At 37.4% G+C, this 50,190-nt stretch carries 41 protein-coding genes and 1 riboswitch; of the genes, 20 read left to right on the top strand and 21 right to left on the bottom strand.

What is annotated here, in order from left to right:
* Nucleotides 1-275: 275 nt before the first annotated feature.
* From H4J70_RS18245 to fadI, 3 genes are all read right to left on the bottom strand, one after another.
* On the bottom strand, nucleotides 276-476 hold the full coding sequence (locus H4J70_RS18245) for a hypothetical protein (RefSeq protein ID WP_182215051.1): 201 nt from the start codon (nucleotides 474-476) through the stop codon (nucleotides 276-278).
* A 174-nt stretch (nucleotides 477-650) separates the two neighbouring features.
* On the bottom strand, nucleotides 651-2,792 hold the full coding sequence (fadJ, locus tag H4J70_RS18240) for a fatty acid oxidation complex subunit alpha FadJ (protein ID WP_259368084.1): 2,142 nt from the start codon (nucleotides 2,790-2,792) through the stop codon (nucleotides 651-653).
* A 59-nt stretch (nucleotides 2,793-2,851) separates the two neighbouring features.
* The gene (gene fadI, locus H4J70_RS18235) at nucleotides 2,852-4,159 is read right to left on the bottom strand and encodes an acetyl-CoA C-acyltransferase FadI (RefSeq protein ID WP_070376076.1); all 1,308 of its coding nucleotides are present in this window, start codon (nucleotides 4,157-4,159) and stop codon (nucleotides 2,852-2,854) included.
* 246 nt (nucleotides 4,160-4,405) lie between these two features.
* Here fadI and H4J70_RS18230 point away from each other — a divergent pair, with 246 nt between their 5' ends.
* From H4J70_RS18230 to H4J70_RS18195, 8 genes are read left to right on the top strand one after another with little or no spacing between them, the layout of a single operon-like run.
* Entirely contained in the window at nucleotides 4,406-5,371 is a 966-nt protein-coding gene (locus H4J70_RS18230; RefSeq protein ID WP_070376075.1) for a MoxR family ATPase, read from the top strand.
* 59 nt (nucleotides 5,372-5,430) lie between these two features.
* Nucleotides 5,431-6,459 carry a DUF58 domain-containing protein gene (locus H4J70_RS18225; protein WP_182251614.1) on the top strand — a complete coding sequence of 343 codons (1,029 nt, stop codon included), beginning with the start codon at nucleotides 5,431-5,433 and terminating at the stop codon, nucleotides 6,457-6,459.
* Entirely contained in the window at nucleotides 6,447-6,956 is a 510-nt protein-coding gene (locus H4J70_RS18220) for a DUF4381 domain-containing protein (RefSeq protein WP_182251613.1), read from the top strand. The genes H4J70_RS18225 and H4J70_RS18220 overlap by 13 nt, the downstream gene beginning before the upstream one ends.
* Complete coding sequence (locus tag H4J70_RS18215; protein WP_182251612.1) at nucleotides 6,953-7,951, top strand: VWA domain-containing protein; 999 nt, start codon at nucleotides 6,953-6,955, stop codon at nucleotides 7,949-7,951. The genes H4J70_RS18220 and H4J70_RS18215 overlap by 4 nt, the downstream gene beginning before the upstream one ends.
* Before the next feature lies 1 nt (nucleotide 7,952).
* The gene (locus tag H4J70_RS18210) at nucleotides 7,953-9,875 is read left to right on the top strand and encodes a VWA domain-containing protein (protein ID WP_182251611.1); all 1,923 of its coding nucleotides are present in this window, start codon (nucleotides 7,953-7,955) and stop codon (nucleotides 9,873-9,875) included.
* A gap of 5 nt (nucleotides 9,876-9,880) precedes the next feature.
* Nucleotides 9,881-11,557, top strand: coding sequence for a BatD family protein (locus H4J70_RS18205; RefSeq protein WP_182251610.1), 1,677 nt, complete (start codon nucleotides 9,881-9,883; stop codon nucleotides 11,555-11,557).
* A gap of 58 nt (nucleotides 11,558-11,615) precedes the next feature.
* Nucleotides 11,616-12,131, top strand: a complete 516-nt coding sequence (locus H4J70_RS18200; RefSeq protein ID WP_070377194.1) for a sigma-70 family RNA polymerase sigma factor — start codon at nucleotides 11,616-11,618, stop codon at nucleotides 12,129-12,131.
* Nucleotides 12,124-12,837, top strand: coding sequence for a DUF3379 family protein (locus H4J70_RS18195; protein ID WP_182222071.1), 714 nt, complete (start codon nucleotides 12,124-12,126; stop codon nucleotides 12,835-12,837). Before H4J70_RS18200 ends, H4J70_RS18195 begins: the two co-directional genes overlap by 8 nt.
* 890 nt (nucleotides 12,838-13,727) lie before the next feature.
* Here H4J70_RS18195 and putP read toward each other — a convergent pair.
* Entirely contained in the window at nucleotides 13,728-15,221 is a 1,494-nt protein-coding gene (putP, locus tag H4J70_RS18190) for a sodium/proline symporter PutP (RefSeq protein WP_182230443.1), read from the bottom strand.
* 255 nt (nucleotides 15,222-15,476) lie between these two features.
* Between putP and H4J70_RS18185 the strand changes: the two genes are divergently transcribed.
* Nucleotides 15,477-16,703 (top strand): EAL and HDOD domain-containing protein, encoded by a 1,227-nt coding sequence (locus tag H4J70_RS18185; RefSeq protein WP_182251609.1) that lies wholly within the window; start codon nucleotides 15,477-15,479, stop codon nucleotides 16,701-16,703.
* Nucleotides 16,704-16,831: 128 nt separating this feature from the next.
* Here H4J70_RS18185 and H4J70_RS18180 read toward each other — a convergent pair whose 3' ends face one another.
* The 4 genes from H4J70_RS18180 to H4J70_RS18165 all read right to left on the bottom strand — a co-directional run bounded on the left by H4J70_RS18180 (nucleotide 16,832) and on the right by H4J70_RS18165 (nucleotide 20,088).
* Nucleotides 16,832-17,641, bottom strand: a complete 810-nt coding sequence (locus H4J70_RS18180) for a DUF2884 family protein (protein ID WP_182222068.1) — start codon at nucleotides 17,639-17,641, stop codon at nucleotides 16,832-16,834.
* 165 nt (nucleotides 17,642-17,806) lie between these two features.
* The gene (zapE, locus tag H4J70_RS18175) at nucleotides 17,807-18,931 is read right to left on the bottom strand and encodes a cell division protein ZapE (RefSeq protein WP_182251608.1); all 1,125 of its coding nucleotides are present in this window, start codon (nucleotides 18,929-18,931) and stop codon (nucleotides 17,807-17,809) included.
* A gap of 119 nt (nucleotides 18,932-19,050) precedes the next feature.
* Entirely contained in the window at nucleotides 19,051-19,257 is a 207-nt protein-coding gene (locus H4J70_RS18170; protein WP_070376065.1) for a cold-shock protein, read from the bottom strand.
* Between the two features lie 282 nt (nucleotides 19,258-19,539).
* A complete protein-coding gene (locus H4J70_RS18165) occupies nucleotides 19,540-20,088 on the bottom strand; it encodes an RNA methyltransferase (protein ID WP_182215072.1) in 549 nt (182 codons plus the stop codon).
* A 413-nt stretch (nucleotides 20,089-20,501) separates the two neighbouring features.
* Between H4J70_RS18165 and lepB the strand changes: the two genes are divergently transcribed.
* From lepB to H4J70_RS18150, 3 genes are all read left to right on the top strand, one after another.
* On the top strand, nucleotides 20,502-21,164 hold the full coding sequence (gene lepB / locus H4J70_RS18160) for a signal peptidase I (RefSeq protein WP_182251607.1): 663 nt from the start codon (nucleotides 20,502-20,504) through the stop codon (nucleotides 21,162-21,164).
* A gap of 148 nt (nucleotides 21,165-21,312) precedes the next feature.
* A complete protein-coding gene (locus H4J70_RS18155) occupies nucleotides 21,313-22,407 on the top strand; it encodes an HDOD domain-containing protein (protein WP_182251606.1) in 1,095 nt (364 codons plus the stop codon).
* Nucleotides 22,408-22,687: 280 nt separating this feature from the next.
* Nucleotides 22,688-23,458, top strand: a complete 771-nt coding sequence (locus H4J70_RS18150; protein WP_182251605.1) for a peptidylprolyl isomerase — start codon at nucleotides 22,688-22,690, stop codon at nucleotides 23,456-23,458.
* On the opposite strand, the gene arfB is transcribed toward H4J70_RS18150, so the two are convergent.
* Nucleotides 23,459-23,872 carry an alternative ribosome rescue aminoacyl-tRNA hydrolase ArfB gene (gene arfB / locus H4J70_RS18145; protein WP_070376061.1) on the bottom strand — a complete coding sequence of 138 codons (414 nt, stop codon included), beginning with the start codon at nucleotides 23,870-23,872 and terminating at the stop codon, nucleotides 23,459-23,461.
* A gap of 123 nt (nucleotides 23,873-23,995) precedes the next feature.
* On the bottom strand, nucleotides 23,996-24,352 hold the full coding sequence (gene hpf / locus H4J70_RS18140) for a ribosome hibernation-promoting factor, HPF/YfiA family (RefSeq protein ID WP_070376060.1): 357 nt from the start codon (nucleotides 24,350-24,352) through the stop codon (nucleotides 23,996-23,998).
* A 313-nt stretch (nucleotides 24,353-24,665) separates the two neighbouring features.
* Between hpf and H4J70_RS18135 the strand changes: the two genes are divergently transcribed.
* Nucleotides 24,666-25,769 (top strand): 1-acyl-sn-glycerol-3-phosphate acyltransferase, encoded by a 1,104-nt coding sequence (locus H4J70_RS18135; RefSeq protein WP_182215079.1) that lies wholly within the window; start codon nucleotides 24,666-24,668, stop codon nucleotides 25,767-25,769.
* Nucleotides 25,770-25,836: 67 nt separating this feature from the next.
* Here H4J70_RS18135 and H4J70_RS18130 read toward each other — a convergent pair whose 3' ends face one another.
* Together H4J70_RS18130 and H4J70_RS18125 are read right to left on the bottom strand one after the other, a co-directional pair.
* Complete coding sequence (locus tag H4J70_RS18130) at nucleotides 25,837-27,234, bottom strand: hypothetical protein (protein ID WP_182222057.1); 1,398 nt, start codon at nucleotides 27,232-27,234, stop codon at nucleotides 25,837-25,839.
* A 181-nt stretch (nucleotides 27,235-27,415) separates the two neighbouring features.
* Entirely contained in the window at nucleotides 27,416-28,855 is a 1,440-nt protein-coding gene (locus H4J70_RS18125) for a hypothetical protein (RefSeq protein ID WP_220465288.1), read from the bottom strand.
* A 466-nt stretch (nucleotides 28,856-29,321) separates the two neighbouring features.
* Here H4J70_RS18125 and pepN point away from each other — a divergent pair, with 466 nt between their 5' ends.
* Complete coding sequence (pepN, locus tag H4J70_RS18120; RefSeq protein ID WP_182222056.1) at nucleotides 29,322-32,024, top strand: aminopeptidase N; 2,703 nt, start codon at nucleotides 29,322-29,324, stop codon at nucleotides 32,022-32,024.
* A 76-nt stretch (nucleotides 32,025-32,100) separates the two neighbouring features.
* Here the strand turns inward: pepN and kdsB are convergent, their stop codons facing one another.
* The 5 genes from kdsB to H4J70_RS18095 form a co-directional block, all read right to left on the bottom strand.
* Nucleotides 32,101-32,880 carry a 3-deoxy-manno-octulosonate cytidylyltransferase gene (kdsB, locus tag H4J70_RS18115; protein WP_182222055.1) on the bottom strand — a complete coding sequence of 260 codons (780 nt, stop codon included), beginning with the start codon at nucleotides 32,878-32,880 and terminating at the stop codon, nucleotides 32,101-32,103.
* Between the two features lie 22 nt (nucleotides 32,881-32,902).
* Nucleotides 32,903-33,082: a Trm112 family protein gene (locus tag H4J70_RS18110; RefSeq protein ID WP_070376055.1), complete on the bottom strand. Its 180-nt coding sequence runs from the start codon at nucleotides 33,080-33,082 to the stop codon at nucleotides 32,903-32,905.
* Nucleotides 33,083-33,115: 33 nt separating this feature from the next.
* Nucleotides 33,116-34,204: a tetraacyldisaccharide 4'-kinase gene (gene lpxK / locus H4J70_RS18105; protein ID WP_182222054.1), complete on the bottom strand. Its 1,089-nt coding sequence runs from the start codon at nucleotides 34,202-34,204 to the stop codon at nucleotides 33,116-33,118.
* A 21-nt stretch (nucleotides 34,205-34,225) separates the two neighbouring features.
* Nucleotides 34,226-35,986, bottom strand: a complete 1,761-nt coding sequence (gene msbA / locus H4J70_RS18100) for a lipid A export permease/ATP-binding protein MsbA (protein WP_182215087.1) — start codon at nucleotides 35,984-35,986, stop codon at nucleotides 34,226-34,228.
* 92 nt (nucleotides 35,987-36,078) lie between these two features.
* The gene (locus tag H4J70_RS18095) at nucleotides 36,079-38,529 is read right to left on the bottom strand and encodes a DNA internalization-related competence protein ComEC/Rec2 (RefSeq protein ID WP_182251604.1); all 2,451 of its coding nucleotides are present in this window, start codon (nucleotides 38,527-38,529) and stop codon (nucleotides 36,079-36,081) included.
* A gap of 61 nt (nucleotides 38,530-38,590) precedes the next feature.
* Between H4J70_RS18095 and H4J70_RS18090 the strand changes: the two genes are divergently transcribed.
* Nucleotides 38,591-39,103, top strand: a complete 513-nt coding sequence (locus tag H4J70_RS18090) for a DUF2062 domain-containing protein (RefSeq protein ID WP_182222052.1) — start codon at nucleotides 38,591-38,593, stop codon at nucleotides 39,101-39,103.
* A 78-nt stretch (nucleotides 39,104-39,181) separates the two neighbouring features.
* Here H4J70_RS18090 and lolE read toward each other — a convergent pair whose 3' ends face one another.
* From lolE to H4J70_RS18075, 3 genes are read right to left on the bottom strand one after another with little or no spacing between them, the layout of a single operon-like run.
* Nucleotides 39,182-40,471 (bottom strand): lipoprotein-releasing ABC transporter permease subunit LolE, encoded by a 1,290-nt coding sequence (gene lolE, locus H4J70_RS18085; RefSeq protein WP_182251603.1) that lies wholly within the window; start codon nucleotides 40,469-40,471, stop codon nucleotides 39,182-39,184.
* A 9-nt stretch (nucleotides 40,472-40,480) separates the two neighbouring features.
* Nucleotides 40,481-41,164: a lipoprotein-releasing ABC transporter ATP-binding protein LolD gene (lolD, locus tag H4J70_RS18080; RefSeq protein WP_182215095.1), complete on the bottom strand. Its 684-nt coding sequence runs from the start codon at nucleotides 41,162-41,164 to the stop codon at nucleotides 40,481-40,483.
* Complete coding sequence (locus H4J70_RS18075; RefSeq protein ID WP_182215097.1) at nucleotides 41,157-42,395, bottom strand: lipoprotein-releasing ABC transporter permease subunit; 1,239 nt, start codon at nucleotides 42,393-42,395, stop codon at nucleotides 41,157-41,159. Before H4J70_RS18075 ends, lolD begins: the two co-directional genes overlap by 8 nt.
* 330 nt (nucleotides 42,396-42,725) lie before the next feature.
* Here H4J70_RS18075 and H4J70_RS18070 point away from each other — a divergent pair, with 330 nt between their 5' ends.
* The 5 genes from H4J70_RS18070 to H4J70_RS18050 all read left to right on the top strand — a co-directional run bounded on the left by H4J70_RS18070 (nucleotide 42,726) and on the right by H4J70_RS18050 (nucleotide 49,176).
* Nucleotides 42,726-44,798, top strand: coding sequence for a M13 family metallopeptidase (locus tag H4J70_RS18070; RefSeq protein WP_182222049.1), 2,073 nt, complete (start codon nucleotides 42,726-42,728; stop codon nucleotides 44,796-44,798).
* A gap of 151 nt (nucleotides 44,799-44,949) precedes the next feature.
* Nucleotides 44,950-45,094: riboswitch (cobalamin riboswitch) on the top strand.
* Nucleotides 45,095-45,216: 122 nt separating this feature from the next.
* Nucleotides 45,217-45,822, top strand: a complete 606-nt coding sequence (cobO, locus tag H4J70_RS18065; RefSeq protein WP_070376046.1) for a cob(I)yrinic acid a,c-diamide adenosyltransferase — start codon at nucleotides 45,217-45,219, stop codon at nucleotides 45,820-45,822.
* Nucleotides 45,823-46,845: 1,023 nt separating this feature from the next.
* Entirely contained in the window at nucleotides 46,846-47,301 is a 456-nt protein-coding gene (locus tag H4J70_RS18060) for a c-type cytochrome (RefSeq protein WP_182215103.1), read from the top strand.
* A gap of 17 nt (nucleotides 47,302-47,318) precedes the next feature.
* Entirely contained in the window at nucleotides 47,319-48,707 is a 1,389-nt protein-coding gene (locus H4J70_RS18055) for an MBL fold metallo-hydrolase RNA specificity domain-containing protein (RefSeq protein WP_182215105.1), read from the top strand.
* A 16-nt stretch (nucleotides 48,708-48,723) separates the two neighbouring features.
* On the top strand, nucleotides 48,724-49,176 hold the full coding sequence (locus H4J70_RS18050) for a universal stress protein (protein WP_182215107.1): 453 nt from the start codon (nucleotides 48,724-48,726) through the stop codon (nucleotides 49,174-49,176).
* Nucleotides 49,177-49,386: 210 nt separating this feature from the next.
* Here the strand turns inward: H4J70_RS18050 and H4J70_RS18045 are convergent.
* Nucleotides 49,387-50,190 (bottom strand): transposase (locus H4J70_RS18045; protein ID WP_182251602.1); only part of this gene is annotated, 804 nt, incomplete at its 5' end.

Raw genomic sequence — 50,190 nt, 5'->3', positions numbered from 1 at the left:
GAAAAAAATGTACGTATTGGTCTTAAAGAAAAAAATGTACGTATCTAGGAGTCTAAGATGATAAACTTATTTAAAGCTCTATTTGTAACAACTAAAGCAAACCCTATTGCTGCTAGCATTGAAATTAAAGAGATGCCAGCCAGTAAGTGGTGGACGTAATAATCATTGAACCACTATTTACAATGGTTAGTTTGAAGAAAGACACTGTTTGCTACAAGGAATGTAGCTGTCTTATTTTATCTAGAGTGATAAAGAAAAATTAATTTTAAAAACTTCTAAGCTTTTAAAATTAGTGTATTAAAGCCAAACATCTTATTCATTTTCATCCGTTTCTTCATACAGAACATTGGCCAAATAAAAGGCCCAAAAACTAATCCTGCACATGCCCAACGCTTCAAACCTAAACCACTACGTAATGCCTGGCAGTAAAAGAACATCGAACAAACAACACTGACAACCGCTAAAAATAACAACATAATATTTACCGCTAAACCGACTAAAAGAATGGCTAAAACTTTATAGGCGAAATATAACTAATTTAGAGTATTTATTCAACTTATTTTTAAAGGGTAAAAAGCATAAAAAAAAGAGGCATTAAATTGCCTCTTTTTCGTTAAATTGCCACCGAGGTGGCATAACATTGCCTGTTACTAATAATATTTATTACCCGTTTCAGCCATGGTAATTAATGCCTGGCAAGGCTTGAAGCGTTCGCCTAGTTCACTGCTCCACAGGTTCAACTTATTAACAATTACCTCTGCACCTAACGTATCGATATAATGGAATGGTCCACCTAAAAATGGTGGGAATCCGATACCAAAGATAGCGCCGATATCACCGTCTCTAGCATTACGAATAATACCTTCATCTAAACACCTAGCAGCCTCATTCAACATCATAAAAACACAGCGCTGGACAAGTTCATCATTTGTTTTTTGATCTTTAATGATGATATTTAATAATGGATAGACAGATTCATCAACAAGTTTTTTGGTGACTTTTTTACCATTTTTATCTTTATAGAGGTAAAAACCTTTCTGCACTTTTTTACCTAAACGTTTATCGGCAATAAGTTTATTAAATGCTTCTGGTGCAGCAAATCGATCGCCTAATTCAGCTTGTAAAATAGGACCAATTTTAGCACCTATATCAATACCGACTTCATCTAGTAATTGTATGGGTCCAACAGGGAAGCCAAACTTAACCAGTGCTTTATCTAACTTACCAATCGATTCGCCTTCAAGTAATAATAAGGCGGCTTCATTCATGTAAGGCGCTAAGATACGATTAACATAGAAACCCGCTTTGTCTTTAACAACTATCGGCGTTTTGCCTTGTTTTTTAGCAAAAGCAACTGTCGTTGAAATAGTTTGATCAGAGGTTTTTGAATGTGCAATAATTTCGGCTAACGGCATTTTATCTACCGGAGAAAAATAATGCAGTCCAATGACATTTTCAGGGCGCAAAGCTTTTGCTGCTATTTGTCCGATAGGTAAACTTGAGGTATTACTCGCAAAAATAGTGTCTTCAGCACAAATACTTTCCATGTCATCAACCATTTTTTGCTTTAATGACAAGTCTTCAAAAACAGCTTCTATAACCATATCAACGTTTTTAAAACCGCTATAATCGACACAACCCGTAATTTTAGCCAATTGCTTTTGCATTTCACTTTTCAACATAAAGCGACGTTTAACTTTTTTGTTGAGTATGTCATAACCATATTTCATCGCATGGCTGATACCTTGCGGCGCAATATCTTTAATACGTACATCAACATTCGCTTTAGTTGCACTAACAAAAGCAATACCACCGCCCATTAAGCCGCCACCTAAAACACCAATTTGGCTAATCGGCTTAGCATTAACACCTTCGATGCCCTGCTCTTTTTTCATGTCGGTAGTAGCAAAAAAGATTTGTCTTAATTGAGCTGATTCTGGTGACATAACAAGTTCACCAAAATGATCGGCTTCAGTTTGGTAACCACTGACCGATGATTTTTCGATACCACTGCGTACACTATCAATAATTTTGAGGGGTGAAGGATAATTGCCTTTGGTTTTAGCCAATACAGATTTAGTCGCCTGATTGAAAATTATTTTACGGCCAACCGCATTACCTTCAAGTGCCTTATCTAAAACACTGATTTTGCGTTGACTCTTTTTAATCTTACTCGCTTTACCTTGTGCCGCTAGCACTAAGTTTTCAGCAGCAGAAATTAAAATACTGTTTGGCACAACATCAACAACTAAGCCCATCTTCAAGGCTTGTTTCGCGCGTAATTGTTTACCTGTTAGCATCATATCTAATGCTTTTTGAATACCAACTAATTTTGGTAAACGCTGCGTACCACCGCTCCCCGGTAATAGGCCTAACTGTACTTCAGGTAATCCCAAGGCTGTTTTGCCATTATCACTACAAATACGAGCATGACACGCCATAGCAAGTTCAAGTCCGCCGCCTAGACAAGCACCATTAATAGCAGCAACCACAGGAATTGAGAGGTTTTCAATTTGATCAAAAATCATTTGCCCATTGCGAGAAAGAGCCGTTGCTTCACTCGCACTTTGACAGCTCGCCAGCATATTAATATCTGCGCCAGCAACAAAAGAATCTTTTTTGCCACTGATTAAGACAACACCTTTAATCGTGTTGTCATTACGTATTTCTTTTAATACCGTATCTATTTCTTCAGAAAACTCAGCTTTCAAGGTATTCATGGATTCGCCAATCACGTCCATCACTAAATGAGCAATACCATTGTCTTGGCGAATTAATGTAAACGTACTCATATTGTTACTCTCTTGTTTAAGCGCTTCATCGTTTGCTTGAGTGTTATTAGGTGCAGTCATTAGTCAGTCTCCACTATCATTGCAGCGCCTAAACCACCAGCGGCACATGCGGTAGTTAAACCGGTACCTCCACCTCGACGATTTAACTCATTAAGGGTTTGTACAATTAAACGGGTACCTGTTGCAGCAAAAGGATGACCATAAGCTAACGAACCACCCATCACGTTAAATTTAGCCATATCAATATCGCCAATCGCTTTATCTTGACCTAATTGCTCACGGGCAAATTTTGTGCTGGCAAACATTTTCATATTAGCAAGCGCTTGTGCTGCAAAGGCTTCATGCATTTCAATTAAATCTAAATCTTTTAATTCCATACCTGCACGCTTAAGTGCTAATGGCGTCGCATAACTTGGCCCCATAAGCATATCTTGCCAAACATCGATGGCAGCAAAAGCATAACTTTTGATATAACCAAGCGGTTTATAACCTAATTCTTTTGCACGCCCTTCACGCATTAAAATAATGGCAGAGGCACCATCTGTTAATGGTGTACTTGTTGCTGCAGTCACTGTGCCGTGTTTTCTATCAAAACAAGGACGTAATTTTTTATAACTGGCAAGTTCTGAGTTTTCACGAATACAGTTATCTTTTTCAATAAAACTTTTATAAGGTTCACTGTAGGCGGTCATCACCTCACCGGCTAACTTACCTTCTTGCCAACTTTTTGTGGCTAAAGTATGCGAACGATGTGCTAATTCATCTTGAGCTTCACGAGAGATATTATGGGTTTTGGCCATCTGCTCTGCAGTCTGCCCCATCGATATACCCGTAGAGTATTCAGCAACAGCTGGTGGAACAGGCATAATATCTTTTAGGCCTAACTGACGAATAAGTGATATTTTTTGCCCCAAGCTTCTCGCTTTACTTAAATCAAGTAAGATACGTGCAAACTTTTTTGACACACCAATAGGCGCAACTGATGAAGAATCAGCACCACCAGCAATACCCACATCAACATAACCTGCCATAATAGCTTCTGTTACATTAACCGTAGATTGGAAGCTTGTTGCACAAGCCCTTGAGACACTATAGGCGTCGGTATTTACATTCATGCCAGTACCCAAAACAATTTCGCGGGCAATGTTTGGCGCTTCAGGCATTTGTACCACTTGGCCAAAAACTAATTGATCAATAATAGTAGGGTCAATATCATGCTTTTTTAGCAATTCATTAACGACAATTTTTCCTAAATCTACTGCTGGTACACCATGAAAAGCAGTGGCTTGTTTTGCAAAAGGTGTTCGCAACCCAGCCACTACAGCGATGCGTTCTCCGTTTCGAGTCGTTAAATTCATTTTTGTCATGTTTTACCCTTCTATCGTAATATCTAATTTTATCGTCTTCAAACCAAGAGGTCTGACCACTTGTTGATTGCTTTATTCTAACCTCAAATGAAATAAATACAACTCCCAGCTAAAACGTGAGCTATTCATTCGAAAATAAATTGTTAAAAATCATGTCAAATTGTAAAAAATCCTTGTTTTATGGTACCTGAACCTTATATATATACCCACAGGTTTAACAATAAAAACAAGTAAGTGGTAGTTAGCATGGCAATTGAACATTTTTCATCCCTAAAAGAATACTTATCTCAACAAATTATAGGTCAACACGCCCTTGTTGAAAATTTACTTATTGCATTGCTTGCCAATGGTCACCTAATTGTAGAAGGTCCTCCCGGCTTAGCAAAAACTCGTGCCGTAAATGCATTAGCTGAAGGTATTGAAGCTGATTTTCACCGCGTGCAATTTACCCCCGATTTATTACCTGCTGATTTAACCGGCACCGATATTTATCGCCCTGAAGATGGCACTTTTGTTTTTCAGCCGGGTCCTCTTTTTAGAAATTTAGTACTCGCTGATGAAATCAACCGCGCGCCAGCAAAAGTACAATCCGCTTTATTAGAGGCGATGGCAGAGGGACAAATTACGGTTGGACGTAATACTTATCCTCTTCCTGACTTATTCTTAGTGATGGCAACACAGAATCCTATTGAACAAGAAGGTACTTACCCTCTTCCTGAAGCACAATTAGATCGCTTCTTAATGCACATTGAAATTGATTATCCTGATGCTGTAAGTGAATTAGCTATTTTAAAGCTCAACCGCGGTGAAGCACTTCAACATGGCAAAGAAAGTAAAAAACCGGTAAAAGAAATATCGCAAAGTGATATTTTTGCTGCTCGCGACCAAGTGATGGAAATTCATATGGCACCGGCTATTGAAAATTATATTGTTGATTTAATTATGGCGACGCGTACTCCAGAAAAATATGATGACCAATTAAAAAAATGGCTCGCTTATGGCGCAAGTCCCCGAGCAACTATTGCACTTGACCGATGTTCACGTGCTAGAGCTTGGTTACATAACCGTGATTTTGTTAGCCCTGAAGATGTACAAGCCGTATTCCATAATGTATTACGTCACCGCATTTTGCTGACTTACCAGGCTGAAGCTGAAGGTATTAACAGTAATCAACTTCTTGATCACTTACTAAGCTTAGTCGCTGTTGCTTAAATAGCATTAATCGCTTTAACAACATCAAATAATGAACGATCAATCTTGTAAGTAAATTTATGTGGCTTAATCAAAAAAAAGAACAAAACCAGCAAGACGTTGCAAATCTGCTTAGTAGTGTTTTAAGTAATGGTATTGAATTATCAATCGATGAATTAATTCAATACCAAAACAAAACTAAACTCATTGATCTCGCTGCGCGTAAAAGTCAGCATGGTCAAATGTCAGGTAATTACTTATCTCGTAGTAAAGGGCGAGGTATGGAATTTGACGAAGTACGTCATTATCAAAATGGTGATGATATACGTGCCATCGACTGGCGAGTAACGGCACGAACAGGTAAAACCCATACTAAAATTTTTCGTGAAGAAGTTGAACGTCCAGTACTCGTAGTAACCGACCTCAGTAATTCAATGCTGTTTGGTAGTCAGCTATTATTTAAATCAGTACAAGCTGCACACTTAGCGGCATTAGTGACTTGGCATGCTAAAGGCCGAGGCGATAGAGTCGGCGGTATTGTTTTTAATCAACATAAACATAGTGAATTAAAACCGCGCAGTCGCAAACAAGGCGTGCTTCATTATTTATACAGTTTAGTAGAAACTCATCAACATACGTTATCTATCGAACAGCAAAAACACGAAGAACATTTATCTATTGAACAACAGCATAATTCTGCTAATGCTGCTTTTGAAGAGAATTGTGCACGACTAAGACAACTTGCTCGCCCTGGAAGTTTGGTTTATTTAATCACCGATGGTAATTATATTAGCCAAGAAACTATCCGTCACTTATCCCATATCAGTCGTCATTGTGAACTAGTTGTCTGTTTGATAAGTGATCCGCTTGAGCACGACTTACCTAATAGCAAACATAAAATGAACGTTACGGTGACCGACGGAAACTCGCGACAGCAATTATTGATTGGTGATGAAAAGGCGACTAAAAATTATCATCAACAAGCCAATGAACGAGTTCAATTGAAAAAAGATTTATTACTTAAAGCAGGCGCCCGAGTATTGCACTTCTCATCAGGTCAAACTTTAGAGCAACAATTAACTGACGGAGTCGCCTCATGGAAGCGTTAAAACAACCGTCTGAGCAATTAGCTCAATTAAAAGATATTCACTTACCAGAGCAGGTTCATAATTACCCATTCGCTTATGGCTGGTGGCTCTTACTTGCGTCTATATTAATAGCGCTTATTTTCGTTACTGTAAAATGGCAAAGACGCCGAAAATTATCTCATGCTAAAAAATTAGCATTATCAAAACTTCAAAGCACCGATAATAATGACGAAATAATCACTTTATTAAAATGGGCTGCATTTCAGTATTTTCCACGAAATGAAATTGCCTCGTTACATGGCGAACGATTAAAAGATTTTTTCAAAAACACGTTAGCAATTAAGCATCAAGAAAAATTTCTAACCTTATCTGATAAGCAATTTAGTCATAAATATCAGCTCACTAAAAATTCAGAAAATGAAACGTTGAAGGAAGCCGCTCATCTTTGGCTCAGTCAAGCGCTTCCGCCGCAGTTACTAAAGCAAAATTCGGTAACAAAACATGAGAAACAGTCATGATTAATCTACTACTACCTTGGGTATTGTTAGCGCTGCCGATACCATTATTAATGTATCTATTACCAGCAAAGAATCAAAACCAAGCGGCGGCATTAAAAATGCCAATACTAATTCAAAATACCTCTAGTGAACGTTTTTCAGCTAAAACTAAAAAGTCTCCACGTATTTTATTGTTACTGATTTGGAGCTTAATTGTTCTATCTGCCAGTCAGCCGCAATGGCTTGGCGAAGCAGTAAATGTACCCACCGAAGGACGCGAAATGATGATAGCTGTAGATCTGTCTGGCAGTATGCAAGTTGAAGACATGCAAATAAATGGCAGCACCGTTAACCGCCTAGATATGTTAAAAGTATTATTAGGTGAGTTTATTGAACGTCGCACCGGTGATCGTTTAGGTCTTATTCTCTTTGGTGATGATGCCTATATGCAAACACCAATGACCTTTGATAGAAAAACAGTACAGCAGATGCTTGATGAAGCCGTATTAGGTTTAGTCGGTAAACAAACTGCAATTGGAGATGCTATTGCTTTGGCAGTAAAACGCTTTGATACAAAAAAACAATCAAATCGTGTGTTATTACTGTTAACCGATGGTCAAAATACGGCGGGTAAAATAACCCCAGAACAAGCATTAGAACTTGCAGTAGCAAAAAACATTACCATTTATTCAGTGGGCATTGGCGCTGATGTAATGATTCAAGATTCAATTTTTGGTAAACGTCGCATTAACCCATCTAGCGAATTAGATGAAGAGTCGTTGCAACAATTGGCTAGCAAAACGGGTGGTTATTATTTTCGTGCCCGTGACAGTAAAGATATGAGTGAAATATATCAATTACTCGATGCGCTAGAACCGATAGAGCAAGACCAACAACAAATGCGTCCCCTTACGGCATTATTTTATTGGCCATTATCTACAGCATTATTATTATCATTTCTTTATCTAATTTGGCTGAACCTACCCACTATCACATTAAAAGGAGCGAATAGTTAAAATGGCAGACTTTCACTTTATTCGTCCTTGGTGGTTATTAGCCATCATCGCCTTAATTTTTGCGTTAAAACTCCTCAAAAAATACCGGTTGAGCCAATCTGGCTGGCAACAATTGCTTCCAAAACATTTAGCAAGCGTCTTGGTTGATAAGCAAGACAGTCGGCAGAAGTTGTCACTTACTTTACCTTTTATCATAGGTTTATTAGCAATTGTAGCTTTAGCCGGACCTACGTGGAAAAAACTGCCACAACCCGTTTATCAAATAGCACGTGGCTCGGTGTTGATCATGGACATGTCATATTCTATGTATGCTACTGATATTGCGCCCAATCGATTAACAAGATCGCGTTACAAAGCGATTGATTTACTCGAACAATTAAATGAAGGTGAAATAGGCTTAATCGCCTATGCTGGTGATGCTTTTACGATTAGCCCTCTAACAGCCGACATTAATAATATTAAATTGTTATTGCCATCTTTGTCCCCTGAATTAATGCCAGAACTTGGTAGTAACCCTTTAGCTGCGCTAACGCTCGCTCACGATATGCTGGTTAATGCTGGTCATAGCAAAGGTGATATATATTGGTTTACTGATGGTATCGATAATTATGACATTCAAGACATCACCGATTGGAGCAGAAGCAATAATCATCGATTGAATATTTTAGGCATAGGCACAACAACTGGTGCGCCAATAAAGCTTAATAATGGTGAACTGATGAAAGATACGAGTGGTTCTATTATCGTTCCTAAATTATCAATATCAGCCTTAAAAGGCGCAGCAAAAAGAGGCAGTGGTTATTATGCAACACTCGCTAACAATAATAGTGATATTGAAGCGTTACTTCGACAACCCAGTGATATTGAAGATCAACAACAAAAAGAATCTTCAAATACGGGTGATCAATGGCAAGAAGCGGGTCCCTATCTATTATTTTTAGTCTTAGCCTTGTTATTGCCCTACTTTCGCCGAGGCCGTTTATTAGCGATATTGCCATTCATATTATTAATGTCACCCGTTGATAAAAGCTACGCGCAAAGCACAACATTAACAAGCACTACAAAACCCAATGCAGTGCTAACAAAAGAATCAGTCCCAGACAAACAGGTGACTGATGATTTTTGGAAAAATTTATGGCAAACCAAAGACCAACAAGGACAACAACAATTCAACAGTGAAGCTTTTGAGCAGGCAGCCACTAGTTTTGAAGATTCATCTTGGCAGGGGAGCTCTTATTATCGCTCAGGAAATTACGAGCAAGCATTAAAAGCATTTCAACGCCAAAACACTGCGGAAGCTCTGTATAACCAAGGTAATTCTCTAGCGCAATTAAAACGTATTGATGAAGCAATTAAAGCGTATGAACAAGCGTTACTAAAAGAGCCACAGCATCAAGATGCAAAAGCTAATAAAGCTTACCTTGAAGAGTTAAAAAAACAACAAGAGCAGCAACAAGAAAACCAAGAACAGAACAACGAAGAAAACAACGACAAAAATCAAGAGCAGCAAGACCAGCAAGAACAAAACGAGCAAGAAAGTCAGGGGAAAGATCAAGAGCAGAAAAACAGTGAAGATCCAGCTCAGCCAAATGAATCTGAGCAACAAGATGATCAAAAAGAAGCGACTGACAAAGAGCAGACCGAACAAGAAAAGTCTCAACAAGAACAAAAAGATAAAGCCGAGCAAGAAAAACAAGCTAAAGAAGAGGAAGGTAAAGAAGACGACCCAAGCCAACCAGAGCAAACACCTGCTCAGCTTCGTGCCGCCGAACAATTAGCAGAAGAGACCGAACAAAAACACCAACAATTACTCAACAAAGTAACTGATGATCCTTATATGTTACTGAGAAACAAAATGCAGCTCGAATATCAAAAGCGCCGTAATAGTCGAAGTAGTCGCGCAAAAGGAAAAAAACAATGGTAAAAATAATGACCCAAACAATAATAGCCCTACTAACTATTTTGCTCAGTAATACGCTTTTTACCCCTAATGCGTTTGCGGCAACTCAAATTAGTGCAACTATTGATAAGAATCCTATCGTGGTTAATGAGTCTTTTATTTTAAAAATCACCATAGATGACGATGTCGACACCAACGCTTTAAATACCTCCGCGTTATTAAAAGACTTTGTCGTTGGTAGAACATCGGTAAGTTCTCAAACCAGTATGGTTAATTTTAAAACGACACAAACAACAACCTGGACTACTTTACTAATAGGCAAATCAGCAGGCGATTTTATTATTCCTCCTTTCACCATAGCGGGCATAAATTCTCAAGCCATAAAAGTACAAATATTAGCTGAAAATGATCCGCTTGCTGACAAACAACAAGACATTTTTATTACCACTGAAATATCGACCAAAGAAGTCTATGTTCAACAACAATTAACCTTAACAGTAAAGCTGCACTTTGCTGCAGAATTGAAGCGTGGCAGCTTAAGCGAACCAACGTTAGAAAGCGCCAGCATTACTCAAATTGGAAAAGATAAAGAAGAAGATACTATTATTAATGGCCGTCGCTATCGAGTTATTGAAAGAACCTATGCAATAAGTCCTAAAAATAGCGGTGAATTTACGTTAAAGTCACCGCTGTTCTCTGGCGAAATCTTAGTGCCTTCAACGAGAAGAAATAACATGTTTAGCTTTTCAGAAACTAAACCTGTTAGTGTCATTGGTGATGAAATTCAACTGCTAGTTCGTCCTATCCCTGAAACATTTCAAGGCACGTGGTTACCGAGTAATTTACTGGCTATTCATCAAGACTGGCAACCTGATTTAACAACGTTCAAAGTAGGCGAGCCGATTACGCGCATCATTACCTTAACCGCAGCAGGTTTATCCGAAGAACAATTGCCACTTTTAGAAATGACGGTGCCCAAAGGCCTGAAAGTCTATCCAGACCAAGCTCAATTACATACCGGCATGAGCAGTGGCCATTTGGTTAGCCAAAAAGTTAGAAATTTTGCCATTGTTGCCAGTAAGCCTGGCGAATATCAGCTACCGGAGATAAGTATTCCGTGGTGGAACACCGTCACTAACCGTTATCAAATCGCTACAATTGCTGCTCAAAAAATTACAGTTTTACCTAATAGCGAGCTTAACACAGCTCCAGCTGTCATGAAAAATCAGCAAAACAAAGTACTTATTCCAACGGAGACAATTGTTGTTACTCAAGCATCCTGGCTACAATGGCTATTTTTAACCTTATGGCTACTTACTGCTTTAGCGTGGTTTATCAGTGCAAAACGCTCTAAACCATTGACAGTAAAAACAACGAAGATTGATAATAGAAATAATAATCCTTACTTATCTTTATTAGCCGCCTGTAAAAAAAATCAGGGCTTAGAAGTGCTCGCTTTAATATCGCCATGGATAAATACCTTACAAGCAAAAGCAGGTAACAAAATAACAGCAACACTTGATGATGCGTTAATTGAAATTAATAATAATAAATTTCAGGACGAAATTGAGTTGTTACAGCAATGTTATTATGGGAAAGAGCAAAAAAATTGGCAAGGAAAGGCCTTAACAAGCTTAATTCAAGCTATTAATAAGCAAGGATTAAAAGTAAATGAAGCTAAGGTTTTAACTCTGAATCCAAGATAAAAATGAAATATATTTTTAAAAGCGAAATAAAATAATGTCAGCTCAGGTCTCTTACAACATGGCAACAAAACAAGTTAGATATGAAGCACTAGTTAAAGCTTTGCATGGCGATTTATTCCGTTATGCTTATTGGCTATGTCACGACAAACATGTGGCTGAAGACTTAGTGCAAGAGACATTTTTACGGGCATGGCGAGCTTTAGATTCATTAAAAGATGAAAAAGCAGCTAAGTCATGGTTGATCACAATTTTACGACGAGAGAATGCTCGTCGTTTCGAACGTAAACGATTTGATATGAGTGAATATGAAGAAGCCACTATTACCGATACTAAATCAACAAGTAGCGAGCAAGAAATTGAAAACTATTGGCTGCGTGAAAAAATAGCACAAATGCCAGAAGAATACCGAGAGCCATTAGTTTTACAAATTATTGGTGGTTTTTCAGGTGAAGAAATAGCTAAACAGCTCGATTTAAATAAGAATACCGTGATGACAAGGTTGTTTAGAGCGCGTAATCAATTAAAAGAAGCTTTAGATAATACTCCCAAAGTTAGAGGTCAATACAATGGATGATTTGCAATTTAGACGTCGTATTTATGCAGATCCAAATACACGTGATGAAGATATGCTTGCTGCAATTCACAGTGACCCTGCCAAGCAAAATTTTACACAAGAACTTGAAAGTTTAGACAGTAAACTCTTTCAAGCGTTAAATATTGAAGTACCTACAGGCTTAAGCGATAAACTTATTTTACGTCAAACAATGGCTAGTCATCAGCAGCAAAAACGTAAAAGTCGTGTGCGTTTAGCTTTAGCTGCGTCTGTTGCCTTTGTTATGGGTTTAACGATTAATTTTATGCAGTTTTCTAATGCATATAACAACCTAGGAGATTATGCGATAGCTCATATTGCCCATGAAGAAGGACATTTCTCTAACACTTCAACTGCAAATGTGAGCTTAGCCTCTCTTAACGATAAAATGGCGACGTTTAATGGCAGTTTTACAGATAGCATAGGCAAATTAATGTTTGCTAATTATTGCCGGTTTGATGGCATGAAAAGCCTGCACTTAGTTTTTCAAGGTGCAACAAGCATGGTTACTGTTTTTATTGTTCCCAATAATGAAGAGCTTGAATTTACCGCTGATTTTTCAACAGATAAATTAATAGGAAAATCCCAACACTTTAAAAACAGTAATATTATTGTGGTTGCTGACAAAAGTGAATCGCTTACGCAGTGGCAAACAGCCATCGATAAAAATATTAGCTGGTCTATTTAAGTCATAAAAATAATATTTTACTGTTAACGTCGTCGCACATGAAACCATGGCGACGACGTTCTTAATACCCTCTTATTAAAACTCCATTGCTCTTGCACTGAAACCGTAATATTAATACTAAAATTCCCAGACTAAACTCGTTTCAGCATATAGTACTCACCTCCACACCACAGGTACCAAAGTCGTCATACTGAACTCGTTTCAGTATCTAGTACTCACCTCCCAAACAACAGAAGCTAAAGTCGTCATGCTGAACTCGTTTCAGTATCTAGTACTCACCTCCAAACAACAGAAGCCAAAATCGTCATGCTGAACTCGTTTCAGTATCTAGTACTCACCTCCCAAACAACAGAAGCTAAAGTCGTCATGCTGAACTCGTTTCAGTATCTAGTACTGACCTCCCAAACAACAGAAGCCAAGATCGTCATGCTGAACGCGTTTCAGTATCTAGTACTCACCTCCCAAACAACAGAAGCTAAAGTCGTCATGCTGAACGCGTTTCAGTATCTAGTACTGTTCTCCCAAACAACAGAAGCCAAAGTCGTCATGCTGAACTCGTTTCAGTATCTAGTACTTACCTCAATTCAAGCAACAGATACCAAGATCGTCATGCTGAACTCGTTTCAGTATCTAGTACTTACCTCAATTCAAGCAACAGATATCAAGATCGTCATGCTGAACTCGTTTCAGTATCTAGTACACACCTCATTAAAATAGAGACTAAAATAACATATAAGTTCCTTACCATCCTTGGCACCACGCTATTGCCTCCAGGGATGGAGGTACTTATGATTTGTCAGGAACAAAAATCATGACCGTTCATCCTGAACATAAAAAGCCCGTTATTGAACATCAATAACGGGCTTTATTTAAGCGAGTTTACAATACCATTAATCGATATTGTGCTGCTCTATCATCTCATCAAACATCTTTTCAACAGATTCATCAGGTGCCGCGGTCAAGTTACTCACCACAACAATCGCTATTGTTGAAAGTATAAAACCAGGAACAATTTCATACATCACTGAACTCAATAGTTCACCACCGACAGTTATCGGAGCATAAATCCAAATAAGAACGGTTATAGCGCCCGTTAACATACCTGCTAAAGCGCCTTGCTTGTTCATTTTTTTCCAGTAGAGACTTAAGATAACTAGTGGTCCAAATGCGGCGCCAAATCCTGCCCAAGCATTACTAACCAAACTTAAAATAGAGCTATTTCGGTCATAAGCTAATGATATCGCAACAATAGCAACTAGAAGTACAGATAAACGGCCAACAAAAACAAGCTGTTTATCAGTAGCATCTTTATTTAGAAACGCTTGATAAAAGTCACCGGTTAATGAGCTTGATGTCACTAATAATTGAGAAGAAATGGTACTCATTATAGCAGCTAAAATAGCGGCTAATAAAAAGCCAGAAATGAGAGGGTGAAATAAAACCTGAGAAAATAATACAAAAATAGTTTCTGGATCGGTTAATTCTGTACCCGTTTTCGCCACATAAGCAATACCAGCAAAACCAGTTGCCATAGCACCACAAATAGAAACGATCATCCAAGTCATACCAATACGACGAGCAGCAGGTAAATCTTTAACTGACCGGATTGCCATAAAGCGCACAATGATATGTGGCTGGCCAAAATAACCTAAGCCCCAAGCCATCGCTGAAATAATCGCCAGCGCACTAACACCATTGAACATATTAAACTTTTCAGCATCAATAGAATGAATAACATCATTCATTGCTTGTACGCCACCAATGTCGCTTATGACCACAAAAGGTACCAGCACAAGCGCTACGAACATAATACACCCTTGCACAAAATCGGTTAAGCTTACGGCTAAAAAACCACCAAACATAGTATAAAGTACAACAACACCTGCGGTAACGTAGAGCCCAACTTCATAATCTAATCCGAAAGAGCTTTCAAACAATTTACCACCAGCAACGATACCTGATGAAGTATAAAGCGTGAAAAAGACAATAATAACAATTGATGAAACTACGCGAAGCAAATGGCGCTTATCATTAAAACGGTTTTCAAAGAAATCAGGTAAAGTTATCGAATCATTTGCTACTTCGGTATAAGTTCTCAAACGAGGCGCAACAATTAAATAATTAAAATAAGCACCAATTACTAAACCTACGGCGATCCAAATACTGCTTAAACCTGTCACATACATAGCACCTGGTATGCCCATTAGCATCCAACCACTCATGTCAGAAGCCCCAGCGGAAAGAGCCGTCACTGAAGGACTTAGATTACGCCCTCCTAGCATATAACCTGCTGCGTCACTGGTCGATTTTTTAAAGGCATATAAACCTATACCGATCATAACAATAAAATATAAACCTAAAGAAAATAATGTACCAAATGCCAAATTAACCTCCGAAAGTAGTATTATATTTTTACTAAGTAAAAAAAATGTTAAAAAGTTCTGTTACTAAGCAAAAAATAGAATAAGCTAGTATGACTAGATATTTTGCTATTACTATACTTTTATTCTTTTCAACTATATTAAAGGTATTATCCATGTAATGTTTTTATGCCAGTAACTAATATATAAAAATAGTTGATGCTAATTTCTCCTTTTTCAAATATATTCAATATAGTTACGAAAAGATCAGGAACTTTTATGTATTTTTATGCCGCCAGGCAACCCATTCTAGATAAAGACAAAAATCTTTTTGCCTATGAATTGCTATTTAGAGACAGCATTGACAACGTTTTTCCTGATATTGATGGCGATGAAGCCACCACAAAAATGATTGAAGCAAGTAAATTTAACTTAGGTATAGGAGAATTTACTGGTAATAAGCCCGCCTTTATTAATTTTACCCTTGAAACATTAAGTCTTGGTTACGCAAATATGCTGACCACTGATGAAGTTGTCGTTGAAATTCTTGAAACCGTTAAGCCGGGTAAAAAGCTATTAGCTATTTGCAAAGACCTTTATGAACAAGGTTATACATTAGCGCTAGATGATTATGAACATAAAAAAGTGTGGATACATTTTTTCCCTTATATCAAAATAATAAAAATAGATTGGCAAATATCCACTATTGAAGAAATTAAAGAAGTTAAACAAGCGATTACTAATTTCCCTGATATTAAATTGCTTGCAGAAAAAGTTGAAACTTACGACGAGTATAATCAAGCACTAGAATTAGGCTTTGAACTATTCCAAGGTTTTTTCTTTGCTAAGCCTGAGATGATAAAAACTAAAAGTCTCTCTCCATCACAGATTGCCATGGCTGAGTTACTTTATGAAACATCAAAACCCGAATTAGATTTAATCAGTATTACTTCAGTCTTTGAACGCGATGTAACACTTTCTTATAAACTATTAAGATATGTTAACTCGGCAATATTTCGCAGACGCAATGAAATATCAACAATAAAACAAGCACTTGTAACACTAGGGTCACAAGAATTAAAGCGATTTTTAGGTTTGATGTTTGCTATAAATGTTAACCCTGACAAACCTTCAGAGTTAATTAATTCAGCGATGGCTCGTGCTAAATTTTGTGAACTTGTCTCAAAGGATATTAATGCTCCAATAGATTCATCTATTGCTTTCTTAACGGGCTTATTATCATTAATTGATGCCATTTTAGATGAAAAACTTGAAACTGTTTTAGAAAAGTTACCACTTGCGCAAGAGATAAAGGTTTCTTTACTCACTAAGAAAGGTGTCTTGGCTGAATTAATCCAGTTATTAGAGTACATAGAACATGCACAATGGGATGAAACCACTATTGTTATGAAGAAGTTAGGTATAGAAAAGGAAAAAGTCATTAGAGATTACAACCAAGCACTTTCTTGGGCTGACGAGCAGTCACAGATGACAAATGGCAGTTAATTAAGTTAATGGGTCGATTGACAAAAAACAAGTAACAAAATTGTTTACTTGTTTATTGTCAATGATTAGAGAAAGACACACCCATGCTATAATAGGCGCTAGAGAAGTTTATCCGTATTTAGTTAAAATTACATAAGTTCTTTAGCGTTTTTAGATGAAACTGTAGTGGTTAATAAATTAAAGTCTTTTAACACTATTATTTCGTTAGTTAACCTGTCTTCAAGTGCATCGATGTCGACAACAGATTGACAAAGTACTTCACTACTTTTTTTAATTTGTTCACCACGAGATTCCATTTCGTTTTCCATTTTTTCACCGAAATCCTCCATACGAGATTCAAAAGCGTTCATATCGCCACCAGAGAAAAGCATCTGTTGCCCTACCGCTATCATTAAACTACCAATCGAATTTTGCACCGTCTTTTCTATTGCACTTTCAATACGTTGCTCAAAATCTTCGTTGAAAAAGTTTTCTCCTGAAAAACCATCCTCATCAAAATAAATGTCATTATCACTGGTTAAGCCCAGATCAACTTCTTTACGTATCTCTGAAAGTTGACTAGTAATTTCAGCACTGAGCGTATTATCTTGGCCTAGTAACTCATTAAACGCTAAGTTAATGCCGTCATTCGCAAGATCAATAGCATCCAATGCAACACTTTTTACTTGTGGAACTGCAGCCCTAATGCCAGACGAGTAATCATGAACCAAGGATTGCTGATTATCTGTTAAGTCAACTTGAACACCATTGACATATAATCGTTCATTATCAACAATTTTATAGAGTGGCAGTTTACTTTTAGAGAATTCAATGGCGGTTGGTGTAATTTTAATGCCACCAGATATTGTTGCATTGCATGAGTCATTTGTAAAAGATGCGGTGGAAGCGAACGTACTGCTGCTTGCCAATATAAGTGCTGTTGCGATGAGTGTTTTCATATTATGCCCTTCGATTGTTATCGATTAAATAATGCCTAACTTAATATAGACATTACAAAACTAGTGCCAACTAGTAAAATCAATAAAATTCAATAAGATACAAGAAAATCACAAAATAAAATGAAAATTAAATACCATTTATTAGTGAAATAAACACATTTGTGGCTAATATGCTAATTGTTGCATTTCAATGAGACGGGATTGGCAGCGAGCAAACTCAAAACTTAATTGCTGTCCTTGGTAAAGCTCAATAATATCAACTTCAGCATTAATAATAAGTCGTATATTTCTATCATAAAATTCATCAACAACAGCAATAAAGCGCCGAGCTTCATCATCTAAGTGGCGAAGTTGGCTTAACAATTTACCGTCGCGTTGATAGTCATCTTCTACGCCTGATATAACAGACGTTATGCGCTCTCCATCAAATTGAGGAACTTGGTCAAGCAATACTAATTTAAAATCATCAGCTAGGCTAATGTAGTCTCGCTGACTTCTAGGACCAGAACATAGTGCATAAAAATCAAAAAGTATAATAGTATCTGTTTTCGCTTGAAAAGGGATTTTACGGTGGTTAACGGTTATATTACCTGAAGTGCCTACAATACCCGTAATATCTAAAAACCTTTGTCTAAGCGTTTTGTTATTTAATGGGTAAGTATAGTCACGATATGCGATTGCGGTTTCATCATAACGGTCTAAGCGATGATCTACAGCACCATCAACCGATAACACTTGGCAATAATCGTTAATTAAATCTATGGTAGGCATAAATCTTTCGCGCTGTAATCCATTACGATAAAGTTCTTCGGGTCGACAGTTAGAGGTAGCGATTAAAATAATATCTTGTTGAAAGAACGCCTGAAATAAGCCAGAAAGTAACATAGCGTCACCAATATCTGAAACATAAAACTCATCAAAACACAGTACTTTGATCTTTTTAGCCCATTGCTTAGCAATAAACGTTAATGGATCACTTTGTCCTGTACATAAATTTAATTGTTGGTGTACTTCTTCAATAAAGCGATGAAAGTGAATACGTTTTTTAGCTGTAACGGCTAAATTTTGAAAGAAGAGATCCATAAGCATGGTTTTACCACGACCGACTCTCCCATAAAGATAAATACCACGAATAGCAGACGATTTTTTTAGTCGTTTAGCAAGCCAAGATTTACGCTCATGTTGATAGATTTGTTCAGAAAGATCATCAAGTTTGGCAACGGCATTAACTTGTGCATAATCATATTTAAAATTATTCGAAGTAGATAGAGCTTGGTAAGCTGAAAGCATATCTTAAGTTTTAAACGTTGAAACTAAATTTTTCCCACAAAAAAAGGGTGAGACATAAGTCTTACCCTTTTTAGCAATTTATTTGTATGAGGTAACCTAAGTTAGCTCAAGATACAAAATTAAAGAGCTTGAATGTTCTCAGCTTGAGGACCTTTCTGACCTTGAGTTACAGTAAACTGTACTTTTTGGCCTTCAGCTAGAGTTTTGAAACCGTCGCCAGAGATTGCAGAAAAATGTGCGAAAACGTCAGGACCAGATTCTTGCTCGATGAAACCAAAACCTTTAGACTCGTTGAACCATTTTACTGTACCAGTAGTTGTAGACATAATAGTATCCTATTTGTTTAATATAATTAATCTTAATTTTGTTTTAGCCATTAAATAAATTTAATTCACTAAAACGATGATGCTGAGAGTGTTGCTATGACTTATTAAACAGGACGAGCTACTAACATAACTTCGAAACTTGGTACATAAATATAGGTAGTACTTTCTAGCTGCGTGCATTGTATATCGTTGACAGAAAGAGTCAAGTTTTTTATCGACTTTATTAATTCTTTTGTTTGTTTTATGAACAAACCGTTAGGTTAACACTATCAACAAGCCACTTTACTGTTTCACTTTTACCGTATTATTTGTGTCTCTACTTTTTCGGATAAGTTCATCGTCACCAATAGCTATTGCAGACTTTGCTAAGCGGTCATAAAGTAAAACATTTACTGTAGCTGCCAAATTCATACAACCATTCGTTGGAATATATACCACAGCATCAGCTTTATCGATAACAGCCTGACTAATAGTGCCATCTTCAGGGCCAAACACATACATAGCATTTTTAGGGTGAATGAAGGCCGGCAATGGCACCGCTCCTTCAATTAAATCAACACATATTAGCTTGCTCCCTTCGGGTAAACTTTCCACCAAAGATTCAACACCAATTAAAGGTATTTTTTTACTGGCACTTTGTGTATCGGTATGAAATTTCGCGGCTCTTGCATACCTAACACCACTGTATAGTACGCTATCAACTTGATAACATCCTGCTGCGCGCATTACAGCACCGACATTACTTGGGCTTTTAGGATCGGTTAAACCTAAGGTTATCTCAGCTGATTCAGCGTTTTTATGTTTTAACGGTACTTTTATCTTTTTAGTCATTAATATAATCGTTTTGGTTAGTTACTTTACAAATACAGGTAAATTCTACAGGAATTCTCCTTAGCTTTAATAAAAAATTCAAGTAAATAATAATTTTTTATTTGTTCTCAAGTTAACGTTTGATTTTATCTATTCTACCTTAGCGACCCATAGTTTAAGCTCGAAACCTATAGTGATATGAACACTAAATAAGTTTCACACTAGCAAGTGAAGTGACCAACGAAGTTTACTTTTTAAAAATTATACAAAGCTATTATTAACGCATTATTCATGAGCTCTTTCCTTGTCAAACAGTACAGTTGTCATAATCCGTTACATTTCATAAGCAACAAATCAAAAAATAATGGTCATAATAAACTAAGATTTTCTGTTAATAACTATACCTGTGTCATCAATATTTAAAAGGAAAGAAAATGAAAAATAGTCTCAAAAAACTATGGAAAGAAAATAAGTTATTATTTATTTTTATTGGTTTAATGTTAGTTTTTCGTAGCGCTGTCGCTGACTGGAGTGACATACCTACAGGTTCAATGAAACCAACAATTGTTGAAGGCGATAGAATTTTTATTAATAAAATGGCTTATGATATTCGCTTACCTTTCACTCATATTTCTCTTGTTACACTTTCCGAACCACAAACCAATGACATCATTATTTTTGATTCAGTGGTCTCAGATAAACGTTTAGTAAAACGTGTAATTGGTGTTCCAGGTGATACAGTTACTATGAGAAACAATAAATTAATTATAAACAACCAAGTGATTAGCTACAAAAAAGAATCAACAACAAACCTGCCATCGAACAATTATCACGACAAGATTGAGACGATCAATGGCCAGCCACATTTTATTCGAACCAGTAAGTTGGCGTCACAATTGGATAACTTCAACCAAGTTATAGTGCCTACTGGTCAGTATCTAGTTCTGGGCGACAACCGAGATAATAGTGCAGATTCACGGGTAATTGGCTTAGTGCCAAGGAAGGAAATTGTTGGCAAATCTAGTCAAGTCGCTTTTTCTCTAGATTATAATAATAACTTTTTACCACGCACTAATCGTTTTTTTCATTCACTTTAAATGTTTGTTAACTACTGGTACCTTTTGCTCAGATTTTAAATCACATTAGGTAAATTCAGACGACTTTTTTATTTTAATCTCGATAATAAACGAATTTATACCTAAACTTATATATATATTCAGTGAATTGATAAAGGTATTCCCCTTCATGTTTAGATCGCTTCTTAGAGCTATTTTCCCTTCAGCTTTTGTTAAGAAAACTACACCTAACTATGAATATTTTCATCTGCTAAAAAGTGAAGGAGAAAGTAATAACACAGCTAATATATCAGTCTCTCAGGAACCGTTTCTTTCACAAATAGATAACTTAGCTGGTCAAATAAAGGATCATCAAGAAATAGATTACGATAAGTTGTTTTTTGATTTATTGTTTGGGGATGACGACACTCAGTATATCAATAAAATTGATCCTCTTAGTGATTATGTAGCTGACCAAATAAATGACTTACTGTTACGCCCACAAAATTTAATTTCTGAACTTCCCGTTATGCCAGCTTCTGTTGATGCTGTATTAACAGCAATAAATAACAAAAATTTTAATGTTAATGAAATTTTAAACATCATTGCGAAAGAACCCAGTATGGCGGCCAGCATGATAAAACTCGCTAATACGGCTAAATACCGTCGAAGTGATGTGCCGATAGTCAGTTTAAAGTCAGCTTTTATGGTGATGGGGTCACAAGGATTACTAGAAGGCGTTGTTTATGTGTTTATTAATAATTTTAGCCCAAAAAACACGCCATATTTCAAATATTTTGGCACTAAAATTTGGCAACATGCTTTACAAACAGCTCTAATATCAAAAGACTTAGCTGACAAAAGTTCTAATATAGATAATGCTTCTGCCGCCTATTTGATTGGCTTATTAAGGAATTTAGGCGAAATGATTATCTTCGACTTAATGGTTGAAGCGTTTCATCATGTTGACCCATCCGCGACACCTAGTTCTCAAACCTTTAAAGCCTTAATTTCATATCACTCGATTAGCTTAACCGCCGCGATTGTTTCAAAATGGAATTTACCGCCAATGATCATTGAGACTATTAAACAGCAAGAAAATAAACAACTGATAAAATCCCCTTTAGCCACGCTCATTGAAGAAGCGAGCTTTATCAGTAAATTGCAAAGTTTATATAGTTATAAAAAAGTCAATCAAGAGCAATATGAACTCGCTTGCCAACAACTTAAAAATGAGCAAGTTAAAGCCTATGCATTAAATGTATTGCCAGTGACTACTGAGTAAAATACCTATTGAGGGCTGTTAAGGTAATAACGTTCATCAGCTTAAAAGGTATACTTTTTCTGACGATGATTCCGGTATTTATTTAACGTATGTCGTTAATAACGATATACGTTATCAGTTCTCACCTCTTTTATAGCCTCATTGATATGCTAAAAAAAAATGCTACAACCACAAAATCAAATTTACAGGTAAGAAAAGCTCTTGTTGTTTTAGACTAATACTTTTAGTATCTCTAGCATTGTATTCAACTATTATTATCCCTAATAAATTTAAGGTTACTATGTATAAAAATTCTCCTAAATCACTCGTACTAGCGGGTGCATTTTCTATTGCGACATTATTATCAGTATCGAGTAATGCGACAATTGTTGAATTTGAAACTTCTCAAGGGAATTTCAAAATTAACTTACACGATCAAACCACACCTAAAACAGTAGAAAATTTTTTAAAGTACATTAACGACGGGGATTTCAACAATACTGTTGTTCATCGCTTAGTGCCTAACTTTATTATGCAAGCGGGAGGCTTTGAATTTAACGGAAACTTTCCATTAACGGCCATTGATGTCGATAGTTCCGTAGAAAATGAACCCTTGTATTCAAATGTTAGAGCAACTGTCGCGATGGCAAAAGTAGGAAACAGTCCTAATAGTGCAACCAGTCAGTGGTTTATTAATTATAAAGATAATAGCGCTAACTTAGATATACAAAATGGTGGTTTCACGGTGTTTGGTGAAGTGATTGAAGGTATGGATAATATTGATAAAATAGCCCAGTTACCCATTTGTCAAAGTATACCAATGCCAGACTATACCGACGAGCAATGTGCTAATAGTAATTTTGTACCTGCAAATGAAAATTTTGTAACTATTCGTACTGTTACCATTTCAAATAGTTCAACCACAACGGCTGAAAGCCTATCTCCGGTAAAAAATACGCTGATTAATCAGGAGAGCAGTTCAAGTGATAGTAGCGGTGGCGGTGGCTTATCCTACTTTGCATTACTGGCATTATCTTTAGTCGGCTTACGACGTAAAATGAAAATATCTTAACTAGTCAGTGACCTTGCCGCGGAGTGCTTTTACATTGCCGCGGTGAGATTTACCCGCTAAGCGTCTTTTTTTGGAATTTTTTGATGGTTTAGTTTCTCTTCGAACCTTTTGAATAACCATTGCTGATTTAATCACTTCAACAACACGCTCAAGCGCAGATTCACGATTTTTCTCTTGTGTTCTATACTGTTGCGCCTTGAGAACTAAAATTCCCTCTTTAGTGATACGTTTATCTTTTAATGCTAATAAACGTTCTTTATAAAAATCAGGTAAAGACGATGCCTTAATATCAAAGCGTAAATGAATCGCTGATGATACTTTATTGACATTTTGTCCTCCCGCCCCTTGTGCACGAATAGCGGTTAACTCGAGTTCATTTTGATCTAACCAGACATTATTTGAAAGGGCCAACATATTTTACTTCTACTACCTTATTTATTCACACGTTAAGTATACCATTCATAATGATAATAATAAGCTAGAAACTAAAACGGGAGCAATAGCTCCCGTAAACATTTAAGTATAACTACTTTGAAATTAGTTCAAATTCATTTCTTGAACTTTCTCATGGGCAATTTCAGGCGTAACTGAAACAGGCTTACTGTGTAAATTTGCTTTTAATTGGCCTTTTCTATGTTTAAGTGCGGCATCAAGCTTTTTGGCTACACTAGCAATTGCGGGAAACATGACATCGTCTTCTGCTGATACAGCAATACGACCACCTTCATAATTTGTTGTTATTTCTGCTCCATATTTTCCATGCTCTTTTGAAAGAATAATGTCTAATGAGATCAGCGTTGGAAAATGGTTAGAAATTTTTAAGAATTTTTCATCGATATGTTCTTTTACACCATCGGTAACATCTACGTGGTGACCTGAAAGATTTATTTTCATAGGTATTCCTTTTGTTTATTGCTCTATTTAAGACTTGAGGGTAAAGTCGAAAAACGCAAGGCCTTAGTATGAAAAAAATATAAATTAATTCATAAAAGAGCTTACACAATTAACTGTAGCAAAAATTATACATTTTATTTGGATTTTGCTTCATTTTTTATATTAATATTATTATTTACCCCTAAGCTAATGAAATTATATTATTTAAAAAAGTAAAGCATAAACAATAGGAGTCTTTTCATTTAAAAAGCGGTTATAATATCCGCCAATTTTTAAGTTAATTAATCGCTGTTAAGCAGTAAAGAGACCTTACATGTTTGATGATATTCGCCCTTATCGTGATGATGAGGTTGCAACTGTGATCCGAAAACTGATTAATGACCAAGGGCTACTTTCTTCTATTGCTAGTTTTAAAATGCCTCGACTGTACAAGCTTCTACCGGTAATTTGTCGCTCAGTGGTAAAATGGACGTTAAAGTTACGCGTGAGTAAGTTTCATAACATCGAAGACATTCAACGTGAAGTAGCAAAGTACTTGCATCACCTAGTAAAAAAAAGTACCGATGGTTTTACTTTTCATGGTTTAGAGAAAATTGATACAAGTAAACCTATGCTGTTTATCAGTAATCATAGAGACATAGTACTTGATGTCGCATTAATTAATTGGGCGTTGTACAACAGCGGCATTAATACCGTTGAGGCAGCAGTTGGCGACAACTTATTGCATCAACCTTGGGTTGCTGACTTAATGCGTATTAACAAAAGCTTCATTGTTAAACGCAGTGAAGAGTCAAAACGTGCCATGCTCAATGCGTCAAAGCAATTATCAGCCTATATTCACCATACAGTTTATGAGCGCCAACAAAACATCTGGATAGCGCAGCGAGAAGGTCGTGCTAAAGACGGGATAGACAAAACCAACTCGGCTTTAATTTCAATGTTATTACTAAACAAAGACAAGCAAACGCCGCTTGCAGACTATTTAAATGAAATTAATATTGTACCTGTTTCAATTTCGTATGAATTTGATCCCTGTGATAGAGATAAAGCCATCGAACTTGCAGAACGAGAAGCAACGGGGTGTTATAAAAAGAAAGAAAACGAAGACTTAAATAGTATTACACAAGGGTTAATGGGGAAAAAAGGTCGTGTTCATGTTGAGTTCTGCCACGCGATTAAAGGCGACTATGCCGATAGTAAAGCCGTTGCAAAAGCTATTGATAAAGAGATTATCAGTAACTATAAATTATATGACAGCAACTTAACGGCTTATGCCCAGCTTCACCAGCAAGATGACATTAAGCAAAGCGTAATGAATCAGTTAAATAGCAGGATGTCTGATTTAACTGAACAGCAGCAGCATTGGTTATTAACTATGTATGCAAATCCTGTTAGAGCGAAACAAGCAGTAGATTAATGGCTAACAGTAACGTGTATTAATAAAAAACGGCGCTTTATAGCGCCGTTTTCATATAAAGATAACCTTATTTTTTTATTGATATGTGATAATTTTTTACATTATTAGCAAAAGAGTTATTATTTTCATTTTGATAATACAATAAATAATTTTCATATTTATCAGTATCTTCACTTTGTACCAAATCTGTACTGGTACCCAATACAAGGGTCTCATCATTAATAATACCTTCATAACCAGGTAAAGCTGTAGTTACGGGTAATTGACCAGTAATTCGCCCATAACTTGTCCATTTAGCTGGCATAGGTGTATTATTTTCGGGGTGGTAAGCTTGATAATTGACGGTAATTATAGCCAAAGGATAATTAGCAACATTACTGTAATCATAACTCCAGTCTGATTTGATTTCTGAGAAATAAATATCATCAACATCTGGTTTTTTCGTTGCAGCCGCTAAGGCAAAACTAGTGTTAAAAGCTGAAGAAATAACTTGGTGCTGGCTCGATATTTTTATTTGACCAAAGGCAGAATCAGTTTCAGATAAAATAACCTCAGCATTTGATTGATAAACAGTTTCTGAAACATAAAGATGGCTATTAAATAAATCAACTGAGTTATCATCTTCAAGAACTCTTGTTGCAAAATGCGCCTGCCCTAAAAATAACTGTTGTGTTGTAAAAGGCTGATGATTTTTATTTAAGCCAATTTGTTCAATAGCGGCGAAAGCTGAAAGTTGCCATACAGCTTGATTGTCGCTATTAACGGCTGTTTGACTAAAATCATCAATAAAGCCAGCAGCACCCAGAACGTTACTGTTATTTCCAGTACCAACAAGCGAGAAAGAATGTAGTGGCCAAGCGCCATCAATTGCTCGGCAAGCTTCAACATTAATAAAGTTAGTGCGTTGTGAGTCTACAGCTTCAGTGCTGGTAAATGTTGCTGAGCTGGTTACTTGGGTAATATCAGAGATAGGGGTATGTGACACTTCAACATTTCGAGTGATACATTCACAATTAGCATCAACAACTTTACTGATATGTTCTGCCTGATAAATGGCGGGCGTTGTTGCTTTTACCTGATGAAAGCTAACAAAATCTAAACCTTCCACTTTTCCTTCTTGCTGAGTTTTAGCAACAAGTGTGTAATTGATGAGTTCATTGTCTGATAAAAAACTAAAAAGTCCATCATCGTTTGGCTGTAACTTTGTAACAACACTCCAATCATTATTTTGAATAAACAACTCAACATCAACAAACGGTAGTTTTTCGCCACATTTATTGGTCAGTGTAGACGTTAATGAAAAAGCATAACTTTTTGGCGCTGTTGGGGTCGTATTATCGCTGCCACCACCTCCTCCACATGCTTGTATACCCAAAAAGATAGGCAGTAATAAAAGTGTTTTTTTATAATTGTTTAACAATGAGTTTATTGGGCGGTTTTGTAGCTGAAATAATTTTAATAGCATATCAAGAATTCTTCCTAAGTTTAGCGATCCATTACAGTAATTATAAAGTAATCACCACTAAGACTTAAAGCACTAATATCATCGAGTCTTGTATTCATTATAAAAAATGATATTTTAGCTTTATATAAAGAAAAAAGATCAGCAAATGCTGATCTTTTGATATTGAAATTAAGTGTTAAGTTTATTTTTGCTGATAGAAAGCCGACATAGCTTTATATAATGAATATAAGTCAACTTTTGAACCTACCGCATAAGGAGAGTGAATTGACAAAATGGGTACACCAAAATCAATTACTTCCATATTGTCATTAGACAAATCGCTACCAATAGTTCCGCCAGAAGCTTTACCTTTATAAGTCGATGTTTGCCATTTGATTTTATTATTATCTAAGTAATTACGCGTCCATGCCATGTACTCTGAGTTAGCATTAAAACCACCACCGTAAAGTTTCAAGTTAATACCGTTACCTAAACGTGGCGCATTGCCTAATTCCCAAACACCAGCCCAGTTAGGATTAACACCCGGGTTAACATCCGCTGAAATAACTTTGGTATTACGCAAAACTTTACGTAACTGGTAATCGTTATAATCGTCACCCATTTGGTTGTATAACAAGCCACTTAACATATCAACAAGATAAGTTGAGCTTGCCCCGGTATTATTAATATTGCCCACTTCTTCGTTATCCACTAAAAAGGCAACTGAGGTATACTCTGGAATTTTCTGTTCAAAGATGGCAGTAACAGCGGCAATAGAGCTTGCCTTATCATCTTGGCCATAAGCAGCGATCATGCTGCGATCAAAGCCAACATCGCGAGGCTTAGTTGCTGGTACTAAGGCTAATTCAGCAGACACTAAATCTTCGATTGAAATGTCATACTCTGTTTTTAAGAAATCGGTAATTAATTCTTTTATTGATTTATCTAAGTCAGGCTTAGCTGCGATAATAACATCAAGTTCTTCTTTCTTGATCACATCACGACTTTTACGATCCCTGTTTGGATGATCAACATGCGGGGCTAAATCAGGTACCATAAAAATAGGATCGTTTTCATCAAAGCCAACAGAGATATTAACAACTGTCCCGTCTTTTTTGTCAACGCGGCCAACCAGCGCTAAAGGGATATTGACCCATTGATAGGTTTTAATACCACCATGAACATAAGTCTGCAGCATAGCAAACTTCTCTTTTTCATAAAGCGGTCGTCCTTTAAGTTCTAGGCGAGGTGAATCAATATGAGCGCCAACAATACGAGTACCTTGCTCAAGGCCTTTTTTACCAATAACAATTAATGAAATAGTACGGTCACGATTGACGTCATAAAAACGAGCACCTGGCTTTAAGTTACTTTTTTCAGACAAACGCTTAAAACCTTGTTTCTCAGCACGTTTTATAGTTTCTGTAACAAAGGTCAATTCTGTTGGTGTTTGATAAATAAAAGTTTTGTAATCGGTCGCATATTTTTCAACGGCAACTAACTCACTTTCAGATAAATTTAGCCAGGTTGATGATGAAACTTTCTTTGCTTGATCTTTTTCAGCGGTATCTGCATAACTATGACCAGAAAGGGCCATAGTACTTATTATTGCGATGCTTGTTAGGGTTCTTTTTATGTTCATTATTATTTCTTTTGATTAATGGCTCCTGATTATAATAAAGAGAAGTAACGTCCCCTTACAAGGTTTATTCGTTTGAACAGATAGAAAATAAGATGAACGTCGGCATTTTAATCTCCTTATTACAATAAATGCTCATCGCGTTGATCAATATTACTCAGCACAATTAACTTTTGACATAAAGCAGCAAACAAAAACAATAAAAAGTGAATAACAAACAACACTTATTTGACATGAATAAATACTAAGAAAATACTAATACCACTCTGTTTTAATTAAAAAAGTAGATAAAAATAAGTTGATAAAAAGCAAGCCTTGTTAAAAATCAGTTGAAATTCGATCAACTCCATTATTTACGCGATGACTGAAGTAAATTTCCCCCGCTTATATGATATAAATACTGAGGTATTTACAATGAAAAGTGTTTCCACTAGGAAATCTTAAAAATAATAAAGTAGGATCTGGGTAAATGACATTAAATAAATCTCAAATAGCTAAGGCGCTGTCCATTGCTATTATTGGCTCAAGTGTTGCACTGATGGGCTGTGAAAAAGCAGACACAGCAAGCGACTCAGCAGTCGCTGAAACCGTACAACAACAAACAAGTTTATTACGCACTCAAAGTGAATCACTTGAAGCAGTTTATGCTGAGATGCGTGCTAAACAAGTCAGCAACGTTAGCTATAAGTTAAGTGTGACGATTGATAATAAAAGCGAAAGTTTTTCTGGCTCTACCGAATTACTCTTTGACTTAGTAGAGAACAATCAAAATGATTTAACCATAGATTTTGATGAAGGTACTATAAAGTCATTAAAAGTTAATGGCAAAGTAGTTAAGTTTAGCTATGAAAAATGGTTTATCACTATTCCTGCTAGCGAGTTAACTGCGGGTAAGCAAAGTATTACTATAGATTACCAGCGTCCTTACTCTACTGACGGCTCTGGTTTCCATCGTTTTGTTGACCCTAAAAATGGTGAAGTTTACTTATACACCGATTTTGAACCTTATGACGCGAACCGATTATTTCCTCACTTTGATCAACCTGATTTAAAAGCCAGCTACGAAATACAAGTGACCGCTCCCGCTCATTGGCAAATAATTAGCGCCACTCGCGAAACAACTATTAGCGAAAACGGTGATAACAAAGTATGGTCATTTCCTGCTTCAGCAAGATTCTCTTCTTATGTTTTCTCTCTTCATGCAGGTAATTACGCTGTATGGGAAGATGATTTTGAAGGGATGAAATTGCGTTTATTTGCTCGTCAAAGTTTAGCCGAATACGTTAAAACTGACGAATGGTTTATTCCAACCAAACAAAGTTTTGCCTTCTTCAATAAGTACTTCGATGTGCAATACCCTTTTGGCAAATATGACCAAATTGTCGCACCTGACTTTAATGCCGGTGCTATGGAAAACGTTGCTGCGGTTACATTCAATGAAGGCTATATTGCACGTGGAGAGAAATCAACCAGTGCTCGTATGAGTCTTGCTAATGTTATTGCTCATGAAATGGCACACATGTGGTTTGGTGATTTAGTCACCATGCGCTGGTGGAACGGCTTATGGTTAAATGAAAGTTTTGCTACTTATATGGCCAACTTAGCTATTGCAGAAGCCAGCGACTTTGAGAACAACTGGGATGTATTCTACTCTGGTACTAAACAATGGGCTTACCGCACTGATGACTCAGTGAACACTCATGCGATAGAACTACCGGTTGCTTCTACGGGTGTTGCTTTATCAAATTTTGACGGTATTACCTACGGTAAAGGCGCATCAGTATTAAAGCAGTTGCCTTATTATTTAGGTGAAGAGAATTTCCGTATTGGTGTCAGCAATTACTTGAAAAAGTTTTCTTACCAAAATACTGATTTAGAAGATTTTATCGGTGAATTAGGCAAAGCTGCAGGTAAAGATATGACCCAGTGGACACAAGACTGGTTATATAATGCAGGCTTAAACACCATCAAAGTTAATTACCAATGTAGTGACGGTAAGATTAGCGCGTTTGCAATAAACCAAACAGCACCAGAAGGTTACCCAACATTACGTGAACAACGTGTTCAAATAGGTTTATACAATGTTAGTGCTGATGGTAATGCGATGAACTTAACCTCTGCAACACCTATTATGTATAAAGGTGCGACCACTGAGATTAAGGCCGTGATAGGTCAAGCATGTCCTGATTTGGTTTATCCAAACGAAGCCGATTGGGGTTACGTAAAAGTAGATCTTGATGAAAAGTCATTGGCATCGGCACAACAACACATTAATGCGATTGATAACCCCACTATGCGCTTAATGCTATGGCAGAGTTTGTCTGACAGCGTCAACGATGCAAATTTAGCCGCTGACCAGTTGGTAACGTTTGCCATGGCTAATATTGAAGGTGAAAGCGATTATAACGTATCACGTAAAATTGCGAGTACGTTAACCTCGGCTTTAGGCTTCCTAACTGTTGCAACACGTTTAGAGCAAAAAGATTATACAGCGCTTTATATGGACGTTGAAAACTTATACTTACGTTTATTAGAAAATGCCGAAGCGGGTTCAGACTTCCAAAAACTTTGGTATGGCCGTTATGTTGGTGTAACGAAAACAACTAAGCATTTAAATCACTTACAAAACATTTTGAACGGTGAAAAAAGTTTTGATGGTATTACCATAGATCAAGACAAGCGCTGGACATTAATTGCTAAAATGAACCGTTACCAACATGGTAATTACCAAGCATTATTGAGCACTGAAGCCAAAAAAGACATTACCGATTCAGGTGTTAAAAGTGCTATTTATGCAGAAGTTATTCGACCTGAGGCTGAAGTTAAAGAAAAATGGTTTAACATCGTTATTAATAACCCTGACAAACTAAAACTTTCTACCCTTCGTTATATTATGTGGGGTTTATTCCCTGGTGAGCAACAAGCTTTAGAAGCGCCTTATAAAGCTAAAATTCTCGCACACATTCCTAAATTAAATGAAGGAAGTGATTTAGGTTTATTAGAATCTTTTGCCGGTAGCATGTTGCCGACACAATGTAATGCAGTCAGTGAAGCAGAATTAGCGCAACTGATTAAAGACTACAGTGGTATGAAGCCACAAGTGTTAAAGACAGTCAAAGCTAGCCATCAACAAATTGGTCGCTGTGTTAAAGCGCTTGAACTATTAAAATAATATTTCGTTAGCGTAATAAAAAGGCCTTATGTGAAAACATAAGGCCTTTTTTTATTCTATTTAATTTTATAAAAAATTAAAGCGTTAAAGCGTAAGCTCTAGCTTTTTCTAGGTCTTCTGGCGTATCAACCCCTTCAACCGCTAAACGAGTTTCTGCTACCGCAACATGAATTTTTTCACCTTGCCATAATACGCGCAGTTGTTCTAAAGACTCAATTTGCTCTAATTGACTGGCCGGCCATTGCACGTAATCTTTAATGAACCCAGCGCGATAGGCGTAGATACCAATATGGCGTAAGTAAAAATCGCCAATAGCGGCGGGACTTTCCTCATTAAGAAAGCGATCTCGGTCATAAGGGATCGTCGAACGGCTAAAGTACATCGCATAACCGTGTTTATCTGTTAACACTTTAACCGCGTTAGGATTAAAAGCCTCTTCAACGTCATGGATATGCACAGCAAGTGTCGCCATTCTAGCTTGTTGTTGGTTTGTTCTTTGCTGGTCTGCTAAATTTCTGGCAACTTGAGCAATATTTTCAGCGGGAATAAAAGGCTCATCCCCCTGAACATTAACGATAACCTGATCATCGTCAAAGTTATAAATGTTCATCACTTCGGCTAGACGTTCGGTACCCGATTGATGATCGGCACGAGTTTTACAAACCTCGCCACCAAATGCTAATACCGCTTCTTCAACCTGCTTATTATCAGTGGCGACAATCACTTGGCTAGCACCGCTTTGCTGGGCTTTTTCAACAACCCATTGGATCATCGGCTTACCATTAATATCGGCTAACACTTTTCCCGGTAAACGAGACGACTCAAACCGAGCAGGTATTACAACAATAAAAGACATTTAATTCTCCAAATATATTTAATTAGTCATTTTCAGTAATACGGCGCGCTTCACTTTCTAACAAGACCGGAATACCTTTTTCAATAGCGTAAGCAAGGCGGTCGAATCTACAGATCAATTCTTGTTGTTCTTTATTGTAATCAAGTTTGCCCTTGCATGCTGGACAAGCTAATATTTCCATTAGTTTTACGTCAAATGCCATGTTTATTCTCTTATTTATCAGTTTATTTATTAGTTAACTTAGCGTGAATCTAGCCTTAATACGGCTCAGTTTATCTGCTTTTACTTTGTCAAATAGCGCATCTAAAAATGGCGTTATTTGTTTATTTTCAATATGGGCATCAACCGGTAAATACCACCAGTTATTTTTAGCAAAAGACGTACATTTTACCGCGTCTTTTTCTGTCATCAAAAGTGGAATATCGTCAGAAAAACTGACAAATTGTGCTTCATTATAATGCTGATGATCTTTGAAACCTACCGATGCTTCAAGACTAAAACCACTATCAACTAAGGTTTTAAAAAAACGGCTAGGGTCACCAATACCGGCGATAGCATTGATACACTTAGTTTGACTTTCGTTATCATTAAACTGTTGATAAAAATCAGTTAATGATAGTTCCTGCTTGGTTTTAACATTGACCACCATTTTTGCCATTAAAGTCATTGTTATTTGTGGTATACCGACTGGATAGACTTTATTATCGGTTGGCGTTGCGCCATTAAAGATAAGCGCGTCGACTGTTTTTAAACGCCATAAACCTTCACGTAATGGCCCTGCGGGTAATAACAAGCCATTTCCAAACACGCGTTTACCGTCAATAACAATAAGCTCAAAATCTCGTTCTAAGCGATAGTGTTGTAAACCATCATCAGCAATAATAACGTCGCAGCCTTGCTGCATTAACAACCTGGCACTCGCCACTCGATCGCCGCCAACCACAACAGGAATACCATGGCGTTGATAAATTAATAAAGGCTCATCGCCTGTTTCAGCTGCGCTACTGCTTGCATTGAGTAAATAGGGATAGTGCGGTGCTTGTCCGCCATAACCTCGACTAATAACGCCAACTTTCATGTTTTGTGCTAAGCATTGCTTAATTAAGTACAAAACCACCGGTGTTTTTCCGTTACCACCAATACCAATATTACCCACCACCACAACAGGGATGTCGATACCAAAAGATTTAAAAAAATACAGTTGATAGCATTTTCGTCGTAACGCGGATAGCAACCAAAAAATAACGGTTAACGGTAACAAGAACGGCACGAGCAGCCATTTTGCTGGGTGTTGAAAAAACCAAACCTTTTCAATTAAGCGCATAGCAAAATCTCAACCGTCATTTTATTCGCTAAATTGAAAGTTGTGTAATTTTGCATAAGCACCTTCTTTTGCTAATAATGTTTGATGATCGCCCTGTTCAAGAATTTTCCCTTGTTCCATAACGATAATTTTATCGGCATTTTCAATGGTAGACAAGCGATGAGCAATAACAATACAGGTACGATCTTTTTGTAAAACTTGCAAAGCATCTTGAATATGACGTTCTGACTCGGTATCTAATGCACTGGTTGCTTCATCAAGAATTAAAAAAGGTGCATCACACAATAATGCTCGAGCGATAGCAACACGTTGGCGTTGTCCACCAGAAAGTAAAGCACCATTATCACCAATATTAGTATCTATTCCATCAACCATATTTTCTGCAAACTCAAGCACATGAGCACTTTTAGCCGCAGCTAAAACTTCGTCACGACTGGCGCTGGGTTTACCATAGGCAATATTATTAGCGATAGAGTCATTGAATAATACCACTTGCTGAGAAACATAAGCAAACTGAGCACGTAAGTCTTTCAACTTGTATGAGGTAATGTCTTTTCCATCAATTAATACTTTACCCGCTGTTGCATCATAGAAGCGCAGTAAAATTGCACTGGCGGTTGATTTACCACTCCCCGAGCGACCAACCAAAGCTACTGTTTCTCCAGCATTCGCGGTAAAGCTTAGTTGAGTAAGCGCTAATTTTTCGTCGTTAGTATAAGAAAAATCAACTTGTTCAAAAGCAAGTGTTCCTTTGGCTTTCTCAAGTGATTGTTGGCCCGTGTCTTTTTCATTTTCTTGGTCAAGCACTGCAAAAATACTGACACAAGCCGCCATACCATTTTGAAAGTCACTGTTAACCGTAGTTAGTAACTTTAAAGGTCTCAGTAGCATAGTCATACAAGTAATCACCGTTATGAAAATCCCTGGCGTTAAGCTTGCTTTCATACTTTCTAAATTGGCAACGTAAAGTACAAACGCTAACGCAAAAGAAGCGATAATTTGTATTAAGGGTACGCTGAAAGATTTTGTGGCCACCATTTTCATGCGCTGTTGGCGATTATGTTTATTTATCTGACCAAAACGTTCGAATTCACGTTCTTGCCCGCCAAAGGTTAAGACAACCTTATGAGCGTTAAAGGTCTGCTCGGCAGCAGAAGTGACTTCTCCCATCGCATTTTGAATTTTTTTACTAACTTGGCGAAAACGTTTCGAAACCACAGTAACAATAATAGCGATGATAGGAGTTATAAGGAGGAATATTGCTGATAACTGCCAACTGTTGTAAAACATAACCGCGAGAAAGCCAATCACCATAGCACCTTGTTGTACTAAGGTAAGCAACGCTTTACTGGTTGCATTAAGGACTTGCTCGGTATCAAAGGTCAGTTTAGAGATTAACGTTCCAGTAGACTCTTTATCATGAAAAGTCACCGGTAGCGCCATAATGTGTTCGAATAAATTTTGTCTTAAATCGGTAACGACATTATTACCCACCCAAGCTAAACAATAATTACCAAAAAAATGGCAGATACCTCGGATAATAAAACAAACAATAACAAAAAGTGGGGCCCACTTCATAAAGTTAGGATTAGCATCAGTTAAACCATCATCGATTAATGGCTGTAACTGCGAGAAAAATAAAGTGTCGATACCGGCATAGCCAAGCATCCCTAATATAGCGATGACAAACCCTGCTTTGTAAGGTTTGGCATAACTCATTAAGCGTTTAAAATTTTGCCACGTTGTGGCTTGTGCGGCTACTTTGCTTTTACTTGCTAACATTCAGTCTCTCTGTGACTTCGCGATTAATTATTCATATCCAAGCCATTTTAGCGTTATTTCTTAGTTGCAACCAACTAATAATATTTACAACGTTAATTAGCAAACCAATATGGCTTGATATGCAGACGATAAGATTGAATTTCAAGGGCTTGTTCGGTAATGTTTATGCGGATCATTCCATGCTCAGCAGTTGCATACGGCGTTACATTAAGCTGATGATAACGTTTAAGTACCGCTTTATTAGGCATCTTCCATCGATTCATAAAACCCGCACTAAAGATAACGGCCTCGGGTGAAACCGCTTTAATAAAACGCGTACTTGATGAGGTTTTAGAGCCATGGTGCGGCGCAACAATAACATCAGCTTTTAACTGATTAGCGACTTCAGTATTAGCGACCAGTATTTTTTCAACTTTATGAGGAATATCCCCCGTTAATAGCACCTTATATTTACCATCAGAAATATGGATCACGCACGAATTATCATTTTCTTTATCTTCAAGAACCACCGGCCACAACACAGAAAAAGTGAGACCTTGCCAAGAAAAATCATCGCCTTGTTTACAACTGTACATGTTAACAAAACTATACCTGCCAAAATCTTCTACCGGTTGATTATATTTGATGTGCTTAACGATAATTTTATTTAGCGCCACTTTTTTATCGATAAAAGCCAAGCCACCAGCATGATCGTTATCAGCATGGCTTAACAGTAAATAGTCAAGAGTGGTCAAACCTTGATACTGTAAATAAGGAAAAACCACACTTTCTGCCAAGTTAAATCCACTGGGGTAACTTGCCCCTGTATCGTATAAAATAGCCTGCCCATGCCTTTCAATAACAACCGCTAACCCTTGCCCCACATCAAGGACATTCACTTGCCAATCATCATTTTTTTGTTGGTCATTAAAAAACATATAACTCAATAAAAAAGTGAGTAATAGCGCAACAGCCAGTACTTTTTTGGGTAAGGCTAAAAAATAACTGATGAAGCATAAACCGCTGATTATCAAAATAATCATTAATGTCTGATGGCTAACGTCGATAAACAGCCATTGTTGGCTCGATAAGTAACTTAGCCACTGCCAAATAAACGTTAATGATATTAACGATAACTCAAGAAAAAACATAGCCAGCGCTTCACTAAAAGGCATAGCAACCACAGCCAATAAACATAACGGAATAGCGGTAAAGCTCATCCAAGGCACGGCAATAATATTAGCAAGTAATGCAGAAAGAGGCAGTTGATGATTTAATAAAGCCGCCACAGGCAACATAAATAATGTTAAGCCTAGCTGTATAATTATTAGAGAGTGGAGCCAGGCTTTTATTTTGTCAACTTGACCATCACCCGATGTTAACAGTAACTTCCGACATCGCCAGATAACCAATAATATCAGTGATACCGCATAAACGCTTAGCCAAAAACTGACACTAAATAGACTAAAGGGTGATATTAATATAATGCAAACGATACTCAGTAATAACCAACGTATTATTGTTAATTTAACCCCCACGAGCTTAGCGCAAATAAATATTTGCATCATGATCAAGGCACGTAATGTGGGTAAAGAAAAGCCGGCCAGATAAGCATAAAATAGTGCGACTAAGCTACTAAAAGCGAAAGCCACGATACGGCTGTTCTTTTTTACCAACCATAACTTGCCTTTTTGAGTTAACAGTACGTAAAACGGACTATAGCGAAAAAACATCAACATGAATCCAAAAGCACCACTGGCAATTAAGCCTAAGTGTAAGCCAGAAATAGCCATTAAATGCTGTGTTCCTGTTGCTTGTAAAACTTGCCATTGCTCAGCGGTAATTTTGCCACGCTCGCCAAAGGTAAGAGCAAAAATAAAATGGTGCAGCTCGTTTGTTAAAGTCAATGAGTCTATTAATTCATTGAGTTGCAGGTACAATTGTTGACGATAACTAGACTGCGCTGCTATTAATTTATTTTTTGATGAATGTTTTACATAGCCAGTAGCATGGAGTTCCTTTTGTCTTAACCATGTTTGATAGCTAAAACCGCCAACATTTGCAAAACCATGGGCAGGTTTTACTCGCACCGTAAGTTGCCATTTCTGGCCTTGGTTAATTTTGGTAACCTTTTTTAAGTGATCAGGTTTAACAGACTTATGATCCCAACGCAGACGAATATTTATCTTTGATTGAAGTTTTTGTTGATTGACTTCTTCAACAACAAAATTAAAACGTGATACTTGCTTGGTCATTTCATCCTTTTTTGTTTTACGCGTTAATGACTTTGGAATATTAGCAACCACACCTCTTACCGTTAAGGTTGTACCGAAAAAATCATCTGTAATTAGGCTATTAACTTGCCATATATTTTGATAAACGAAGCCAGCATAGAGTAACCAAGCACAGCCAAAAAAGAGCCCACTATAACTCCGTAACCTTTTGATGAGACAAAAAATGACAGCAAAACAAAAACAAATATAAACTTGCGAAATGTCTGGTACTATCGGTAAGAATAGTGACAAAATAGCACCGATAAAAAATGTAAATAGCCACCGTTCCATAGTGATTAATTTCCGTATCTGTCTAATCGATAAATAAAGCCTAGATAATATAAGTAAGTATATGCCTAAAAAACTCTTCAAGCGTTATATGCCGGATCACAACACCATAAAAAATAATAAACATTTAAAGATTTTTGGTGCGTCATTGCATAACCCCAACTTATGGCATTTAAACCGTAATTCTGTCGCAAAAGCTTTTGCCGTAGGTTTATTTTTTGCCTTTATCCCGGTACCTTTTCAAATGGTTTTAGCTGCTGGTGTTGCTATTATAGTACATTCGAATTTGCCACTTTCTGTTGCACTCGTTTGGATAACTAATCCGCTCACAATACCCGCAATTTTTTATGGCTGTTATATGGTTGGCATCTGGCTACTAGGCCGATCTGAAAAAGAATTTGTATTTGAAGCGAATTGGCAATGGCTGGTTGATAGTTTATCAACTATTGGACCAGCATTTTTACTTGGCTGTGGCGTGCTAGCGGTACTTTTCTCGCTAATAGGTTATTTTGCCATACATGGCCTATGGCGATATTCTGTTATCAAACAATGGAATAAACGTAAAAGTAGAAAGTAGAAAGTAGAAAGTAAAAATCTGCTCTAGTCTCGCGTTGGTGATAAAAATCATCTGTTAATAATGTAAAAGCGAAACCCGCTACATTTGTCCTAACACCTGCGCTGGCTCAACCTTAGTTGCTTGCCATGCGGGGTAAATAGTCGCCAGTAAACTCATCAGTAAAGCCGTAAAAACAGTGATTACAACATCAGTTTGGCTTAAGTGAGTGGGAAGAAAGTCGATAAAATAGATATCACCTGATAACACTTTTACGTTAAGAAGTGTTTCTACTGCAGTAACAATATCAGTTAAATTTAATGAGATAACAATACCTAACACTGTCCCCACTAGACAACCCACGACTCCATTAACCAGTCCTTGAAACATAAAGGTCATCATTATAACGCTCGCCGGTGCTCCCATAGTTTTTAAAATAGCGATATCACCTTTTTTCTCATTGACTGCCATAATAAGCGTTGAAACAATATTAAAACTTGCTACCGCTATGACTAATATTAAGACAATAAACATCACTAATCGTACAAGTTGTATATCATTAAAAATATGGCCGTGACTTCGTGTCCAATCATAAATGGCAACATAAGTATCATCAAAGCTATAAGCAACATCACGTGTTACCTGGGGCGCTTGAAAAACATCAGCTACTTTTATGCGAATTCCCTGAACTTGCCCCTTCGCGAGATTAACCATTTTTTCGGCATGCTCAAGTGAAAGATATACAGAGTTTTCGTCAATCGTACCGCCAAATTTAAAAATGCCAACAACTTTTACTTGGTGCTTAACCGGCACAGGAAATTTAGCACTCGCTTGCTGGTTATTTTTTTGGGCAATAACACTCGATAGTAACAATTGTAGTGAGTCGCCTAATTCAAGTTGTAATTTTTTTGCAACTCCCGAACCGATAACAACACCAACCGTAGGGTTTTCGGTATTTTCATTATCAACGATCGCTTGCCAGCTGCCGGCAATCATATAATCGGCAATGGTAGAAACTTGCTGTTCTAACTTTACATCGACACCACGCACAGCAACGGCTTTGAGTTCACTGCCATGTTGCATCATACCGGTAAGTTTAATCACAGGTGCAGCGGCTATCACTTGTGGATGTTGTTGTGCTTTCGCCACGTGTTTTTGCCAGTTATCTATCGGCGTATTAATAGCAATTAGCTCACCGTGAGGAATAACCGACAGCAAATGTTGCGCTAATGCTCGCTCGAAACCGTTCATTGCTGAGAGCACTATAATCAATACCATTACACCAAGCGCAATACCGATAGTGGAAGATGCTGAAATAAACGAAGAGAAGCCATTACCGTTTCGGCTACGCACATAACGTAAACCTAAAAATAAACTTAATGATTTGGTCATTTAAAAGCCTTAACTTTCAAGGGGCGCTAACCGGCCGTGCGATAAACGTAGTTGACGATCCATTCTGGCAGCAAGTATTAAGTCATGGGTAACAATAACAAAACTGGTGTTTACCGTTTTATTAAGGTCACGTAATAACTGATATATTTGCTCTGCGGTATCAAAGTCTAAATTACCTGTTGGTTCATCAGCTAATATTAATGAAGGTTTAGTCACTAATGCCCGAGCAATAGCGACACGTTGACGCTCACCACCAGAAAGCGCGGAGGGCCGGTGCTCAAAGCGGTGACTTAACCCAACCTGTGTGAGCATTTCTTGTGCGGCAGCTAGGGCCGATTTAGGTGAATCCCCGCGAATCAGTAAAGGCATTGCCACGTTTTCTTGTGCTGAAAACTCCATCATTAAATGATGGAATTGATAAATAAAACCAATATGTTTATTGCGAAATTTAGCACGTTGCTTGTCAGATAACTGGTGGATATCAACACCGCTAATAAAGACCTGCCCTGAAGACGGAGAATCTAGTGCTCCAGCTATATGTAAAAAAGTACTTTTACCACAACCAGAGCTGCCCACTATAGCAACAAGTTCACCCGCATCTACTGACAAATCAAGCCCGTCTAAGACTTTGGTTTCAATGCTACCTTGATAATATGACTTTGATAATTGCTGACAAAGTAAACCTTTACTCATTTCGTAAAACCTCGGCAGGCTCTGTTAAAGAAGCCTGATAAGCGGGATATAATGTAGCAATAAAACTCATCGCTAACGCTGATAAAACAATACTAAACACATTGTTCACTGATAGTTCGACGGGCAAAGACTGCCCTGCTCCCAATAAATTAACACCGAGAAGGGTAAATATAGTGTTTAAATTTAAGGTTAGTATGGCGCCAACCACAGTACCGATAGTGACGCCCCAAAAACCATTAACTAAACCTTGAGTAATAAATATTTTTACCACGCCAAGACGATCTAGCCCAAGTGTTTGTAAAATACTAATTTCACCCTTTTTTTCGATAACAACCATCACTAAAGCGGAAACAATATTAAACGCGGCAACGGCAATAATTAAGCTCAACATCAACCACATCATATTTTTCTCCATGCGCACAGCAGAAAATAAAGCGCCTTGAGTATCGCGCCATGTCGTAAAATCATACTGTGGATATTGTTGTTTTAAACGTTTGACCACTTGATCAGCAGCAAAAGCATCATCAAGATACAAACGAAGTTTTTCAACGCCATCACCTCTTTGTCGATGAAGTTTTGCGCCATCTTTACTGTGAATATAGACCAGTCCTTCATCAACTTGTGAGCCAACACTAAAAATACCAGCGATGGTAAAGGTGCGTTGCACCGGAATTCTCCCCATTGGGGTAAAGACGGTTTTATTAGGCAGTGTTAAACGTATTTTATCACCCAAATCGACATCAAGTTGCCTTGCTAACGACTGTCCGATAACAATGGCAAAGCTCTGTGTCGATAGATTATCTAAATGTCCTGATACCATAGAGTTGTTAACAATATTGTGCTGCTCGAATTCAGGCATGATTCCTTGAATGAGTACACCGCGTAATGCGCCAGAATTAGCTTGTATGAGTGCTTCACTTTCCAACAAAGGAGTAACTTCTTTAACTTTAGGCGTAAGTAATAATTGTTCACGTAGGATTTGCCATGTAGGTAAAGCATTGTTTTTGTTTTGCTGAGGTTGATTGGCGACGACAATATGGGGAACTAGACCCAATATTCTCCGTTTTTGTTCACCTTCTAAACCGTCCATAACGGAAACAACGGTGATCAATGATGCGACACCCAGGACGATACCGACAATGGAGAAAAAAGTGATAAAGGATACAAATCCAGAACTTTTACGGCTACGACTATAGCGTAGCCCAATGAAAAAACTGACGGGTTGAAACATTAATTAAACTTCATCTTATGTTATTCAGTAAGAGAACGATTACTCTATAAGTAGCCACAGCATAGCACAGTCAATGTTTTATTTGGCAGCAAAAAAGCCAACAATTAATATTGATAAAAATCAAAGTGAAAAATATTACGATTACTTTCAATTAGTTAAATAAAAAAATAAAAAAATCATCAGGCTTAATGTACAAAATAAAATACGGCACTGCTGATACATTATGTAAAAATTCATGTCCAAATCTAGTAAAAAGCCCTGTAACCCTTTAGTATCAATGCGTTTACCATTTTATAACCATATTCTTTACTTAATAATAATGAGATTACCATGAAAAAAATAATAACAGGTGCAGTCTGTTCTTCGTTATTGTTGCTTGCCGCTTGCAACGACAATCCAGAAAGCACTGAGACAACTAAGCAAGAAATGCCTATCATGCAAAAAACTGCATTAGCTTCAGGTATCGACAAAGCAACAATGGACTTATCCGTTCGTCCACAAGACAACTTTTATCGTTATGTAAACGGTGCTTGGTTGAACGCTAATGAAATCCCTGGAGATAAAACGTCAATTGGTGCCTTTTATGACTTACGTGACGAAGCTGATGACAATGTAAAAGTAATCATTGAAGAATTAGCAGCAACAGAAAATTTAAAAATGGGCAGCGACGAGCAAAAAGTAGCTGACTTATTCCGTTCATATATGAACATGGATGCACGTAATACTGCAGGTACGGCTCCTATCCAACCATTATTTGATAGCATCAATGGTTTAAAAGACAAGAATGAACTTGCGACATTTTTTGGTGAAAATCAAAAAAATGGTGTCGGTAGCCCATTAGCGTTTTATATCAGCGTTGACGGTAAAGACTCAACTCGCTATGCCACTCATATTTGGCAAACAGGTTTAGGCTTACCCGACAGAGATTACTACTTTGATGAAACCGAACGTTTTGCCGCATTACGTAAAGGTTATGTTGCTCATATTGAAAATATGTTCAACTTAGCTGGTTTGAAGAATGGTAAAGCTGCTGCGCAAACGGTCATGGCAATTGAAACTAAATTAGCAGGTTTTCATTGGACAAAAGTTGAAACTCGTGACAGCAGTAAAACTTACAATAAATTCGATGTCGCTGACTTAAACACAGTTACTGATGCATTTAACTGGAATGCTTACCTTGCTGCTCAAGGCGTATCAGCGCAAAAAGACATCATTATTAACCAACCTTCATTTGTTAAAGGTTTTGGCGAAATATTTGCAGCAACCTCATTAGCTGATTGGCAAACTTACTTAACTTTCCATACCTTAAGTAACTTTGCTGGTTCTTTAACCGCTGACTTAGATAATGAAAACTTTGACTTTTATTCTCAGCAGTTAAGAGGACAAAAAGAACAACGTCCAATGTGGAAGCGTGGTGTTGGCGTAGTTAACAGCAATTTAGGTGAGGTTATTGGTAAAGTTTATGTGAGCCGTCACTTTAAGCCTGAAGCTAAAACCCGTATGACACAGCTTGTTGAAAACTTACGCGGAGCATATGGTGCAAGTATTGATGAACTAGAGTGGATGTCTGATTCAACTAAAAAAGCTGCCCATGTAAAACTAGCAAGCTTTGATCCTAAAATTGGTTACCCAAATAAGTGGGAAGATTACTCCGCACTTGTTATTAAAGGTGATGACTTAGTTGGCAATAAAATGCGTTCTGGTAGTGTTTCTCATCAAAAAGAAGTCGCTAAGTTAGGTGGTCCAATTGATAAGCAAGAATGGGGCATGACGCCGCAAACTGTTAATGCTTATTACAATCCAACTAAGAATGAAATTGTTTTCCCTGCAGCCATATTACAACCACCATTTTTCAACTTAGCTGCTGACGATGCGGTTAACTATGGCGGTATTGGCGCGGTTATCGGTCATGAAATGGGTCACGGATTTGACGACCAAGGTAGTAAGTATGATGGCGACGGTAACATGCGTAACTGGTGGACTGAAGCAGATTTAGCGGCCTTTAAAGTTCGCACCGATGACTTGGTAAAACAATACGATGGCTATTCAGTATTTGAAGACTTAAATGTAAACGGTTCTTTAACACTGGGCGAGAATATTGGTGATTTATCAGGGGTAACTATCGCGTATAAAGCTTATATTGCCTCATTAAATGGTAAAGAAGCACCGGTAATTGACGGACTAACTGGCGATCAACGTTTCTTCATGGGCTTTGCTCAAGTATGGCGTGGAAAAAAGGTTGAGAAATCATTACGTAATCAAGTAGCAACTGACCCTCATTCACCTGGTGAGTTCCGTGCATTAGGCTCTTTATCTAACATGCCTGAATTCTACAAAGCGTTTAACGTTAAAGAAGGTGATGCTATGTATATCGCCCCTGAGAAACGTGTAAAAATTTGGTAAGCCAATGGCTTAGTTAAATAACGTTATTATTAGAAAACACTAAAATGCCAACAAGTATTGTTGGCATTTTTATTACTGAAAATTCCTTGCCTTAGATTCTATTTATCAAAAACATAAAATCAATGATGTTTAATACCGCTAGATATTGTAAATAATTATAAATCTCGTAAACTAACGCAACGTAAATGTGTTTAGGGAATAAGGTGAGAAACCTTGACTGTTCCCGCAACTGTAAATTGTAGTGACTTAAGAGTTGCCAATGAGTCAGCATACCTATCCACAATAAGATCACCACCATTAACATCAATAAAATCGTGCGGGAATACACGGTAAATTGCTATTTTTTAAGGGACCCCCTTAACGTTAGCCTTGCCTTTTCTCCTCTTTAAAAAAACTATAATTACCCATAGGAATACTCATGGTTGACGAAACACAAAAAAGTGAAAAACACCAAGCACGCATGCAAAAAGTAAAAGATAAAGTTGATGCAAGAGTTGATGCTGCCACTGATGAACGCGGTATATTAATTGTAATTACAGGTAACGGTAAGGGTAAGTCAACATCAGGATTTGGCACACTAACTCGCGCAGTAGGACACGGTTTAAACGCTGCAGCTATTCAATTTATAAAGGGCACTTGGGCTTGTGGCGAAAGAAATGTCCTTGAAAAGCTCGGCGTACCTTTTCACGTGATGGCAACAGGGTTTACTTGGAATACACAAGATAAATCAACCGATATTGCCGCTGCTCAACTTGTTTGGAAAGAAGCAAAGAAACTATTAGCTGACGAAACCGTTGATGTTGTGCTACTTGATGAACTGACTTACATGCTGTCGTTTAAATACCTTGATCTTGATGAAGTACTAGACGCCATCGCTAATCGCCCGCCTATGCAACATGTAATAGCCACAGGCCGTGGCGCACATCGTTCACTCTTAGAATTAGCTGATACAGTTAGTGAAGTGCAATCGATTAAACATGCTTTTGATAATAATATAAAAGCACAAAAAGGTATTGATTGGTAATAACTCAGCCATATTGATACCAACTACGTTATGTTGATACCAACTACGTCATGCTGATAACAACTACGTCATGTTGATACCAACTACGTCATGTTGATAACAACTCCGTCATGTTGAATTTATTTCAGTATCAGCATGGCGAAATGACAACCTAAAATCGAGCTTTCATGTGTTACACGCATAATGTCTGAGATTGATCTCTTCAGATCACTTTTACTACAAAGACGACATATCTTAATTTTAATAAGTAGTCCGCTTAGCCACCACAGCGGTCGTTCATCATCTAATAATTAAAGCTTACTTTGATAAGTATTGCAGAAGTTAGCTTTTGGTTTTTCTTTAGGTAGACTGTTCGCTCAGGCTGTGTGAAAACACTCAGCTTACAATTTTTATGCAACGCTATGTAAATTCAAAGGTAGTTTGACACCAAACTTACTACAGATTTAAATCTACAGAGTCTTTTGTCGTTGATATTTCCAAATTACGCAAGTTCAAAATAGTTTTCACACAGCCTGCGCTATCAGTTGACCTTAATATTTATGTATTAAAGGTTCGTTAAGCTTTTCTGCCCTTATTGGTTTGTTAGCTGGCATTCATCTGGCAAAAAGTGCCGCTAAATTAATCCCCATAGAAGCGCTGCGCACTGAATGATTTATTCAGTGTTATCGGATAGACAAAGTTATTTACCTACTTCATTCATAAGCTGTTAGTTTTTCATTAACGTCTACATCATTGATCTATATCAACGTATTCCCAAGAAAAATTGAATCCTCAAATAAGAACAACTAGACTAAAAATCAACCTAATAGTGGAAAGCGCTATGTGTAATTTTTTTGGAATTATCTGCTTTTTAACTTGTACTGCTATCCCAGAAGAGTCTTTGATATCACCAGAAAAATGCTTATCTATACAATTTGTAGATATCAATAAGCAAGAAAAAATTCTAATACTAGTGTGACTTTACTCATGGTTTTGATCAGCGCTTTAATTAATTCAACTTAAAAAAGTAATTAAGGAATAACAATGAAATACATTCTATTCACTTTACTTATCGTTTTGTCATTAACGCTATTCAGTTGTGATAAAGGGGTTGATTCCCCACGAGGATTTAGCCTGCCTAAAGGTAATATTGAAACAGGTAAAACAGTTTTCTTAAAGTACCAATGTTTAGCGTGCCACACACTAAAAGGTGTTGAGGACTCAAGTATTGTAAAACAACAAGATATCTCTGTTTCCCTTGGGGGTGAGAAAACTAAAATCATAACTTACGCTGAATTAGTTACTTCAATAATTAATCCATCTCATAAATTCTCCAACCCGCATTCGCCTAAGCTAAGAACACCTGAAGGAAAATCAAAGATGAAGGTCTTTAACGATGTTATGACCGTGACCGAGCTTATTGATTTGGTGTCCTTTTTACAGCCAAATTACACATTAAAACCTTATCAACAAACCAGATATCCGTATTACCCACACTAATCCTTATGGGAGCTAAAATGAATATTAAATTTTTCGGTGCCACTCGTGAAGTCACGGGTTCTTGCTATTTGGTGCAAGTAAACAACAAAAATATACTTATTGAATGTGGGATGTTTCAGGGCTCTCATGAGCATGAAAAACACAATCACGACCCCTTCCCTTTTGATGTTAGTGAGCTAGATGCGGTGATCGTCAGTCACGCACACCTTGACCACACAGGTCGATTACCCATGCTCATAAAAGAAGGTTTTCATGGTTGTATCTATACTCATAATACCACGGTAGATTTATGTAAAATTATGCTCCTAGACTCAGGCTATATTCACGAAAAGGAAGCCCGCTGGGAAAATAAAAAACGTGAGCGTAAAGGTTTAGCATTAGTAGACCCCCTTTATACGAGAGCAGAAGCGGAGACAACCTGTCAGTATTTTAAAGGACTTACCTATGATGCCGAGTTAGAAGTATGCCAAGGCGTTAAACTAACCCTTAGAGATGCGGGTCATATTATTGGTTCGGCTATTGTTGAATTAGCACTCACTGAAAACGGCGTTAGTAAAAAGATTGTCTTTAGTGGCGATTTAGGCCATAAAAACGCCCCTATTTTACGTGATCCGTTCACGATTAAACATGCTGACTTGGTTATTATGGAAAGTACATATGGTGACAGATTACATCGTAGTTGGCAGGATACTTGGCAAGAAATGGGTAATATTATTGCTAATGCTAAAAGTAGTAAAGGAAACATATTAATTCCTGCTTTTACCGTTGGCAGAACACAAGAGTTACTTTATGAATTTAAGCAACATTTTGAGGAGTGGCAATTAGGCGATTGGCAAATTTTTCTCGATAGTCCTATGGGAATAAAAGCTACTAATGTTTATGCCAAGCACCGCGAAGTTTACGATAAGGAAGCAATTGATGTCCAACTACAAGATAATGGGATATTTAATTTACCTAACTTGCATATGTCAGAAACAACTGAATATTCGATGAAAATAAATCAAATATCTTCAGGCGCCATTATTATAGCGGGTAGCGGCATGTGTACAGGGGGGCGAATTAAACACCATTTCAAACATAATATTTGGCGTGAGAATGCTCATGTGCTTATTGTTGGCTTTCAAGCTAGAGGAACATTAGGTCGATCGCTTGTTGATGGCTGTGAACACATAAAGTTGTGGGGAGAAAAGGTACAAGTTAAAGCAAATATTCACACCGTTGGCGGATTCTCTGCACATGCTGACCAACAAGGCTTACTTGAGTGGTATCAAGGCTTCGAAAACAAACCACCTGTAGTTCTCGTACATGGGGAAGTAGAAGCCATGGATATACTTGCGCAAAAATTAAAACATCAATATCAAGTTGATGTTACGCAAGCAAGCTATAAGCAAAATATTATTATTTAAAATAAAGGAGAAATTAATGTATAAGCATATTTTATTTGCCGCAGAACTTAATGAGACGAAGAGTTATATCGAAGATAAAGTCACGCAACTACAAGAACTCACTCAGGCAAAACTGAGTGTTATTCATGTAGTTGAGCCTATACCAAACGCTTACTATGCTGGTGTATACGGTACTATGCAGGGTTTGGACCCCATAGATAGTATAGGAACTACTAGAGCACTAGCAGAGCGTGCCAAAGAGATACTTCAGCCTTTGGCTAAAAGGTTCAATATTCTAGAGCAAGATTTGCATATACCAATAGGACATATTAGTGGCGAAGTCTTTGCTTTTGCAGAGAAAGAAAACGTTGATTTAATTATCACCGGAAGTCATGGTGTACATGGCTTGCAATTACTACTAGGATCTACCTGTAATGCTATTTTACATGGGGCAAAATGTGATGTCTTAGCCGTGCGTTATCCTGAATGATTATTACCATGCCACCCATGATAATTCTCCGCAGTAATAATGCTCTGAAACAATGCTATCCATTGGTCATTAACAATGCATGTACTTCATCTTGTAAGTCTTTGTATATCGATTTTTATAGATGTTGACTAAATGAGTGAATTTCAGGCAAGCTTTACTTCTCCCCCAAGGTAGCTGTATTTTTCTTGCTGTTTTTGAATGTAGTTAAATTTACGCGCTATTCAAACAAGCTTGAGCATTTGCTTTCCCGTGTGCGCGCTTTAACCCCACGTGCTCAGTAAATTCACACAAATGCTCTGCGGTACCCACCGCACCAGTGAATATACCTTCAAAGTTTGTGGTGAGTTTGAGCCAACTTTCATCGCTGATGTGAAGTCTTGACAGTATATTTGCGGTTTTAGTCTCGATAGCGCCTCGTTTGTCTGCTCTTATTACGCGACCTGTTTCATCTACAAGGGTTAAATAGTCCTTCAAGCTAAAGCGGATACCGGAGGTTTTAGCTTGCTGTTCATTGCCCGTAAAAGGTAATAACGTTGTGGGTTGCTCCCCGATAATGGCTGCTTTGATACGCAGTTGAATACTGGTAAAACTCGATTGCTCAGGTGTTGGGGCAATGCCTGCACGCACTGGATTTAAATCTACATAAGCCATACAAGCGAGTAATGCCCCTTCATCGAGCAGGGCTTGTGATTTAAAGCGTCCTTCCCAGAAGTGCCCCGTGCATTTATCTTCTTTATTGGCTTGTCGAGCAATAGGCTCGTTTAATGCCCGCATAAACCAACTGATATCGATTAAGCGCTGTTTATAGACCTGTGCTGTTTCTTCAACCATTTCCATTTCGAATGGGGTTAATGTAGTTAATGATTGCTCTTGTTGAAATTGACGAGTCAACAGGGTGCCTTTAAACAACTTATGCCAACGGGACAGTACCTCTAGCGTCGTCCAGTTGTTAGCTTGTTCACTATCAACATGAAGGACTAAATGTAAGTGATTATTCATGACAGCATGAGCACA

The organism is Colwellia sp. BRX8-9 (assembly GCF_014077245.1).
GTDB lineage: Bacteria > Pseudomonadota > Gammaproteobacteria > Enterobacterales > Alteromonadaceae > Colwellia_A.
The sequence above is the reverse complement of the archived record's forward strand: the minus strand, read 5'-3'. Positions and strand labels throughout refer to the sequence as shown.

Bases quoted from the DNA above. Each gene is read 5' to 3' on its own strand.
- H4J70_RS18245 (WP_182215051.1), bottom strand. From the start codon at position 476: ATGTTGTTATTTTTAGCGGTTGTCAGTGTTGTTTGTTCGATGTTCTTT.
- fadJ (WP_259368084.1), bottom strand. From the start codon at position 2,792: ATGAGTACGTTTACATTAATTCGCCAAGACAATGGTATTGCTCATTTA.
- fadI (WP_070376076.1), bottom strand. From the start codon at position 4,159: ATGACAAAAATGAATTTAACGACTCGAAACGGAGAACGCATCGCTGTA.
- H4J70_RS18230 (WP_070376075.1), top strand. From the start codon at position 4,406: ATGGCAATTGAACATTTTTCATCCCTAAAAGAATACTTATCTCAACAA.
- H4J70_RS18225 (WP_182251614.1), top strand. From the start codon at position 5,431: ATGTGGCTTAATCAAAAAAAAGAACAAAACCAGCAAGACGTTGCAAAT.
- H4J70_RS18220 (WP_182251613.1), top strand. From the start codon at position 6,447: ATGGAAGCGTTAAAACAACCGTCTGAGCAATTAGCTCAATTAAAAGAT.
- H4J70_RS18215 (WP_182251612.1), top strand. From the start codon at position 6,953: ATGATTAATCTACTACTACCTTGGGTATTGTTAGCGCTGCCGATACCA.
- H4J70_RS18210 (WP_182251611.1), top strand. From the start codon at position 7,953: ATGGCAGACTTTCACTTTATTCGTCCTTGGTGGTTATTAGCCATCATC.
- H4J70_RS18205 (WP_182251610.1), top strand. From the start codon at position 9,881: ATGACCCAAACAATAATAGCCCTACTAACTATTTTGCTCAGTAATACG.
- H4J70_RS18200 (WP_070377194.1), top strand. From the start codon at position 11,616: ATGGCAACAAAACAAGTTAGATATGAAGCACTAGTTAAAGCTTTGCAT.
- H4J70_RS18195 (WP_182222071.1), top strand. From the start codon at position 12,124: ATGGATGATTTGCAATTTAGACGTCGTATTTATGCAGATCCAAATACA.
- H4J70_RS18185 (WP_182251609.1), top strand. From the start codon at position 15,477: ATGTATTTTTATGCCGCCAGGCAACCCATTCTAGATAAAGACAAAAAT.
- H4J70_RS18180 (WP_182222068.1), bottom strand. From the start codon at position 17,641: ATGAAAACACTCATCGCAACAGCACTTATATTGGCAAGCAGCAGTACG.
- zapE (WP_182251608.1), bottom strand. From the start codon at position 18,931: ATGCTTTCAGCTTACCAAGCTCTATCTACTTCGAATAATTTTAAATAT.
- H4J70_RS18170 (WP_070376065.1), bottom strand. From the start codon at position 19,257: ATGTCTACAACTACTGGTACAGTAAAATGGTTCAACGAGTCTAAAGGT.
- H4J70_RS18165 (WP_182215072.1), bottom strand. From the start codon at position 20,088: ATGACTAAAAAGATAAAAGTACCGTTAAAACATAAAAACGCTGAATCA.
- lepB (WP_182251607.1), top strand. From the start codon at position 20,502: ATGAAAAATAGTCTCAAAAAACTATGGAAAGAAAATAAGTTATTATTT.
- H4J70_RS18155 (WP_182251606.1), top strand. From the start codon at position 21,313: ATGTTTAGATCGCTTCTTAGAGCTATTTTCCCTTCAGCTTTTGTTAAG.
- H4J70_RS18150 (WP_182251605.1), top strand. From the start codon at position 22,688: ATGTATAAAAATTCTCCTAAATCACTCGTACTAGCGGGTGCATTTTCT.
- arfB (WP_070376061.1), bottom strand. From the start codon at position 23,872: ATGTTGGCCCTTTCAAATAATGTCTGGTTAGATCAAAATGAACTCGAG.
- hpf (WP_070376060.1), bottom strand. From the start codon at position 24,352: ATGAAAATAAATCTTTCAGGTCACCACGTAGATGTTACCGATGGTGTA.
- H4J70_RS18135 (WP_182215079.1), top strand. From the start codon at position 24,666: ATGTTTGATGATATTCGCCCTTATCGTGATGATGAGGTTGCAACTGTG.
- H4J70_RS18130 (WP_182222057.1), bottom strand. From the start codon at position 27,234: ATGCTATTAAAATTATTTCAGCTACAAAACCGCCCAATAAACTCATTG.
- H4J70_RS18125 (WP_220465288.1), bottom strand. From the start codon at position 28,855: ATGAACATAAAAAGAACCCTAACAAGCATCGCAATAATAAGTACTATG.
- pepN (WP_182222056.1), top strand. From the start codon at position 29,322: ATGACATTAAATAAATCTCAAATAGCTAAGGCGCTGTCCATTGCTATT.
- kdsB (WP_182222055.1), bottom strand. From the start codon at position 32,880: ATGTCTTTTATTGTTGTAATACCTGCTCGGTTTGAGTCGTCTCGTTTA.
- H4J70_RS18110 (WP_070376055.1), bottom strand. From the start codon at position 33,082: ATGGCATTTGACGTAAAACTAATGGAAATATTAGCTTGTCCAGCATGC.
- lpxK (WP_182222054.1), bottom strand. From the start codon at position 34,204: ATGCGCTTAATTGAAAAGGTTTGGTTTTTTCAACACCCAGCAAAATGG.
- msbA (WP_182215087.1), bottom strand. From the start codon at position 35,986: ATGTTAGCAAGTAAAAGCAAAGTAGCCGCACAAGCCACAACGTGGCAA.
- H4J70_RS18095 (WP_182251604.1), bottom strand. From the start codon at position 38,529: ATGGAACGGTGGCTATTTACATTTTTTATCGGTGCTATTTTGTCACTA.
- H4J70_RS18090 (WP_182222052.1), top strand. From the start codon at position 38,591: ATGCCTAAAAAACTCTTCAAGCGTTATATGCCGGATCACAACACCATA.
- lolE (WP_182251603.1), bottom strand. From the start codon at position 40,471: ATGACCAAATCATTAAGTTTATTTTTAGGTTTACGTTATGTGCGTAGC.
- lolD (WP_182215095.1), bottom strand. From the start codon at position 41,164: ATGAGTAAAGGTTTACTTTGTCAGCAATTATCAAAGTCATATTATCAA.
- H4J70_RS18075 (WP_182215097.1), bottom strand. From the start codon at position 42,395: ATGTTTCAACCCGTCAGTTTTTTCATTGGGCTACGCTATAGTCGTAGC.
- H4J70_RS18070 (WP_182222049.1), top strand. From the start codon at position 42,726: ATGAAAAAAATAATAACAGGTGCAGTCTGTTCTTCGTTATTGTTGCTT.
- cobO (WP_070376046.1), top strand. From the start codon at position 45,217: ATGGTTGACGAAACACAAAAAAGTGAAAAACACCAAGCACGCATGCAA.
- H4J70_RS18060 (WP_182215103.1), top strand. From the start codon at position 46,846: ATGAAATACATTCTATTCACTTTACTTATCGTTTTGTCATTAACGCTA.
- H4J70_RS18055 (WP_182215105.1), top strand. From the start codon at position 47,319: ATGAATATTAAATTTTTCGGTGCCACTCGTGAAGTCACGGGTTCTTGC.
- H4J70_RS18050 (WP_182215107.1), top strand. From the start codon at position 48,724: ATGTATAAGCATATTTTATTTGCCGCAGAACTTAATGAGACGAAGAGT.